Source organism: Microcoleus sp. Pol7_B2 (genome assembly GCF_036701035.1).
In the GTDB taxonomy this organism is placed as follows: Bacteria; Cyanobacteriota; Cyanobacteriia; order Cyanobacteriales; family Microcoleaceae; genus Microcoleus.
In genome coordinates, this window is the sequence record NZ_JAUBQB010000063.1 from 1 (window position 1) to 42,352 (window position 42,352).

The following is a 42,352-nucleotide window of genomic DNA, read 5'->3' on the forward strand; positions in this document are numbered from 1 at the left end:
TTTTTTTCTAATTAACTATTTTTATCGATTTTATCATGATCTTACCTCTGTCTCACATTTATTTGAAATGACTATAACTTTGCATTCGGAAATTTACGTTCGCCTTTAGCGTATCTTTCTAAAAGTTCTTTAGCATCCATAAATCACCTCGATCGCCCTTCCGCTAAACCCCACTTTCCCAGCCTACCACCAAAACCGAAAGCGCGATCGAACATCTGCGTCAATCCGCGTTAATCCATTTTCATCTGCGGTTCGAGAAATTCCCTTTTTTAACCGCAGATACAGGCAGATCAACACAGATTCACGCAGATAAATTAGAGATTATCTGCGTGAATCCGCCTCTATCAATTCTTATCTGCGGGCCGAGAAATTCTCTTTTTTAACCGCAGATAAACGCATATTTACACATTACACACCAACCGGAGCACCAACAACCTCACCTTTCAACATCCGAGAAGCAGCATCAAGCAATTGCTCCTCCAAATAAGGCTTAGTGAAATAACCTTTCGCGCCCAAACTGTAAGCCATTTGGCGGTGTCTGTCAGCACCGCGAGAAGTCAACATCGCGATCGGCAATTCACACAAAACGGCATCCTTCTGCATCCGAGAAAGTAGTTCCAAACCGTCCATTCTCGGCATTTCAATATCGCAGAAAACGATATCGCAAGGCAGACCAGATTTCATCTTTTCCCAAGCTTCCTTACCGTCGCGAGCTTCTTCCACACGATAGCCAGACTTCTCGAAAGTAATCGACAATAGCGATCGCACCGTAATCGAGTCATCGACAATCAGCACAGTCGGCTCAGTCTTCTCGATTTCCGCCTCCGCAGCAGCCCGATCGCCCTCATCCCAAAGCGTACCGCCAGTGTCCTTACGCAGCCTTCCCGTAGCCAAATCGATCAGCTCCAAAACGTCCGCAATCGCCACGATCCGACCGTCCCCGAGCACGGTGGCCCCAGCAATCCCGATCGGCTTCGGCACCGGCCCTTCCAACGGCTTGATCACAATTTCCTGTTCCGTCGAAACCTGATCCACCTGCACCGCCAAGAAATTGCCAGCAGAGCGCAGCACGATCACCGAAATCATGTCATCGTCAGTATTAAACCCGTAAACACTGCCCCGACCCAAATGGCGGCTGTAAGCCAGCAGATCCCGCAGCGGCCGGAACGGCAAGCTTTGACCCCGCCACTCAATGCAAGGCAAACCATCCGCCCCCGTCGTTACCTGATCGCGAGGCACATCGATCATATCCTCGACCCCATCCATCGGGAAAGCAATGCGAGCGCGATCGCTAATGCAAGTCAGAGCCTTAGAAATACTCAACACCAGAGGCAAACGGATCGTAAACACAGTCCCCTTGCCGATGGTTGAATCGATCGACACAGTGCCCCGAATTTCCTGCAAGGAAGTCTGCACCACATTCATACCGACCCCCCGGCCGGCATACTCCGTAGCCTGTTCCTGAGTGCTGAAACCCGGCATAAACAGCAAATCGTAAACTTCCGAGCGAGACATCCTCTGAGCCTGAGCCGCCGTCAGCATACCCTGCTTAATCGCTTTCGCCTTCACCCGTTGCGGGTCAATCCCCGCCCCGTCATCAGAAACCGAAACCACGGTTTGGTTCCCTTGGTGGAAAGCGCGAATCGTAATCCTGCCGACAGCAGGCTTCCCAGCCGCCAGACGCACCTCCGGCGGTTCGATCCCGTGAGTAATCGCATTGTTCACCAAATGAGTCATCGGGTCATATAGCTGATCCACAATCATCTTGTCGATCAAAATATCCTTACCCTCAACCTGCAACTGAGCCTGCTTGCCGCACTTAATCGCGATTTCCCGCACTGCCCGGAACAGCCTGTCCGTCGTCTCCGCAAACGGCTTCATCCGGGCGCGAGTCAAACCTTCTTGCAGTTGAGTAGTGACTTGTCGCAGTTGGCGAGTCACCTGATCCGCCTCATCCACCAAAAACTCAATGTCCGCGGCCGACTCCCGCACCCGCACGATCAGCTCAATAATCTCTTGAGCCAAACTGTGGAAAGGAGTAAACCTGTCCATTTCCTCCGGTCTCCAGGCACTTTCCCGGGTGTGGGCCGAATCCTCAGAGCGCCAGGCCGATCGGTGTCCCTGCCGGTTTGCCAGCAAAGCAATCTCCAAAAGACTCCGCTCGTAGAAATCCTGAGTCCGCTGGCTCACATCGCTCAGCAGCGCAACCTGGTGCAGCAAATTGTCCAAAAACTGCCGCATCCGTTCTTGGTCTTGCTCCAAACTGTTGCGGTTTACCACCAGTTCGCCCATCAAATTGCTGAGGTTGTCCAGTTGCTTGACCGGCACCCGCATCGTCTGGTCGCCGAACCCGCCCGCGCGGGCATTCCGCCTGGGTCTGTTGAGCGCCGACTGCCCCATATTGCCTTCTCCTTGGCGGCCGCTGTCCTTTGGATCTTCCAGCAGTTTTTCCAAATCGCCAAATTCGTCGTCGCTCTCATCGGCAGCAGTGCGCGGAGCTTTACTAGCAGTTGTCGCTGGTAGCCCGTGAATTTCCGGCATAGTTGCGCTCTCGCTAAGGAGTTCTTCGAGATCCGAGAAAACTTCTGTATTTACCGGACTCTGATTTGTGCTTCCAGAAGCTGCTATGACAGCTCCAGCACCCCCTGCAATTAACAGTGCTTCTAAATCGTCAAAATTGCCTTCGGCATCCTCATCGCCTGATTCGTCCTCGCCAAAAAAGTCTGCCAGCGACCCCTCATCTAACTCCGAGGAATCGCCCTGGGCCGACTCGTCCTCAGCGTCCCAAAAGCCCGTCGTCAGTTCCGAAGTCACCAGAACCTCAGCATCGAGCGAATCCAACAAATCATCAAAACCCTCCAACTCTTGGTTGTTGAGAGTAGCCCCGGTTTCCATCGCCGAGAGCAAGTCAGCATCGCCCTCAAACATACCATCGAGAGATTCTGCTGGCAGTGGCTCTAAATCCGCACTTAAAAAATCCGTTTCCAGGGCATTAAACAAATCATCTTCGCCCTCAGACTCCCCGGCGGCATCTGTTGCGGCTCGATCGAACAAATCCGCACTCGCCTCGTCGAACAAACCATCGGCAGGTTGGGCAGACAACTCCTTCACATCCGCAGCGCCGTCATCTGGCGCCGATCCAGCATCGCCTGGGTGCACCATGCCTTCCCCAAACATATCCTCCAAGAAATCGAAAGCTGCGCCCTCATCAGATTCGACATTGGAAATTTCCGACTCAGGACGATCGTCGGACAAAGCCCCACGTTCAACCTCTGCCGAATTTGTCAAGCCTTGGTCGGAAACAGCCGCACCATTGTTCTCGAACAAACTCCCCAAGTCGCCCTCCTCAACTCCCACATCCGCACTCAGCAATTCTGAATCCCCATCCTTCAGCCAAGCCCCACGGGCTTGCCCCGAAGCTTCTCCGTCATACTCAGTACCCGTAGGTACAGAACCGAAAAGCTCAGCCAAATCGGCAGCTTCTCGGGAGGTAGCCACTCCTTGCCGATCCCGCACAGTCTGTTCATCCTCAGAAATCGCGTCTGAGGTCATATCCCCAAACAGCGCATCTAAATCCGTATCGTCCAGCTCCAGGTTGAGCGATTGCACAGACTCGTCTTCCATGCCGAAAGCATCTTCTAGCCAGTTTTCATCCGCAGAGATATCTAAATCAGAATTTGATGTCATGTTAAGAACGTTGCCCATTTCCTCATTTTGTGCGGTGCCTGCAGCTTGATCTCGATCGCCCCCGTTCTCCCCACCTTCGTCTTCTGAAGAAAGGAAATTAGAAGTAATCCCCATCAGCTCGCTCAAATCCGAATCCTCGCCAAGCTCAGAGAACAAATCAAAATCATCCATTTCAGGCAGAGCAAGCGCTTCGGCATCCGCTGAATCATTATTGCCCCCCCCTGCTGCAGGCTCCTTCGATTCTCCGTCTAAAGCCTCAGACTTCAGGGAATACTCCGAAGAGACTGCCGGCCCACCTGTTGCCTCAGATAAGCCTAAATCACCGAACAAGTTCTCGAAATCAGCATTGTCCGTACCACCAGCAGAAGTTTGGGCAGCCACTTCGTCCAAAAGCGTACCGAGAGCATCTTCGTCCCCTTGTCCCCTGGCTGGGGCCACCGTGTCCTCTCGCCGCTCCAAACCGCCCCTACCGTTACCCGTTTTAACCTGTTTGCGAGTTAACCGCTGGCTCGAACCCCCATTTTTCTGACCGGCAGCCAATGCCGATCCCTCTGCCTCTTCTCCAAACAGCAAATCCTCCCCAAACAAACTCGTCAGGTCATCAATCGGAGGCTTCGTGTTCGTTTCGGAACTTTCGGCATCGTATTCGTCAAACAACAAATCAGTAAAATCGCCGGAATTGTCATCGTCTGACCCCAGCATTCCCGCCGCCGATATCCCAGAAGACTGTGCATAGTCGAGGTCTTCTTCTTCTTCCCAAGCGCCGTCGAGCTCCGGGGACTCGCCGTCAAACAAGTCAGCTAAAGTGTTGAGTTCTGCCGCGCCCACTTCCGGGCCGGTGCGGGTCGAGCCTCTAAAAGCACCCGTCTCCATATCCGATTCTGCGAAGGCGGAATCCTCATCGAACTGGGACGATCGAATGCCACTGTCATCGTTGCTGTCGCCGCTGTCGAGTTGGTCGAACAGCTCGTCTATACTCAGCCCAGAAATAGTCGGCAGCAACTTGTTCAATCCATCCGTGGCATCGCCCGATCCCACCAGATCCCAGGCCTCATCCTCAACAGAAACCACATTTGTCCCGGATTTACTCGGTTGAGCGAAGGCCAGCAAATCTTCAAAATCCGTTTCTGGAACCAAAACAGCCGGCTGCAGCGCCAGAAGTTTTGCGCTTGGTGCGATCGACGATTCTAGACCAGAAATTACCAGTTCTTGCGCTTGTTTGATGTCTTTGATCACCGTTGGCGCTAAGGTACGGTAGCTATTTTCTGGGTTGGCGATCGCCTTGGATACAGCTTGGATCAATTCTATCCAGCAGGGCAGTTCAAATTCTTCCCCTGCCCTGAGCAAGTTCCGACAAATGTTCTTGAGTTGCCGCCTGCTTTCTGGCCCCTCGGGCTGTTTGAACTCTTGCAGGAGTTCCCGCATCCTCGCCGGCACGTCCGAGTCAAATACTAGCTGCAGCGCGCTGTCTTCTGTTGCTCTGGCATCAGGTGCGTAAACTGACCGCGAATCTGGAAAACTCCTTGATGAGGCAAACGTCCCCACTCCCACCCCCGCCATAACTTGTTCGGGTACTGGCATCGCGTAGCTATCGTCTGCATGGTATTCTCCGTGTCCAACGAGTCCCCCCAAGTGCCCGTTGAGCTCTTCAAATACTGGTTCTAATTCTCGAACCATCTGTTCTCCCAATTCTTCTGTCAGTCCAAAAGGCCCCGACAGTTGCTCTAACAGCCCTTGCAATGTGTCAAAAATTCGCAGAAAAAGGGACTCTAGCTGTTGGTCTACTTTAACGCTGCACTCTTTTAAAACTTTAAAACTATCTTCTAGTCGGTGAGCTGTTTGCTGAATGCTCGTCAGCCCCAGCATTGCTGCTCCTCCTTTGACAGAGTGAGCGGCCCTAAATACTTCGTTGACCAGTTCTGGGTCTTCGATCGTGGTTTGCAGATTCAGCAACCCTTGTTCGATCGTATTGAGGTGGTCTTTTGCCTCCTCAATAAAGTAGCCCATTATCCTCTGTTGTTGCTCCGGCAGCATAGTTTTATTCCTGATTTTAAGCGTTATTGTATTGGGTCTATGTTAGTAGTTCTAGAGAAGCTCTCTGTATATCTCGCCCCTTGCCAAGAGAATAATCTGACTGCGAGATATGGCAAATGTCCTGGCTATTTTTGCTTTCGATATGCCCTCACTTAAAAGATAGCGAATCTCCCGCACTTGTTCGGTTTGGAGTTTGCGGTTAGGACATATCTAGCCGGGAACGCAAGGAAAGCGGTTTTTTTCGCTTGGCATCGCGGGAGTTATCGGCGGGGGTTCCTTCCCACAAATGGTCGGGATGGATACAATCGCGATCGTAGCAACTATGACCCGCAAAATAACCGGGTTTGACAGGCCTTCCCAGTTTGTGTTCCCGTACAAGTCTGTGACCGTAGAAACTTTTTGTTTTGCCATTAATTTTAGTACCTTTAATGGCGTCACCATCACTTCTTTTAGCCAAGGTACAAATCATGCTGCGGTTCGGCTGTATTTGGTTTCGAGTACCGGGAATTATTTCTTGGTCTGGCAGTTGTTTTTGATGTTTCGGTGCAGATGTACTTCGGACATCTTTAATATGTTCTTTTTTAAACCGATATTGAGAATTTTCCCGCCGATAAACTTCCCACAAATGGTTAGGATTAATGCAGGTGCGGATATCGCAAGTATGGCAAGCAAAGTCTTCGGGTCTGATTTGCAGATCTAATGAATGTTCTAATACTAAACCATGGACAGTAAACGTTTTCCATCCACCGTTAATGCGAAGCCTTTTATTGGCATAGCCCCAGCTATTTTTTGCTAGACTAGAGATAATACAGCTCATCGGCTGAATCTCGCCAAATATGCCGTAAATTACCTCTACTATGTTATCCTCCATCTGTGCAACTCCTACTTTGTTTAGGTGTTGAATTAGCAGCCTCGCAGTGGTTTCAAGACTGCGAGGTTGCTTTTGGTAGGCCATCATTGCCCGACCAACTTGCTTGTAAATCAGCCAGCAAAACAAGCATTAGACACTTAATTATTGTCTTTCTGCTGTTTCTACTCGGAATCTTTCCACCGATGTCAAAAGGTCGCGAGCAACGCCTACCAAGTTTTGCAAAGCACCCGAAACTCGCTGCGCTTCTTGGGATGTTTCCTGAGCAGTTAATTCCACCGCTTGCATCACACTGGCGACCGCGCGAGCTGTTTCGTTTTGCTCTACAGTGTCGGCAGTAATCGATCGCACTAACACGTCAATTCGATTAGTTACTTGAATGATATCTTCAAGCGATCGCTTCGCCTGTTCTGCCAATCTTGTCCCCTCAATAACCTGCTGCGTCCCTTCTTCCATCGCCGTCATAACCGCGCCGGTTTCGCTTTGAATTTGCATCACGATCTGTTCGATTTCTTTCAAAGACTTAGCCGATCGGTCCGCCAATTGTCGCACCTCGTCTGCCACGATCGCGAAACCCCTGCCCGCTTCCCCAGCTCTCGCCGCCTCAATACTGGCGTTGAGGGCCAACAAATTCGTCCGAGAGGCGATCGTCGCAATTAAAGCCACAATCTTAGAAATTTCTTGAGAAGCTTCGGCCAACCGCTTGACTTTTCTCGTGGTTTCTGCTACCGTTTCTCGAATTTCCAAAATCCCGGCCACGGTTCGCTCCACAGCCTCGCCTCCTTTCAGAGCCGTTGCCGCCGCGCCCCGGGCCACTTCTTCCGCCTCTCTAGCGCTCTCTGCGACCCGCTGAATCGCATCGGTGAGGACTTGCACCGAATTCAGCGTTGCCGCCAGTTCCTCAGCTTGCCGCAGCGCGTCGGAAGACAAATCGCCCGCAAACTTAGCACTATCTGTAGCGCCTTTGCTGACCTCCCGAGCCGCCTGCTTCACCTGATGGACAATTTCGCGCAGATTTTGAATTGTCAAGTTAAACGAGTCAGCAACAGCACCCAAAACGTCTGCGGTCACTTCCGCAGTCACCGTCAAGTCACCCCGGGCCGCTCCTTCCACGTCGTCTAGCAAGCGAATCACTTGGCGCTGCAAGTCTTCTTTTGCCTGTTCCTGCTCGTCAGACTTGCGCCTGGTATCGCTAATCGTGGTTTGGATGACCTTCGCCATGTGGTTGAATTTAGCAGCCATTTTGCCAAATTCATCTTCCGAGTAAACCGTAGCGCGAGCATCCAAAGTTCCTTGAGATACCGCATCGAACTGAGCTTGCAAATTGTCCGACGACTTGCGTACCTGCTTGGCGATCAACTGCCCGATGCCCCAAGAAGTTAAAAAGCTGGTAAAGCCTGCTGCTGCTGTCATTACCCAGCCTGTTTGGCGCAGGTAAACGATCGCCTCGGGTTTGTCTTGCCGCAGAGCTTGATAGGAGGCAATGTTGGTGACGAAAGCCACAGCTACCAGAGAAACCAGTCCCGCCCCGATAGCCGTGTACAACTGTTTTGTAAACAAAGGGGCATTTTCCAAGAAAGCCAGTCCCCCCTGTTCTACTGTTACCGAAGTATCGACCGCTTCTGTTTCGGTGGGAGAAAAATTCGACACAGACGCATCAGCCGGGCCGCTTATGCTAAATATTTCGTCATCCCGAATTGCTGAGCCATCGCTGTTGTCAAAGTCCAGGCTGCTGCCGGTCGTTCCCATCATGCCGCTGGTCGAGTTGCCGAAATTGGTGTTACCTCTAGTCAAGATCGAACTGGTGGCATCTTCTGAGATATCAAAGTCCGGCAAATTCCCCAAATCGTCAAATTCGTCAAATTCGTCTAAAAAGTCGCTGTGTTCTTGAGCGTTCCCAGTTTTTGACGACCAGGCGCTGTCGTTCTTGTCGGACGCCCCGAAAGCTGTCGCTTGTTCGTTTTCGTCGAAAGAGAAAGAATCGCTAAAAGCGTCGTCTTCAAAAGCATCTAACTCGAAGTTGTCTCTAGAGCTAAATGCTGGGGGTTCCGAGTCGCTGTAACCGTTGCTGTTGGCGGAAGATCGATCGACTGAATTAAATTGTCCCCGGCTCGACCTTTGACTTTGAGAGTTAGGGACAGCACCTCCCATCAACAGCGTTTCGTCTTCCGCCAGCGAATAGTTTGATGAGTAGTCCGACCCGTTATTCGGCTGCTTGTTTTGAGGCCGAGAAGACCCGAAACCCGACGAGGGCATCGCCTCGGCAAACGGGTCTTCCTCTTCGGCCAGAGGTGCGTTATTACCGTAATTTTGGCCGCTCTGGGGCGGGGCTTGGAAATCGTAGTCGGAGTTCTCGTCGAATTCGTCTGGCAAATCGAGCCCAGCAAAAGGTTCGCCAAAATTGTCCGAGGGCCCGATGGGGGAGTCTAGTTGGTTCGAGTCGAAGGAATTCCCGGTTTCTGAAGAGGCAAAACTTTGACCGTTGAGCATCTGAGTCGGAGCTTCTGAAAACGAATCTCCTGAGTAAGGTGCGCTTTTCTCAGACACTTTGCTGCTAGACACGTCAGCAGCATCAAACCCTCCATCATCTAAGGCAAAAGGGTCTCCAAAGTCCGAGTCGGCAAACTCGTCTATGTCGTCTAGCGAGTCGGAGGTCTCAGCATAAGCTGCCATTCCGCCGCTGTCGCCACCAAACGGGTTAGAATGTGAGGCTAAATCTGGGACTGAGCCGGCGCCATCGTCGTCTTCTGCTTCCCACCCCAAGCCACTCATGCCCAAGTCTGCCAAGTCCTCGTTTTCCAGGTCGTCTGAGGATTGACTTCTATAGGAAAGGGATGGGGAATTGCCTTGGAAAAGTCCCAAATCCGGGTCTTCTAACCCTTCATCAAGAGATAAGTCTGGGTAGAATTCTAATTCAGTTTCAGCAGACAAAGCCTCGAAATTTTCCGTTTGCAGCTCTCCAGATAAAAATTGGTCTGTGTAGGTAATTCCGTTGTGAGCGTGTTCCACCAAACTCGGGTCGTCACTCAGGCCTAGCACAACTGTGTACTGTTCCCGCGCCACCTCATACTGTTGCAGCCCGTAGCAGTAAATGTGTCCGCACAGCAGGCGAGCGCTGGGGTCTTCGGGAAAATCTTCTACTAATTGATAAACTAGGGCTGCGGCTTCTGAATAATTGCCATCCATGTAGGCCGCTTCTGCCCGTTGGTAGTCCTGCTGAAAGTTGGTACTTGTTGCCATTTGCCGCCCTCTTTGGATTTTAGATTTTAGATTTGAGATTTTTGATTTTTATCTTGAATTGAATGTTTAGATGCGCGCCTCAAGTCGTGTGACTGTTGATGGTTAGACCTCAATCGAAAATCGCAAATCGCAAATCTAAAATCGATTTCACGCTGCCCACCGCGCCGAGCGCAGAATTTTCACTTGATCTAGCAGTCGGAGCACTTTCTGAGCTGGTGCACCTAACATCCATTCTCCCCTCAGAAATGGAATCATGCCGTCTGGTGCATTGTTCTGAGAGTGCAGTTGCTCTACGTCGAGCCAGTCCATCCCCACAATTCGATCGACTGCTAGCCCCAAAATCGTGTCTTGGTCTTCCACAGCCACGATCGGGATTTCGGGTCTATCTGTGTTGAGAGGTGTTTGGTCTCCCAGAAATTGGCCGAGGTCTGCCACCCAAATCACTCGTCCTCTCATATTTAGCGTACCTAAAAGCAAAGAGGAAACGTTGGGGATCGGTGTCATTCGGTCTGGGGAAGGGGATAGTACCTCTCTAATCCCTGTCGCCGGCAGTGCGAACTCGTTCCCCGAAGGAACGTAGAACCGCAGGTGCAGCTCGCCTTCGGGAGTTTCTAGTTCTTGGAATTCCGGAGCCGGATCTACGCCTAGTCCTGGTAATATAAAGTCTGGGCTACCGCTAATCATAATTCTGACACCTGCATTTCTAGCAAATTGTTGAGGTTTCCTGCCAAGAAGAACTCGATGGAAACTTCGATGGTCGAAACTTGACACAGCCAAGCTTGACACAGCCCAGGGGTGAATGGCGCGACTTCCGGAGGTCCTTGGCAATAAATTTGCTCCGTCAATAATTGACTGCCATCAATAAATTCGCGCGACCAATGCTTACAAATTAGCTCAAATCGACTACGAACAATTAATTTGAAACCCCTAAAGCTTCACTTTGTACTCCCACCGCCGTCTCAATTGGTAAAACTCTGGGTAATTTCTGCGATGAATGCTAAACCGATACTCGGATTAGCGAGGAGTTGTTGACATGGCTGGTGTCGCGACAATCATGAACGGAGTCACTTAAGAGTGAGAATTGGACTCTCTGACTTTGTACAGAAATACCTAGCAATAAGTAGCTCTGTACATCAGTTTTTCGGAGCGGCTGCAAGTGGAGAACAAGTATATTATATTTGCACTTTGAGCGTGTTAGACCCACTTGGGCCTAGAAATTGAACAGAGTTTTACCGACGCCCTTATGCCAGCGCGCGGATTAATACATTCTAGTTTATGGTGCGATCGCCAATAGTACCCCCAGCTTTCTCTTTGTGGCGGCCGAGACTCGATTTAACCGCAGGTACAAAAAAGCTCCCATCAAGGCATGGGTGCAAAATTTATTTTTCTTCTAATTGGTCTTCTAGCGAGCGGTCTAATAATCTTTCCGAGAGATTGAGCCGAGGGTAGCCCGGGCCCACATATTTTTCTACCAGCATCAATAACTCGCTTTCACCAAAAGGTTTCGTGTAAAAGTCTGTAGCTCCAGCCATGCGGGCTTTAACGCGATCGATAAATCCGTCGATGCCCGTCAGCATCACGATCGGCGTCTGCCGGAAAGCGCTAGAACTACGCAGCATAGCGCAAATTTCGTAGCCGTCGAGTTCCGGCATGGCGATGTCACACAGAATTAAATCGGGTTTGAGTGGAAACACCAAACTCAGGGCTTGGAGGGGATTGCCGATCGTAGTAGCTTCGTAACCGTGTTCATTTAAAATTGACTCGACTGTTTTGCGAATAGTATTGTCGTCGTCAATACAGACAACTCTAGGAACCTTAGTTTCTGGCGACGACCATTCTTTTTTGTTGTTGGTGGGGGCAACAGAGGGTTCGTAAAATACTTGCACCAATCCCTGCTGCACAAAGGGGTAAATCGCTTTAGCGACAGTGAGCACGTCTCGGTTGAGGTAGCGCGCCATTTGGCGGATCGAAGTGTGCCCGTCGGCCCAGCGTCTGAGAGTATTAAAGGTATTGACAGGCAGCGCGACTCGCAGCTCGGAGGGGTCTGAAATCACCGGGCATTGGTTGGGCGACTGAATGTGAGGGTGAAACTGCTTCCACTGCTGCACCTGTTTGACAATCTTGGCCAGCAGCGAGCTAATTTCTAAGCTGGTCAGTTGAGGAGCCAAAGCTGGGCCCATTTCAAAAGTGAAGGAACCCTGGTGGAGACTGAGTAAGTCAAATAGGGTTTCGTGGATCATGCTCTGGATGATGTTGCGCCCTTGAGCTGGGGTGAGGATGTGGTTTTCTAGCAGGGCCCATAGGTAGCCGTATTCTGGGGCATTGGTAGATGCCATATAGGGAACTTGGATTTTGTCGAGGGCGGTATCTGCTTTGTAGCGGCGCAGGTAGTCGCGCAAGCGAAACAAACTGCCCGCACTCTGGGTAGCGTAAATAATCTGACCGTTGAAGCAGAAGACATACCAGGATTGTCCTGCAAGGGAGCGCAGGGTAGGTTGAGTACCCGTGCTGCTGCCGGTGGAGGTGTAGGCCTCTACGAACAGTTCTCCGGTTCGCTGACCTAACTCAATCAATTGCAGGATGCTGCGGATGTCTATTTCACTCAAATTTCCCTGCATGCAGCTAAAGTATCCTCCTTAAAACCGTTGGCGTCTGAGCTCGGAAAGACTGTGAGCTGGCGAAAAGATTGACTTTAGTTTCCGTCAATAATTTACGCGCTGATGCCGATCTCACAATTGGGAATTGACGAAAGGGCTATACTTGCTGTCGCTCCTCGGCCGGGCTACCAGTCCACAAGCTGAAACCGCGAAACTCGCGGCATTCTCTAAGTGTAGAGTTTCACCTTGTATTCCCACTGTTGCTTAAACTCGTAGAATCCACACCGCACGATTGCACGGGTTCTTCGAGTGTGCAACGCTGGCATTCCCGACTGGTTCAAGTCTTCGATGGCTAAAGTTTTGAAGTTTTTGGCTGAGTATGCCGTCAGTTTATCCAACACATCTTGGCGTAGGTCAACTTCAAAATAGCGAGGATTCTCTGGTTTTACCGCTGCTACCAGCAGCAAGTGCCGAGCGAGGCCCGATGGCAACTTGAGGCTAGTCTGTTGGGTTGGATGAGTTGCGATCAAGGTTTTTTTGGGTTTGCCACAGCCCTAAAATCAGGTGCAGTCAAAATGAACCTTTGTTGGCAATTGTCAGGAAAACCCTCAGTGCCGATCAACCTTTTTGCTCGCCTGCAGCGAGCGTCATAGGCTCGCGTCATTACCCTATTCTAAGGCAGCGCGGCTCAAATCCCTAGTCCGCCGGAGGAGGGCGCCGGCTTGGGGGCAGCGAGGGCTTTTGTGGCGATCGACCCCTAACTAAGTTGTGAAATCAATAGAAAGTTTTTTATCGAAACGCCAGAGACCAGCCCTGGGCTAAGGACATGGGGATTTAGGCCTGGGGCTTAGTTGGTAGGGACTTTTAAGTCTCGTGAAACGATTGTGTTGCTAAAACCAGAGTGGTATAATCGGCACAGAGCAATTCGCCAGAGTAAGAATAATTTTCAAGCCATTGAAATATCCTAGAGGGCGAGCAACCCCGGTAAGGCACTAATCCGATTAATTCGGAATAGTTAAAGGGCAAATAATTGCAGCATAGGTCACGTTCAACCTTAAAAATATGAAGGACTCAGCAAGTATGCGCTCCGGGATAAGTAAAGTTCTTTGAGTCAGTAGAGGGATATTTGAATGTCCCGTTGTCGTCTTAAAGGTGGGCAAGAATCCCCGGCTTTAGATGTGGGGAGGTTCAAGGACTGACCTTTTTCAGGTTTGGCCTATGGCAGTCTCCGCAGTGAGAGCTAGTCTTTAATCAAGCGGCATGGGTACTGCTGTCTCATTCCTCCAGACAACTGGCGGCGGCCGTACTTTATGGAAGTTCTCCCGTGAGAACGTGCTATGCGTGAGTGCTGCTAAAGTTAGAAAAAAATGCTATCCCCCGATTGGGCAAACGATACCAAAAAGTAAGACTTAAGTGGCAAAAAGTTATCCTTACTTGCCTATACTTGTTTACTTTAGGTAAGTTGACTAAAAATCACACGCAGTGTTATCTTTAGTCAAGAACCTTTGGCTTAAGGGGGATAGCCTACTTATGTTGGAATTAGCCGTCTACCCAACAGCGTAGGAAGTAAACACCACTTATCTTTTAGGCCTTTAAGTAACTTAAAGTAAGTTGGGATAGGTTTTACGAAGCAGAGGACTATTAGTGTGCTGTATCTAGCGGAAGTACAAAAACAGAGAAGCGGCTTTGGTCTCGGTGGCGGTAAGGCTGAGCTGAAACTGCTAGCTTGTCAGCGAGGCGAACATAACTGGAGCGCCGTACCAGGCGATGACGCGATCCCAGTTGAGGAAGCTAATAAGTTTAACGACGGCACGCTGGTGCTGGTTGAGTTGAGCGCTAGCAAGCAAGTGCAGCGGATTCAGGAGGCGGCCCGCCAGTTGGTGAGCATTCTGCAAAATTTCTCGCGATTGCAGGATAAGTTTAAGGATAAGGAAGAGGAAATTGAACAGTGGAAGGCTTCTCTGACGTTTTCGAGTCAAGAACTCAATCGCCGGGAAATGGAAATGCAAGCCCGGGAAGAGCAGTTGGCTCAAATGGAAGAGGAGTTGGAGCGACTGGAGGCTCAGCGCTCAGAAATTGAAAATACTCGAGATGAAGCTAACCGACTGCGAGAAGAAGTCGATCGCAGTCGTGTGGAAATTGAGACGGCTTGGGAACAGTTGCGAGGCGAGCAGCAACGGGTGGCCCAGCAGCAGTCTGAGGTTCCGCAGGGGGCAGTAGTTGATGAGCAGCAGACCCAGAGGATTCAGGAGTTGATGCAGAAGCTGGGAGGGGCAATTGCTTCTGCCCAAGGGGTGCGGGAACAACTCAATCAGTCTTTTAGTGCCGTGGGCGCCCAACAGGCAATTCTGGATCAGCACTGGCAGCAGTTGGAGCAAAAACAAAGCATAGCTCAACAGCAACAAGAAGAGGTCGATCAACAAAATCAGAGCCTCCAAAACCGCTGGCAAGAGTGGTACCAATCTCAAGATGCTTTGGCCGGGGCTCGGGCGGAGCTTAAAGGGCAGCAAAGTACCCTCAGCGCTAAGCAGGACCAGGCTCAGTCCGTGTCTTTGCAGGTGCGGGCTGTTGAGGATCTTTACCAGCAAGTTTCCAGGCTCGCATCTGCTTCGGGTGCTGCTGCAGGTACGGAGCAGAAAGTAGATGTGTCAGCTTTGGAGAAGATGCCTGTTGATGAGTTACAGGGGCTGGTGCAACACCTGCAACAGGATTTGGAAAAGGTGTTCCGGTTTGTTAACGATCAAGAGGAAGAGTTAACTCTGCAGCGGGAGACAATCGAGGAACTGCAAGGGAAAATTCAAGCTGCTAGCGAGTACGATCGCATGGCTTTGGAAAATGAAATGGCAGATGAACTCGAAAGTTATCAGATGTTAAACGAAACTCTGGTGGGACAGCGCCTCCGGTTGCAGGAACGGGAAGATGTTTTAAAGCAGCATCAGGCGGTGCTGTGGCGGCGGCTGGGTACTGCTAATGCTCCAAAACAAGAGCGAGGAGATATTGATTTGGGACCGATTGTCGCACAGCTCAATACTCAGCGCCAGCAGCAAAGCCAAGAATTGCAAAGATTGGAAAACGAAATTCAGCAGGTGCGGGAAGGCATATCCCAAATTGAGGCAAATGTCAACCGCCAAAATGGGGAAAGTGAGGCGAAACGCTACGAACTCAAGCAGTTAGAGCAGAATTTGTTCAACCAGAAAGGTGCAGTGGCGCAACTCTGGGGCAGGCTGAATGTTTATCAAGAAATGTTGCAGCCGGTGCAGGACAATTTGAATGCGCTACGGCAAAAGCTGGAAGCGGTGGCGGGGGAACTCGATCGCGTGCAGGAGACGGGAGACGAGCAAGATCGGGTAGTTTCCGAGTTGCGGCAAGTCCTTTCGGGTTTGATAACAGCTTAAAATTTAATATCTAAAATTATCGAAGGGTGTTCGACTCGACCGATCGCTCCTCCAGGAAATGGATCGGTTTGCGATCGGTTGGGCGCTACGATTAAACTGGTTAGTTTTTCTACGCTTTCAAAACTCGGCGCCGAGGGCAATATTTGTTGCAGTAGTTGCCGCATTGCGCGTCGCTGCAAGGCCAGGGGTGCTTCACGCAAAATCGAGCGATTTAACTTCACGGGAAGTTGAAAATTCATCTGCGGGCTGTCTGCAATTGGAGACATTGCTCGCTGTAGCAACTCGCTGGCTGCAAGTTCGAGATATTCTACGTCGGCGCGGAGGAGTTCGGCTGTTTGAGCTAGCGCTTGTTGGGCTTTTGGGTTGAAATGAGTTTCCAAATAAGGCAATAATTCCGATCGAATCCGGTTGCGACTATATTGCAAGTCTTGATTTGTGGAATCTTCCCAAATGGGTAGTTTTTGCTCTTGACAAAATTGACCTGTTTGCGATCGAGTTATTTCGAGCAAGGGACGAACTAAATAGATTTTAGATTTTAGATTTTGGATTTTCGATTGGGAATTTTCATGCAGATTTTCCCATCTAAAATCGGCAGATATTTGGGAGTTGAGATTTTCGCCGGGATTCCCCAATCTAAAATCGGCAATCGGCAATCTAAAATCGAGCAGGGGCCGTGTCCAGGTGAGGGCGGAAAGTCCGTCGGCACCGCTGCCGCGAATCAGGTTGTAGAGGAGTGTTTCGGCGCGATCGCTGGCTGTGTGGCCTGTAACAATGTAGGGGTAGTTGTGGGCGATCGCAATTTCGGTTAAAGCTTGATATCGCCACTCTCTGGCCGCTGCTTCTGTTTTGGGGATGTCCGAGGCTGTTTCCAAATAATAGGATATTCCCCAGTTTCTAGCTAATTGTTCTACATGATTGGCCGAGGCTTCCGAGTCAGAACGCCAACGATGATCGCAGTGAACAATTGCTAGGTTCCACCCCCATTTTGGCTGCAAATCTAGCAGTAATTTAATTAAACACAGAGAATCTTGTCCGCCGGAGACTGCTACTAGCAAGCGCTGATTCGATGGCAATATTTGTCGGTATAGCAGCGTCCTGTGAACTTGAGCGTGCAGGTGCGTCCAATTGGAAGATTCAGCCATGAGAGCAGTTTTTCATTAAGCAAAAATAAGGAAGTTAGACAACGATCAGTGTACGGAATTTAACCGATGGATTTTGAGCAAAGAAGGGGAAGCATCCCCCTCTCCCAATCTCTCAGTCTTTGCCTTCCTAGCTCCACATTCCTATACTTTGGGGGTCGCGGTCTGGATACCTAGAAATAGGAAAATGATTACTTATTTCTGTTGAGTCACATTGATTTAATCGCTCATCTATATCGGTTTGATTTGAGCTATCTACGGCGTAGTTTTGCACGGTGTCTGATCTTTCAGCAGCGGCAGGAAGGGCTTTTTGTTCTTTGATTTCAGGTTCGAGCGGAATGAACTCCAGACGCATTCTAAGTTTTCCTTTTGTCCAGTCTTTGCCAGCACTTAATAGCTCGCAATCCAGACCGTCTGAAAATAATTTTTCGTCTACTAATTTCGCCTGCATAATTGCCATAAATTCGCTGACTTTGAATGTACATTGATACATCAAAGCGCTGGTAGGGGCAGACACAACATCGTCTTCTTGGGGAAATATTGGCGATTCGTCCATATTAATTGTCCTTATTTTAATGAAGGAAGTTCGGCAACGGATTTTGTAACGGATGTAACGGATGTCAGGAAGACAGAAGTTAGAAGCAGGAAGAAGGGCCTTCGGCGAAGCTGAGCGGGTAAAAAAAGGGAAGAAGGAAGATGGAGTTAATTATTAGAATCTCGTTGGTTGAGTAAGGTGGGAATTGCCCACCCTACAACTGGAGATGATATTAATCCCGATTCTTTGACTTATCCTGTTCTTCTTTGGCCCATTGGTGGATCAGGAATTAGAAAAACCAACCGTAGGAATGTAAACCTTTGCCTAACAGATTGACGCCTAGATAGCAAATCCAAACTACCACAAAACCTGTGGCGGCTAAAATTGCTGGGCGTCTTCCCTGCCAGCCACGAGTAATGCGGGCGTGCAGGTAGGCAGCAAATACCAACCAAGTAATTAGCGCCCAAGTTTCTTTCGGGTCCCAACTCCAGTAAGATCCCCAAGCTTCGTTAGCCCAAACCGCACCGGCAATAATGCCAACTGTCAGTAAGGGGAATCCTAAACCGATGATGCGATAGCTAATGTTATCAAGAGTTTCTGCTAGATTCAATCGCTGGGGCGAGAGAAGTTCTGCGGTTTGAGTTGGGGCGGTTGATGAGGTTTGAACGGTGGCTAATTCGAGCACTGCGGTGGTGCCCAAACCGTTATTGTTGGAGTTGAAAGAGGGTTCGCTGAAAGCTAATGCGCTGTCGGCGCTGGTTTCTGCAATTTGAGGTTCGGGGTTTTGAGGGCGTTGGAGGCGGTAGTTGCTGTTGCGGTTGCTGTTGGTGCCGAAGGAACTACCCGTGAGTTCGATTTTTTGGCCGCGGGTGACGATTAAAAAGGCGATCGCCAGTAGCGCTCCTACCATTAAAGTTGAGTAACTGAGCATCATGACGCTAACGTGCATCATCAGCCAGTTGGATTTGAGGGCGGGTACTAGGGGCTCTGCAGATTGCATGGTTTCAGGCAGAGTCAGGGCTGCAAAGGCGGATATTGCCATTGCTACGGGGGATGTGGCTACTCCTACTAAGCGGGAACGACTCATGTTTTCCGCGACTAGGTGGATGGCGGTGATTCCCCAAACTAGGAAAAATAGGGATTCGTAGAGATTGCTTAAGGGGAAGTAGCCGGCTTCTATCCATCGAGAACCGAGTAAAGCGGCGATGGATAGGTTGGCGACGGCCATTCCTGCGGTGCCTAGGGCCCCCAGGTAGGGAATGCCGGGGAATGCTGCGCCAACCCAGTAAATGAGCATTGTGGAGAACAAAACGGCAAAGGAGATGTTGTCCAGCCAGTTCTGGAGTACGACCAGATCCATAAAAATTACTCCGGTAGTGTTTTTACTTATTTTTGCTAACTAGATCGATCGTACTGGGGTTGGGCAGTTTTGGGTTTGGGATTTTGAATTTTTGTGGCAATTATGAGTGGTTGGGGGTTGTTGAGGTGCGAGTGGGCGATCACGCGGACGCATCAAACAAGCTACTATTGACCCACCAGACGAGTGTCACCCCCGTCAAGTCACGCTTGTTGATTCTGGCTGACGGCTTGAGGTTGGACGAGTTGAAAGTAAGGAAACACGGAATGCTGATGGGCGAAATTCGATCGCCCATTAACAAAATTAGGACTTACGCACGGGGGGCCAGAAACCGGGTTTTTTTAGAAAAATCCTTCGTTCGTACTCGAAGATTAAGTAAAAAACCCGGTTTCTTTGTCGGGAGTGCGTCTAGGACTGAAAATATAGGATATTTTTTGATCTGGGGCTATCGGGAATCCTTTAGAATTGATTGAGCTGATTACCCATTTGCTGTTTTTGCAACCAGCAAAAAAACGGAAGCCCCGGACAATGGTTGTGGATATTCCCCAAATTTTAGACTAAAGCTTAACCTCCCAGATTTATCAAGGCGAGTCAATTCTAAAATCTAAAATCTAAAATCTAAAATCTAAAATCGACTGACGGTTCGAGCAGTTGCATAGGTTAGAGGAGATGTTGGGTTAATGCGTCGAGATTCAATATTTTACAAGTTATTTCAAGAAGCTCCGACGCTGCTGTTTGAGCTATTGGAAGAGTCACCATCGAATGCGGAACAGTATCGATTTGACTCCGTTGCTGTGAAGGAACCGAAGTTTGAAATTGATGGGGTGTTTTTGCCGCCGGATGCTGAGCCTGGAGTTGTATATTTCTGTGAGGTGCAGTTTCAGCGGGATGAATTGCTTTATGAGCGATTGTTTGGTGAGTCGTTTTTGTATTTTTATCGCAACCGTCAGCGATTTACAGATTGGGAAGCGGTGGTAATTTATCCGAGTCGATCGACTGAACAATCAGAAACGCATCCGTATCGATCGCTCTTGAACTGCAATCAGGTGCATCGGGTATATTTGGATGAGTTGGGGGAGATTGAACAGTTGCCGCTGGGGGTGGCGCTGATGGCTTTGACGACGATCGACGAAGCGAGTACGCCCGAAGCGGCGCGATTGTTGCTGGCGCGATCGCAGCGGGAGGAATCTGAGGCAGCGAGTCGCGCCATAATAGAGATGCTGACGACAATACTGGTTTACAAGTTTACAAATCTGAACCGAAGGGAGGCAGAGGCGATGTTAGGGATTACGCTTGAGGAAACTCGGTTTTATCGGGAAGCTAAGGAAGAAGGCATCGAAGAAGGCATCGAACAAGGCATTGAACAAGGCATTGTGCAAGGTCGCGAACAAGAAGGAAGAGCCTTGATTTTACGTCAGTTAAATCGCCGTCTGTTAAATCGGCGAGTTGGAACATTACCGGAATCTATCACCACTAGAATTGCTGATTTGTCGATCGAGCAAATTGAAACTCTAGCAGAGGAATTGTTAGATTTTCAGTCGATCGAGGATTTAGAGGTTTGGCTGGAGAATTTGCCGCAGGGAGAGTGAAACGAGGTTAGGAATTGCACTTGAGGGGGCGATCGCGCCATTTACGCGCACAAACACATCAAACCTACTCCCCCTCTACTTCCTGGGTTTTGGGTTTTTTTTGGTGCATCCGCCGTTGCTGAGAGGATATTAAGGGTGCGATCGGGGATGATTCCGGCGGATTAGAAGCGGATTGATGATGGTGGAAGATGTTTTGGGCGATCGTACTTTTCTGATATTCGTAAACTACTTTTGGAAACTTTGAAAAACAGCCATTAGTTTTTGCCCTTTAGCTTCTACAGTTGAAGTGTCCTCTCTAATAAAAGCTTTTTCACCCACGAATGAAACCTCTTTTTGGGATGGGATATTTATTCTAATCACAGAACATCCCTTGTAGCATATAGTATCAATTTTCGTCAGAACCTGAGTTTTTAAGGGGTCTGTCAAAGCAGATTTTTTAATGGCATTAATTAATATCCCAACATGATCCTCTAGTGTTTTACCTAAAAACTTAGCTTCTCTATCAATTCCTACAACATATCTATCATTGATTTCAATAGGATTAATCTCATCTAATTTTTTAATTTTTTCTGCATCTTCCTTTTTGTCAGCTACTCCAATGAAAATATATCCATCTGTATCGGGATCGGAGTTGGCAATTCCGCAAATTGTCTCAACAAGTCTCTGGGGTAAACCATCATTTAGTTTTCTACTTGTTGGTGACAGATCGAGGAAACCTTGCTTGCACTCGTACTTAGCAGTTTCTATACGAGAACGAAGTAAGGAATTTTTGAATGTTTGTATCAACTCAGCACCTTGTCCTAGAGTGGATTTATCTTTTTTGGCGAAGTAGTCTTGTATTAGTCCCTTAGTTTGATTAATATTTTTAATACGATCCGTTATCGCTGCATATCGCTTGCTTAGCTGTAACTTCTGCTGAAGCTTTTTGAGTGCTTGCATAATCTTTTGAGGGTTGGCAGGTCGAAGTTCTGAATCAATTATTAATTCAAAAAATGCCATGAATATTGTATAGAAAGCCTGCGGTATTGGATTATTAATGCCTGGGTTTACGATATTTTGTAAACACTTACTATCTGAGCTATATGTTTCAATAGTTCCTCCCAGAAGGGAGAAGGTTTTTACAATGTCTTCTTCTAGTTTTTTGAAGCCATACGTTGCAAGACTATTCTCTATTAACTGGAATTCGTTGCTCTCTTCATCATACAGACTATCTAGCCTCTCTCTGCTTCTTTTTAGAGGTTGATTAAGTAATATCGATGCTGCAATATCTGCTATCATATCTTCATCTTTACTATCACGCAGGTCAGCTATACTAAGAATTCCTTGCTTGCACCACAAAGTGTCTTCTGCTTGAATCCCATAACCTTGATTATTCTGTTTGGAATCAATACTAACCTGGGGCATATCAAATAAGCGAAGCGTTTTCCGAGTATCATCCCCCCGCAACTGCATAGCAATTGTACGAACCACTTCTGCGAATGATGTCGTTACACCTGCTTGTCGTCTCTCTTGGTTGCTTAAATGCTTACCACCGGAATTTATTCGGCCAAAAACCTCTGTTATGTCGCTTTCATCCATTGCAGTGTAAATGGTTACTGCAAGCTGATAATCTAAAATATCTGCACATTCTTTTCTATCTAATTTATCTAAACTTTCTTCAAATTCAAATACCTTGTCATCAGCTAATTGTTTGGCATAGGAGAACTCGTTAAGATCGAAATACCTGCCCTTAAATGCAAATAAATTTTCAATGAAACCACAAATAGCATTAAGTCGCTGCATACCATCTATGATCTCATACTTTCCACTTCCATGAACTTGAGGACGTTCAGCTAGTAGAATCAAAGGGATTGGATATCCCTTTAAAAGGCTTCCAATCAGTTTTTCTTTTTCGTCAACTGACCAAATTAATTTTCTTTGATACTTTCTGTTTACCAATAAGTTACCTGACCGATAAAGCCGATAAGCCTCAGTGACTGTCATGCCGCGTGGAACAATGCTCATACTCCCGCTCCCGATAAGTCAAGATTTTTATAATACTATATAACTGTCGCTCGAAGATTATGCGACAGTTATAGCGCAAATTTGCTAACAGCCGATCGCCCGCAAAGTCAAACAGTCGATCGACTAAAACAAACCTCATTACCAAGGATTGCCAATCATTCTAAAAGCAGACCAATAATAAGGATGAGAGAAATTCTGACTCCCCACGTTTGCCAATTCCGGAGGTAGCGGCAGATTGCCACCAGAAGTGTGCAGCATCCCCCCTTCAATTCGCACCTCTTGGCGCAACATCGCTAATTGCGCTTGCCGCAGTGCTTCTGCTTTAATCGGAGCAGTTTTTAACTGCGCGTAAAACTCCGACATCAATCCCAAACTGCCCTCGTCGCTGACATACCAGAGAGTCGCCATGGCCGATTTAACCCCGGCTTGCACGGCTAACCCGCCAAAGCCCAACTCGGCTTCTCGATCGCCCACAGCAGTCCTGCAAGCACTCAAAACTAACATTTCAACTTGCGGGCTGTGCCAATTCATTTGCCGCAACTGATCCAAACGCAATTTAGTATCCCACAACTGAATAAAGGATTCACTGGGATCTCCCGATCGAAATTCGGCGTGAGTAGCCAAGTGAATCATCCCAAAAGGCTGCTGCTGGCGCTGCGATTTCAAATTGGTTAGGGTGAAAGCTTCATTCAAGAAAGACTTACCCGGCCACTGCTGCGGCGTGATTGTCGATACTTCTATTTCCACCGCAGGTAAAGGACTCATATCTGGAAATTGCGACGCCCCCATTGCCAGAACTTGGGTATTTTTGAAATTGGCGGCGCTGGTATCTGTCAAAGTCAGACTCGGCATCGCTCCAAGACTGTAACGCTCTACCAGAAAGCCTTTGCCGTCGTGCAGGGCGCCCATCGGTATCGATCGCAACCCTATATCTGAGATAAAAGATAAATTCTCAATGCCTTTGGCTTGCAGTTCTGCTTCGAGCGGCGCTACCATCCACTGGTAGAGTTGCTGAGCCAAGGGCAAATAACTTTTAGTGTTGCGCTTTACCGGATTAGTCAGTTCATCGCGAAATTTCCGAACAGCTTCCATTACCTGGGCGCGAGAGGTTCCAGGGATGCGCTGGCGAACGGGCACGCCTTCCGGGGTAATCACCATCATTTCCAGTTCGTCAGAGGCTTGAATTTGCTGTTCTACACGCAAGATGGACGAACTGCTGTAGGGCCGATCGACTGTAGAGCCCCTGGGTACAAAGCTGATATAAATGAGAGCTGGTTTGATGCCTGTGGCTTGTTGGACACTGCGAAGGGTATTTTGGGCATCTTCTAGGGTGGCGATCGCATTTGTTGATGGCAAATTTAGGTAATCGGCAAACTCCCTGGTAAATCTCTCCTCCACGGGAAAAATAACGGCATCGACGTTAGTTGGCAAATTGGAAGCGTCAAGATTCGCAGACGCGGGAGGTGAAATGCGCTGTTGCAAGGAATTAGATATCTGGTTTTGCTCTTGCAAGCTGGGAGAAAATAAACGATTTGTGCTGGGTGGCTGGTTGGCTGCGAGCTCCGGTGTCGGTATCGGTGCGAGATTTATGGGCGCAGCAGCAGGCGCAACCACTGGATTTTGAGTAATGGTCGGTGCTGGTGGCAAATTTGAGGCTGGCGCTGGGTTTTGAGTAATGGTCGGTGCTGGTGGCAAATTTGAGACTGGCGCTGGGTTTTGAGTAATGGTCGGTGCTGGTGGCAAATTTGAGACTGGCGCTGGGTTTTGAGTAATTGTTGGTGCTGGTGGCAAATTTGAGACTGGCGCTGGATTTTGAGTAATTGTTGGTGCTGGTGGCAAATTTGGGACTGGCGCTGGATTTTGAGTAATTGTTGGTGCTGGTGGCAAATTTGAGACCGGCGCTGGATTTTGAGTAATTGTTGGTGCTGGTGGCAAATTTGAGACCGGCGCTGGCGTCGGCGTTAATGTTTGTGCTGGTGCTGGCGCGGGTGCTGGCGCTGGTTCCGGTGCTGGTGCTGGTGCTGGTTCCGGTGCTGGTGCTGGTGCTGGTGCTGGTTCCGGTGCTGGTGCTGGTGCTGGCGCGGGCGCTGGTTCCGGTGCTGGTGCTGGTTCCGGTGCTGGTGCTGGCGCTGGTGCTGGTTCCGGCGTTAGTGTTTGTAAAGGTGCAGGTGCGGGCGCTGGTTCCGGTGCGGGTGTTGGCGCTGGTGTTGGCGCTGGTTCCGGTGCGGGTGTTGGCGCTGGTGTTGGCGCTGGTGCTGGTGCTGGTGTTGGCGCGGGTGTTGGCGCTGGTGCTGGTGCTGGTGTTGGTGCTGGTGTTGGTGCTGGTGTTGGTGCTGGTGTTGGTGCTGGTGTTGGTGCGGGCGCGGGTGTTGGTGCTGGTGTTGGTGCTGGTGTTGGTGCTGGTGTTGGTGCTGGTGTTGGTGCGGGTGTTGGTGCTGGTGTTGGTGCTGGTGTTGGTGCTGGTTCCGGTGCGGGTGTTGGCGCTGGTGTTGGCGCTGGTGCTGGTGTTGGCGCGGGTGTTGGTGCGGGCGCTGGTGTCGGTGCTGGTGTTGGTGCGGGTGTTGGTGCGGGTGTTGGTGCTGGCGATACTGAAGAAGCCGTAATGTTAATTTGGGTCGGCTGTACTATCTGAGGCTCGGGGCTGAAATAACTTCCCTGTGTAATGACATTTTCCTTCTTTGGACCCCCAGTGGCAATGCTGCCAGCAGTACCGTTGAGTTTGTTATAGTCGGGCCCGATACTGAAAAGAGTGTTCGAGGCTTCCCCGCCGTGGCGAATGGTGATATCTCCACCATTGGCGCTACCAGTCGTGGATGCGGAAATGCTGCAAGCTTGCGACAAGCAGTTGTTATCGTTTGTGAAAGTGCCTGTAGCTCGGAAATTACCGCCGGCTGTAATGTCAATCTCTCCTCCGCCTGTTCGGCCTTCGGTGTTGATATGGGTTACTTCGATGTCGTCGCGGGCGTTGAGAGTGACTGCGCCTCCTTGTTTTTCTTCGGAGTTGGCGTCTATGAACCCTGTTTGAATGCTGCTTGAGGGTGCTGCAATAATAACGTTTCCGGCGTTGCTGGTTTTGTCGATCGAGCTTGCGTTGATATTGCCTGTTTCTACTTTTCCTGTACGGCTGGTGACGGTGATGTTACCGCCTGCGGTGGTGTCAGAGTGGGAGTCGAGATCCGCAGTGCTAATGTCGCCACTAGCTTCTAGGGCGATTGGGCCACCTTGGGAACTTGTCAGGTTTCCGCTGGCTGCAATGGTGTTGGCTGCTTGAATGTCGATCGCCTGAGCGTTTGCATCTTTTAGTGCCACGTCCCCCGCAGCTATTGCTCGGTTAGAGGCCGTGAGTACCACTTCACCGCTGGCATTGACGCTGATGCCTGTAGCGTTTGTTTCACCGATGCCTGTGAGCAGTTCGGGCAAGGATGCGATCGAGAATGTCGAAGCTGTGCTGGATTTTTCTGTGGTGCTCGTCGCTGAGGGCGGCTCGATTTCCAAACTCAGCAAATTGCCTCGCTGGCTGACGCGCACTAAATTTGTCCCGGAGACTGATGCTACGGTAATTTGACCGTCTGGGGCAGAAAGGCTGCCTGTGCTGACAACGCTACCGCCGAGCAAGGTTAAGTTCTGTCCTGACTTGACTGCTAAGTCTGCGGTGCTGATAATTGCCCCTGCCTGATCGGCCCCAAAAGAAAAGGAATTGGGCGCGCCTGTCAGAGATGTGTAAGTGCTACTACCGACAGCGTTAAACGAGTTAGAACCAAATCCAATAGCGGTGGCGGTGGTTGCTGTGAAAGAAGCCGGCACGTTTAAGCTGGCACTGTTGCCAAATATGATGCCGGATGGATTCATCAGAAACAAGTTAGAATTGCCGCCGGTTACTTGAATTAAGCCGTTAATAATCGACGGGTTTCCGCCACCTATGCCCGCTAAAATGTTGCGAATGTTGGGGTTTGATATAAAGTTGGCAATCTGATTTTCCGACAAGCCGAATTCTGTAAAGCTGTGGAAAAGATTTTGTTTATCGCTCGATAATTGTCCGCCTTCAATGTCGAAGCGAGTTGGCTGCCCAGGAGTTCCATTTTGGGGTACCGGAGTGACTGTTGTGTTCGTTCCTTCCGCCGCTGGAACAATGGTTTGACCTTCGGCTTTTGCTTGCAAAAAGTAAAGATTTATTAAGATAATTGGCAGAGAAACTGCCAGTTTGCTTATTCTTTTTTTCGACAGGAATTTAGCCTTTATTTGAATATTTTTGGCGGTTTCCATAGGTTTTTAATGGGTAAAATATATACACAGAAATTAGGTAAATAAACCTAGTTTCTCTGAAAAATTGGAGTTAAAGGCTGTATATTTATGAAGCTAGCGGGTTTCGGACTGCAAGTGCGTTCCAGACTCACTTTCCCGACTCACTGAGGAAAATTTCCCTGTAAAATTTGCCTCTGCATTTGCAATTCCCCGAGCGTATCTTCTCCACAATCTAAATATAACTCGCAATGCCTAGAAGCTGTATCTTCCGGATGACATATAAAAAAGCTGGCTTTCCTAGACGCACTCCGACCCCTAAAAACCGTTTTTTTTACATTAGTGAGAGTTTGAAGGAAGTATGGCTGTTTAAAAAATCGGCTTCTGCGCCCAGAACTGACCGGGAAAAATCCACGTAAAAAAATTTTCCTTTCCTTTTATAAAAAAGAACAAAAAAAGCCGGCTCTACAATTGCCGACCCTTAAAATTCTGACAAAAATAAGAAGTCCTGGACGCAACGCGTACATAAAGTGTAGGGTGCGTCAGAAACGGTCGATTGCTTCTTCATTCCTGGACGCAGAAACCCTGTTTTTTTACGAAAACACTTCGTTGCAGCCCAAGGCTTAAAAAACTCGGTTTCTTTGGTAGTCGTGGACGCCAAGCTGCATAGAAACCGGGTTTGTTAACGAAAATAATTCGTTGCAGCCTGCAGAAACGATAAAAAAACCCGGTTTCTTTAGTCTGTATCCGTAAGTCCTGTCCTTGCTTCTTCCTTGTTCCTTCTGGCGGCTGCCTTTCGGTTTTAATCTGTCGCCCTGTTGCTGTTTAATGGGGTGTCCAGGCGGATTTGTTGAATGATTTAAGAGTTAGTTGGGAGAAGTTTGGACGGTGGGCGAGGGACTGGGTGAAGCAGGGCGCGGTGAAGCAGGGCGCGGTGAAGCAAGGCCCGGTGAAGGAGTGGATTGGTTGGATTTTTTGAGACCGACAAAAGCGTCGTAACGGGTGGTACGATCGCCAATGACGGCCGCTGTAACGCCGATCGACCGCGTGGCGTCTATCCACATTTTTTGGTTGGGAGGAAACTCCGGCAAAGCTAGGTTTTTCGGGTTAAACGCACTCTCGATGTCGATGAAGAAATTGCCGTTGTGGGGTTTAAGTTGCGATCGTACAGTTTTCTGGAACAGTTCGCTGCTTAAAAGCGGACTTTTCGGTTCCGGAACGATCGCATCAACTATGGGAGCTCCTACTGTCATAAACGCTACATCGTTCATCCAACCGCGAGTTACCGTAATCCCTCCAAACGGCGATGTCCATTTAATCGCCGGTTTGCCGCCGACTTGAATTTCCTCAACTCTAAACCCTTTCATTTTCATCGTTTCATCAAGCTGTTTCAGGGATTTGTTGGCAGCGCCCCGGTTGTTTGTTTCCACCATAAATACAAATCCGGCAGCAAATTTGTCTCTGGGATTCTGGGCGGGCGCTGGTATTAATGATAGAGAAAATTCTCCCGCCATCCAGTTCATCAAGTCTTTATCTAAATCCATGCCGGTAGTGGATTTTAAACCTGTGCGTAAAACTTGGGGATTAATCGGGGAAATCGGGTTTGCCTCGGCTCCCACTACGTAGTCTTGCCACAAACGCTGCAAGTTGCCACCGGATACCATCATTATTGTATTGCTTGGCAGGCGGTTAACCATTTTTAGAGCATTGTTTTCTACTGCTATCCTTCTGGTAGAATCTGGTTTCAGCCAAGAGACTGATTTGAATCCAATTCCTTCTGCTTCCAGCGTCGCTGTGGTGGCAAATCCCTGATTTTGTTGCAGTTTTTCGAGGTTTTCTGGCGAAATTTCACGGGCTGAGTTGGTGGCGGCATAGGCGGCGGCAACGGGCATATTGACGTAAATTTGACCGAAGGCGCCCGGACTTTTTATTTTGTCTATGGCGTCTGCATAGCCAGGGGTTTTTGCTAGGGAAGGTTCGCCTCTGTAGGTGTCGATTATTCTGTCTGTAGCGCTAGGATCTGTGGTGACTGCTAGATAGTTGGTGCCCAATACCGCGACGGAAAAATTGCGATCGGGTACGCCTTGAGTTTCTGTGACTTGCACGCCTTTATAATTACGCTCAACTATTTTTCCTTGGCTGAGAGGCCTGGGTTTTGTTAATAATTCTTTGGCTTTGAGCGGGTTGGCAATTGGCAGGATAATTGCCACTGACTGTTGAATTGGCGGAGATGGGGGCGTATTGGGTGGGGGCGGGGGGGCTGGTATAGCTATTTTGTTGCGGAGAAAAGCCACCATTGCTGTGTTACCCACCCAGGGTTGAATGTCTTGCTGGTAGGCGTAGCCGTTGCTTGTGAGGAGGCGATCGCGCATTTCGCTTAAAAACCTCTCAAACGAAGCTTTTGACTCGGGCGTGCCAAACTCTCGCAGTCTATTCCACTGCGATTGATCGGTGCTGATGGATAGGGCCATCATCGTATCTTGCGGGACAACGGTTGCCCCCGCCGGCAAATCTTTGGCGGGCCCACGGGAGAGGATGAGGTAGTAGGTGACAAAGCCTAAACCGATCAGAAGTGTGGCGGCTCCGATCGTAAACAGCAGGGAAGATTTATCTTTCTTAAACATTATTCGTAAGGTTCGGGTGCTCGCAACATCATAAATTATATTGGCGATTGGGCATGGGGGATTGGGCATGGGGCATGGGGCATTGGTAATTTGTTGTTTTTTATTTGTTATTAGAAAAACTACTAACCAGTAACCACTAACCACTATAGTCCTAGACGCAGAAACCCTTTTTTTACTAAATACTGGATTTGAGCGTTGAATCCTGGTAAAAAACCTGGTTTCTTTGGAATTTACGCATAAGCCCTACACTAACTACTCCCGATGCCCAATTCCCGATGCGCGATGCTTTTAAGCCCGATGCCCAATTCCCCATTCCCTGATGTTAGTTTCTGGCCTTAAAGTCTTTAAAGATAGTTTGAAACGAGTACATCAGCCGGTGGACATCGTTTGTTGCTCTAGGAAAAATGTTTAGTTCCCATTTTTTGCGAGCGGTAGTTAGGAGTTTTGCTACGGATTGGGAGTAACTGTTAGAAATAAAATAGCTGCCGCCTTCGTAGCGAATATCTGACGCTAAGCCGATAAAAGCACCAGCCATTTCTAGTTTAAGTTCTGAGGTGCTGTGTTCGGATTTTACTGCTAAAATCACCTGCGAGTGGCGGGGTTCGCGGTTGAGCAAGCGGCAGATATTCGCTTCTTTTTGGTACAAAATTAAAACGTTGCAATTGTGGAGAACTCCGGCTCTACCTTGGATTTTTACTCCTAGGTGAACTTCCAGGGGTGGTTTGTCGGGAAATTCCACAACAGCATGAGTGTATGGATGTGCAGTTCCGTGGATTTTTCCCGCCGTTTTTCTAAATGTTAAATATTTCGGTGTTTCGTCGTCTAAAACATTGTTGTAATAAATAATACCGCCTTCATTAGCAACTGCTTTTAGCAGAATAGTGAATAGGTAAGTGTCAAAAATTCTGGATTGTTCTGCTGCTGTATTAAACTCGGGATCGATCGAGCTTTTTAATTTGCTTTTAATTTCGGAATTGATGGCGTAGTTGCTGGGCCCGGAGGGCAGTTTTTCCAGCAAGTGCTTGAGGGCGATCGCCTGTTTGTGGCGGGGGCCTGTGACGCTGGAGGTAAACTCAATTGTTTTGGCAGTTTCGCCACCTGAATTGGCAAAGGTAATTTTTGTGCCGAGGGGAGAGGTTTCTGATTCTACTTTCAAGAAATAAGCAATTTCGTCTTCCATTTCGGAAGTGTTGACCGTCGCTTGTTCGACAGCATTAATTAACAGCAAAAGTTGTTCTTTTGCGGTATAATCTTCTATCTTGAGCAGGGGTGTTTTTCTTTTGAGCGATCGCTCTTCAATTACTTTGCCTATCTCTACAGTATCCGCTACTTGTTGAACTACCCAACCTAAATTAAACTCATTCAGAATTGCCGCCAGTTCCTGATAGAGTTTGGCGTACTCGATCTCGTCCATAATTGTTTCTGCGCTGCACACTATTCTGATTATACAAGGTGATTTGATTTTTTGGTCAATGGCTGGTCAGCAACTAGGCAGATTGGCTGTGATGGCGGAGTATCGAAGTGTTTGAGTGTCCGAGTGGGGAAAATCTTTCTCTTCCCCGAATATCCATCCGTCACATCCCTTAAATCCCGGACATTGCTGGTTGCCGAACTTGCTGCTGCTTGAGAGAGACAATTGGGAGTAAGCTATTCTACGACATTTGTAGCGATCGAACTATGGCAACTATCAACGACAACTACCTCAAACTCAAAGCCGGCTACCTGTTTCCCGAAATTGGGCGCAGGGTGAAAGCTTATGCGGAGGCGAATCCCGAAGCGCCCATCATCCGGCTGGGGATTGGCGACGTGACTGAACCGCTACCGGAAGCTTGCCGGCAAGCGATGGTGAAGGCGGTGGAAGATATGGGTTCGCGGGATACCTTTAAAGGATACGGCCCAGAACAAGGTTATGAGTGGCTGCGGGAGAAAATTGCCGAGAACGATTTTAAGTCGCGGGGATGCGATGTTGATGCTTCGGAAATCTTTATTTCTGATGGTTCTAAGTGCGATTGCGGCAATATTCTCGATATCTTTGGCAACAATAATACGATCGCAGTTACAGATCCAGTTTATCCGGTGTATGTAGACACTAACGTGATGGCCGGACACACGGGAGATGCGAACGAAAATGGCGAATACGGCGGCTTAGTTTACCTGCCAATTACAGCGGAAAACAATTTTACTGCCCAAATTCCCACCGACAAAAAAGTCGATTTAATTTACTTGTGTTTCCCGAATAACCCGACGGGGGCAACTGCAACCAAGGAACACTTGCAAGCTTGGGTAAATTATGCTAAAGCTAATGGTTCGATTATTTTCTTCGATGCGGCTTACGAAGCGTATATTACCGATCCGAGTTTACCGCATTCTATCTACGAAATTGAGGGTGCGCGGGATTGTGCGATCGAATTTCGTTCTTTTTCCAAAAATGCTGGTTTTACGGGTACTCGCTGCGCGCTAACAGTTGTACCGAAGACTTTGACTGGAAAAGCAGCAGACGGTTCCGATGTCGAAATTTGGAAGTTGTGGAACCGCCGCCAATCTACTAAGTTTAACGGAGTTTCTTACATCGTGCAGCGCGGTGCTGAGGCGGTTTATTCAGAAGCTGGCAAGGCACAAATTCAGGCATTAGTCAATTTTTACATGGAAAATGCTGCGATTATTCGCGAGAAATTGACAGCGGCGGGAATCGAGGTTTTTGGTGGCGAAAATGCACCTTATGTGTGGGTAAAAACGCCTCACGGTTTGTCGAGTTGGGATTTCTTTCAAAAGTTGCTGGAAACTTGCAATGTGGTGGGAACTCCGGGTTCTGGTTTTGGTGCGGCGGGTGAGGGTTATTTCCGCATTTCGGCGTTTAACAGCCGGGAGAATGTGGAGGAGGCGATGAGACGAATTGTGGAGAAGTTTAAGGTTTAATCTCCTCTCCTGTGTAAACCGAAAGGCGGCCAGCCCGCCAGGGAATGAATTCCCTGGCTAATAGCGAAAGTCCTCTGAAGAGGACTAATGAGTTCTTCAGTCCTCTTCAGAGGACTTTAGCTTTGAGACAGGGGTTGAAACCCCTGGCGGACTGCCGGAATCAGCGAAAAAACATTAATTTAATATGTTGTGGAACAGGCGGGAAAGCCTGTTCTTGAAAATAGTTAAAGATGTGAGTTATAATCTAACTCAGACAACTTTATTCAGAGCGTGAAAAAGCAATGCCCTATAGCGAATTTACCCTCCAAAGAGTCAAACAAGACTTTCAGCTCACCCTAATAGAAGTACCTAATTTTATTGTTTCTGCGCCCCCGATTCAGCCGAGTCCAGCCCTAGCTGAGTTCATCTAAAAACGCTTACCTCTAGCCCTAGCATTGAATACGAAAAAAGCTCGTTCAGAAATGATTATCGGTCCAATTTTTCTATAATTAAAATATATTTTTCAACAGCAAATCAGTCTGTTTTCTGGTAATGAATTTACTGTAGATCGATCGGTGGGACTTAACGGTGTCTGTGACTTTCTGATCGGCAAATCGCCTGAACAACTTTTTATCGAAGCTCCTGCTATGATTGTGGTGGAAGCTAAAAAAGAAGACATTAACGGCGGACTTGGACAATGTGTTGCTGAAATGATTGCGGCTCAGCGTTTCAATGAGAAAAACGGCTATTTTGTAAACAAGCTCTATGGTTGCGTTACGACCGGGAACTTGTGGAAATTTATCAAATTAGAAGAGCAAAGAGTTACCATTGGTTTGAGAGAATACTCATTGCCGCCGGTTGCCGAAATTTTGGGAATTTTAGTGAGCTTTATTATCTAGTAATTTTGAGTAGATTAACTTTCACAATTTTTGGTTGAAAATTTAAAGCACCTCAATTATAATATTCCATTTTCTTTCCATCAGCATCGCTAGGAAAACCAAATTGGTCTGGTAATTCAGCAGAGGTAATTTGCAGAATCTCTAGCAACTTCTTGTATTGAACAGGCGTTAGCTTCGGTACCGATCGCCCGGATTCCCAGTTGCTTACCGTCATTTCCGTAACTCCAAGTGCTTTTCCTAGCTGTTTTTGAGTCATAAACCGCTTAACTCGGAGTCTCTTTAGTGGCGATCGCTCGGATTTTTTAAACATTTCCATAAGCTAATTGACCCTGACCGTAAATTGATTTACGCTTACCCTAAATTGATTTACTCTTACCCTAAATTGATTTGCTCTAGGCAAATACAGAAACATCAGATAGTATTGTTTTAACAAATTGTGCTTTACGGGAATAGCAGTCTTTTCTTTTATTAGAAATTGTACGCGGTTTTACCTTACCAAGCATTAAACCTATCCAAAATTATTAGTCAAAGCTATGTTGCAAGATTCATCATCGAACCAAACATCGCCCAATGTTTTAACCAACCAAACCTTTGAGGGCGATCGCGAAGCAGTTCGTCACGTCATCATCGGTTCGCCGCTAGGGGTACGCCGAACTATCCACCAACTGCACGCATTGCGCTACGAGGAAGCTGTCCGTTGGACTCATCCGATCGCCATTCCCGACAATCGCATCATTATTACACCCGATCAGGGAGAAATCATGAGTCTGTTAGTCAAATTAATCCGGCTGCAATGAAGTCATAAATGTGCGATCGATGTTTCTAGAATTGAGTCAAAAGTGCGATCGCGAATCTCTTCTCGTTGCCCGTGCTAAACTCAACAGATATATCCAAAAACTCTTGTGGGGTAGGCATCCTGCCTGCCCTTGGCACAACCTTAACAACTAGCTCGCAATTCAGCTTATGATTGTTATCACCCCCGTGCTCAAACCTGTTAGCCAGATCGAGCTTACTCCCGGTAGTGTCGTAACTATTCCAAATGTAACTTGGCTGGAATTCGAGTCGATTTTGCAGGAATTAGGGGAAAAGCGAAGAACTAGAATTGCCTACAGCAAGAGTACCTTAGAAATCATGGTTCCCTTACTAGATCGGGAAATTCCGAAAGATTTAATTTCCGATATTGTAAAAATTTTACTCAAGTCAGCGGGCAGAAGATATGAACCCTTTGGTTCTACTACTTTCAAACGGGAAGGTGCAGCAGGAGTTGAACCTGATGCTTGCTTTTATATTCTAAATTATCAGCGGATGATTGGCCGCCGCCGACTTTTACCGGACGATCCGCCGCCCGATTTAGCAATTGAGACGGATGTTACTTCTAAAACTAAGATCGATGCCTATAAAATTATTGGAGTTCCAGAAGTATGGGTTTATGACAGCGGCAGACTTCGCATTTATTTGCTGCAAAATGGAGAGTATGTAGAATCCGATATGAGTCCGAATTTTCCAGAAATCGCGATCGCCCAACTGATTCCTGCTACAGTGGAACGTGCTTGGCAGGTTGGAAATTTGCAAGCGCTAGAAGAATTTGAAAGTGCGATCGGCTAAACTCGTAGCAGACGTTACGCACTTCGGACTTCGCATCCAAAAGATCACACACTTACTGCCAAATTGTCAACCCCTAAAGGTCGATAAATTGTATCTCTTTGCTGATAACTGCGCCCCAAAGAACTAATCGCATTTTGCAAATCTTCGACAGATTGACAACTGCCGCCAACCGCACCGGCCATGGTAGTAATGTGCTCTTCCATCAACGTACCGCCGATGTCATTGCAGCCCCATTTCAGCGCTTCTGTAGCTCCATCTAAACCTAATTTTACCCAACTAGGTTGGTGATTGGAAATCAAATTTCCCAAGAAGATTCTCGATACAGCGGTGAGTAACAATGTATCTGCTAAAACTGGTTGATCGCGGCCGACTCGACTCCGCAAAGGTGCCGGTGCTTCCTGTCCGACAAATGGTAGTAAAATAAACTCTGTAATGCGTGCTGGATAGTTTTGGTCGATCGCAGTTTGTTGGAGCGATCGTACTTTTTCTAAATGCAAAACCTGCTGTTGGGCCGTCTCAATATGCCCGCAAAGCATCGTACTCGTTGTCGGCAAACCCAGACTGTGAGCCGTTCCCACAATTTCCAGCCAAGTTGCCGAATTTAGTTTTTCCGGGCAAATCACCCGTCGCACAGAATCGTCGAGAACTTCCGCAGCGGTTCCCGGCATCGAACCGACTCCCGCATCCCGCAAAGCCGAAATTACATAGCTGAAACTAAGATTATCTTCTCGGGCAATAAATTCTATCTCTTGAGGCGAAAAAGCGTGCAAGTGCAACTGCGGAAATTTATCCTTAATAGTTTTCACCAATTCCAGATAATAAGGTAAAAATGCGCCGTTCAGCTTAGCTTGAAGATTTAAGCCGCCCTGCATACAAATTTCCGTCGCACCCCGCTGCACTGCATCAGTTGCCTTTTCCTGAATTTGAGCTGCGTCTAACCAAAAAGCGCCCTCATCTCCCTCGTCGCGGCGAAATGCACAAAAACTGCAATGCTGCTCACAAATGTTAGTAAAGTTAATATTTCGATTGATAACGTAGGTGACAGTATCCCCTGATTGTCGGCGGCGGAGCAAGTCAGCGGTTGTTTGAATAGAAGCTCGCGCATCTGGCTCTGTTTGCTGCAAAAGTACCAAGGCTTCTGCAGCAGAGATGTTATAACCTTGTAAAGCTCGATCGAGAATTGCATCCACAGTTTTATTTTTAACTCAATTACAGAATTACTGACTAGAATTAAGGCGTTTTTATATTTTAACGAATCAATTATGGAGGAACGATATTTTACAATCTCAAGTCTTACAAAACCATCCTTTATTTTTTGCTAAATGAAATTATGGGCCTCAACCAAGCAAATCACCTCTTGCCAGTGCCGTCTGGGCTTTTGCGAATTCCTGCTATAGAGACTTTCAATTCAAATTTTACAGAGGCCGACACACCGCCAATTTATTTTTCCCTCGTCATTCCCACCTACAACGAGTGCAAGAATGTCAAGAGTATTGTGGAAAAATTGAGCCACTTGCTTGATGGCAGTATTCCTGGCAACTACGAATTAATTGTAGTCGATGACAACAGCCCCGATCGCACCTGGGAAGTCGCCCTGTCCCTGACACCGCAATATCCGCAATTGCGGGTGATGCGTCGGGAAGAGGAGCGGGGACTTTCTACAGCGGTGATTCGCGGGTGGCAGGCAGCTCGGGGGGAGGTTTTGGGCGTCATCGATGCCGACTTGCAGCATCCCCCGGAGACGCTATTGCAGCTTTTAGCAGAAATTCAGCGGGGAGCAGATTTAGCTGCTGCCAGTCGTCACGTGGGCGAGGGCGGGGTGAGCGACTGGAGCGTTGTCAGGCGATTTTTATCGCGCGGCGCTCAAACCGTGGGGTTGGTGATCCTGCCGGGAGTGGTGGGCCGAGTTTCCGATCCGATGAGTGGCTATTTTATGGTGCGCCGCACTTGCATAGCCGGCAAAACCATGAATCCTGCTGGTTACAAAATATTGATTGAAGTGCTCGGCAGGGGCGACATCCGCTGGATTGGAGAAGTTGGTTACGTGTTTCAGGAGCGGCAAGAAGGGGAGAGCAAAGTTACCTGGAAACAGTATATTGAGTATTTGCGACATTTGCTTCGGTTGCGGTTTGCCCGCTGGCCGATGGGTCGATTCCTGCGGTTTGGCGTGGTTGGTTTCAGCGGCGTTTTTGTGGATATGGGAGTTTTTTACCTGCTGCGGACTGTCCTCGGTTTGGGGCTGACTCGCAGTGCAATCTTTTCTGCTGAAGTGGCAATTATCAATAATTTTTTGTGGAACGATTTGTGGACTTTTGGTGATATTTCTAAGCGGCAGCCTGGAAAGCGCCAGCGCTTGAAACGGCTGTTGAAATTTAATGTGATTTGTTTGATTGGCTTGATTATGAATGTGCTGCTGGTGAATGTGCTGTTTAATGTTTTTAAGGTAAACGAATATTTGGCTAAGTTGATTGCGATCGCAACTGTGACCCTGTGGAACTTCTGGATCAATATGAAGCTGAGTTGGCGGGTGACGGACGTTCAAAAATAGTTGTTAGTTTGGCTATTCGTTAGTTGTTAGTGGTTATTGGCACTGACAACTAAAAACTCCCAACTGACAACAGCCAACTGCCAACTGCCTTGAGATGAATGAATTAATGATTAAGAACAAACAACTGTTGTTGCTATTTCTGTGGACGGCGATCGCCTTTATTTTGCGCTTTGCCAATTTGGACTCGAAACCGCTGTGGACAGATGAGTTTTCCACTCTAGTGTTTAGTTTGGGCAACAGTTTTCGCGGTGTGCCGATCGATCGCGCGATCGACCTTTCTACATTATTACAACCCCTGCAATTCCGTCCCGGTGCTGGCATTGCAGATGTCCAAAACCATTTGCTGCTAGAAAGCAATCATCCACCAGTATATTTTATGCTCGCTCACTCGTGGATGCGACTGTTTGCGCCTTCAGAGGATAGTTTAGTTTGGATTGGGCGAGCTCTTCCTGCATTATTGGGCGTGATTTCAGTTCCAGGTATCTACTTTTTGGGAACGTTTGCTTTTAGTTCCCGTTTAGTCGGTCAATGTGCGGCCGCGATGATGGCAGTTTCTCCATACGGCATTTATCTCGCTCAAGAAGCTCGCCATTACACTTTAGGAATATTATTAGTTATTGCCTCTATTTTTTGCCTCGTATTAGCTGCAAAAAAACTGCAACAGCGCGCTCCCCTGCCTATTTGGGCAGTGCTGCTTTGGGTGGTTTTTAACTGTTTGGGAATTGCGGTTCACTACTTTTTTGCACTGACTTTGTGTGCCGAAGCAATAGCATTAATTGCTGTAATCGGGCAGGATTTTAATGGAAAATTACCAGTTTCAAACAGCCAGCAGCCTAATATTTGGCAATTTCAAATCCTGTGGCGACTTTTCGCAGTAGCGATCGGCACTTTGGCTGGCGGTTTAGTTTGGCTGCCGGTATTTTTGTCAAATAAATACGGCAGCGAACTAACTAATTGGATTGTCAGCAGCGATCGCACATTTTTAAATTGGATCGCGCCGATTTTTCAAGCTTTAGCTGGATGGATCACTGTGATGTCTCTGCTGCCCGTTGAATCGCCCAATTTGGCAGTAGTAGTTGCATCGGCGATCGTAATGACAATATTTTTTATATTGGTGCTTCCCATCCTGTTTAGCGCTCTTAAAAAGTCCTTAACAACGCCCGATAGTCGTTTAGGTACTGTTATTTTCGGCGGATTGGTGATAGGATCAATTTTCCTATTTTTCAGCTTTGCATATATTTTAGGGATTGACCTAACTCGCGGGGCTCGATACAATTTCGTCTACTTTCCGGGGGTGATATTGCTTTTAGGAGCAATCTTGGCGGTTATTTTTAACACACCTACAGCAAAAAGTCAATGGTTTAATTTACGGGCGATCGAAGTTCCGGGCAAAAAAGCAGTGGTGCTAATTTTAGCAATGGGTTTTTTTAGCGGTGTCACAGTAAATTCCAATCTCGGCTATCGCAAATATTACAAACCAGACATTTTAATTCCGATTATCCGCCAAGTATCGAAAGTGCCCGTGTTAATTGCCACTACTCAAAAGACTCATGTAGAAATAGGAGAGTTGATGGGGATAGGGTGGGAATGGGAAAGAAGTTCGGCAACGGATTTTGTAGCGGATGTAGCGGATGTAACGGATGTTAGGAAGAAAGAAGAAGTTAAAGCCTTTGATTCTCCGCTGTTTCTTTTGGCTAATCAGAGAAGGGATGGGCCGGAAATAGCGGCAGGGACACTTGACAAAACACTCAGTCAATTAGAACGCCCGCTTGATTTGTGGCTGGTTAATTTTCGCGCACCTGTCAATCTAGAAGCACAAAACTGTCAGGTTGAATCGCGCGAGCTGCCTGCGGTGGATGGGTATGAATATCAAGTTTATCATTGTTCTAGGTCATAGGTAAGTCTTAGGGGATGGCTCGGTCGATCGCACTTTGGATTAAAATAATTAAAATAAGTGCATTAGCGCAGCTTTCCGCAGGAATCGCACTTTTTTCCTCAGTCGCAACAGTATAAAGTGCGATCGCTCTTGCGTTTAGCAAAAATGCTAAAATTATATCAATCAAAAATTTCAACATAAAAAACATGACTTTCAAGGCAGTTTTTAGTCTTGTTAATGAGTTTTATCTCTCCGAAAAGTTACGGTTGATTAAGTGGATGGTTCCTGAGAGAGAACGAGAATTAGTTGTTGCGCGCCCTACTCCCCGCAAATCAGTGTGGGGTTTATGTGCTGACTTGGGAATTGCGCCATCTGCTGCTGAAATAGATGAAGTTCGCGGGTAAAAATGGGCGAATTTTCCAAGGCAAAATTTCTAATGTTGCGTGCCTTAGCTGATAATCATGCAGTTATATGGAGTGTTAATACGATTTACTAAAGGGGATATTTTTATAGAGTAGGGTGAATCTAACTGAAGCAGCGGGCGATCGCACTTTCGATTGAAATCAGTGCATTAACGAAGCTTCCTGATAATCACCGCTCAGATGCGTAAAACTGGGAAACAACAGGCTTTTAAGTGCGATCGCTTATGTCCAGATTTATACAAAATTGGCTGCTACCATTGCTATTGATACTCAGTAATGGTTTCTTGGGTTGGCTGATCAACCAACTGCCCGGTAAACAGGACTTAAAAATTGAAGACCCTATAATCATCATACTGACAGGAGCGTGTCTATTGGCACTTTTGATCCTCGGTGCTATATCCAGTCAGTCGCCGCCGAGTGCAACGCCTGCAAATCAAAATTGGCTTGTTGGTTTTTTACCCCTGGTGGGAGGTGGCATCCTTTACGGACTCTTGAAGGGGAACCACCTAGCCGCCGAATTCAACTCAGCAGTTTTTTATACATCTCTCATTCTGTTTGGTTTGGGGACTGTGCTCCCGCCTGTACTGCTTTTACCGACACAATGGCAGAACAGGTTGGTATGGTTGCCGCCAGGCTTCGGACTGGCGGTAATGTTGTATTTCATACTGAGGCGCGAATGGACAGCAGTGCTTTTGGCTTTGATTGTGACTGTAATTTTGATGTTGTTTATCCAGGCCATCAAGTTTCTCATCCCAGTTACTAACCAACTTGCACCGAAGTGTAGGGCAAAGAGACAGCAACTTGCAGATAGTTTTGCAGACGGGATTTGGAATAAAATTGAAGATTCAACCTCACCTTTTCAGCGGGAATATTACCAGAGTTTGATTTATATCTGTCGAGACTATCAAACACAGGGATTGGATAGAGACCGAACCCTGAAGTTGCAAAAGGTATTTGTGCCGCTCAAAATTGCTGCAACAGAGGCAGCGAATGCAAGTCACAAAATGATTCCGCCGCTAAAGGATGAAAGAAATAACTCAAATGAAAAACAAATTTGGGATTTTTTAGCAGCGATAGATAAGAAGAATCGGGCAGTTTGGCGCATGGCAGTATTGGGCGCACCCGGTTCCGGGAAAACTACCCTTTTGAGATATTTAACGCAGACTTATGCCGAAAAGCAACAGCGGAAAGTGCATCGGAAAGCGCCGAAACTGATTCCGATATTGTTGTATCTCCGAGATGTGCGTCAGGAAATTGTGAACAATCATCAACTCACTCTGGCAGAGTTAATTACTCAGCAGGTACAGCAGCAGCAGCAAAAATATCAACTGGAGAATCCACCGCCTAACTGGTTTGCCGAAAAAATACGTCAAAACCAATGTTTGGTAATGTTAGATGGATTGGATGAAGTGGCAGATGAAACCCAGCGCAAGCAAGTAAGTCGTTGGGTAGACGAACAGATGCAGAGATACCCGGATACGGCTTTTATCTTAACCTCTCGACCTTTTGGTTATAAAACTGCGCGGTTGAAACAAGATGTGACTGTCTTAGAAGTGCAACCATTTAACCTGAAACAGATGCAACTGTTTATTCCTAGCTGGTATTTGGAAACAGAGGTGATAAGTCACGCTGGACAATATGATGCGGGAGTGCGGGCAGACGCTAAACAACAAGCAGATGATTTAATTAAGCGGATTAAGAATAGCAAACCTCTGGCGGACATGGCGGTGAATCCTTTGCTGCTAACAATGATTGCCACAGTTCACCGTCGCGGTAGTGCCTTGCCAGGAAAACGGGTAGAACTTTACAAAGAAATTTGCCAGGTTTTACTAGAAAGGCGACAAAGAGCTAAAAATATTGCCGATGCGCTAACAGCGACGCAAAAGCAATCTGTTCTGCAAGTGCTGGCATTTAAATTAATGCAGCAGAAAACTCGTGAGTTCAACCTATCCGATGGAATTGATTGGATTACAGACAAATTGGCAGATGTAGCAAACAGTGGGGCGAATCCAGAGGAATTTATTCAGCAAGTTCGCGATCTGAGTGGGTTGTTAGTGGAAAAAGAAGTAGGCGTTTATGAATTTGCTCACTTGAGTTTCCAGGAATATTTAGCAGCGGTTCAGATTAAGGAATCGAACCAAGAGAATTTGTTAATCCGAAATATTAATCTATCTTGGTGGGCGGAAACTATCCGTCTTTATGCAGCGCAGAGTAATGCTAGCAATCTGATTCGTACAGTCTTGGAGATGCCATCTCCATCCGTTGAGGAAATGGCACTCGCCCATGATTGCTTGGACGAGGGGTTGAGTGTAAATCCAGACGTTCGGCAACAACTGGAACAAAGGTTAAACGCAGATTTGGAAAGTCGATGACAGAAAGATTCACCTTAGCAGCTAATGTTTTGTTATCCAGGCGTCTGCAAAATCTACTGCGGATTGATGAGAATGTCGAAATTGACATGAGTTACATCACCTGCGCCGAATATCAGCTTTTTATTGATCAGAGGCTGAAAGCAGATGTACATCGCCAACCTGACCATTGGAAAAGTTACAGATTTCCGCCAGGAGATGCTCAAAAACCCATTACTGGAGTACGATCTAGTGATGCTGAGGAGTTTTGTGAATGGTTAACTCAGCAGCAATTTGCATGGGGATTTAAGTATTGGAGTTTAGACTAAGCACAAATTGACTCAGCATGAACTGAGTGGAAAGAATGGTTAATCAGCCAGAGGTTTTCAAAGTTAACTTACGAATTTTGTTGAGTTTTGGAACCGACCTTTACCCTTTTTTACCACAGGAT

The 42,352-nt window shown here is 47.7% G+C and carries 30 protein-coding genes; 13 read left to right on the forward strand and 17 right to left on the reverse strand.

The genetic code is table 11. From position 1 onward, the window contains the following. Positions 1–408 precede the first annotated feature (408 nt). From QUA57_RS20905 to QUA57_RS20930, 7 genes are all read right to left on the reverse strand, one after another. On the reverse strand, positions 409–5,721 hold the full coding sequence (locus QUA57_RS20905) for a response regulator (RefSeq protein ID WP_333063385.1): 5,313 nt from the start codon (positions 5,719–5,721) through the stop codon (positions 409–411). A gap of 51 nt (positions 5,722–5,772) precedes the next feature. After that, on the reverse strand, positions 5,773–5,898 hold the full coding sequence (locus tag QUA57_RS28760; protein WP_445304498.1) for a helix-turn-helix domain-containing protein: 126 nt from the start codon (positions 5,896–5,898) through the stop codon (positions 5,773–5,775). A 22-nt stretch (positions 5,899–5,920) separates the two neighbouring features. Next, positions 5,921–6,592 (reverse strand): HNH endonuclease, encoded by a 672-nt coding sequence (locus QUA57_RS20910; RefSeq protein WP_333063386.1) that lies wholly within the window; start codon positions 6,590–6,592, stop codon positions 5,921–5,923. A gap of 141 nt (positions 6,593–6,733) precedes the next feature. Continuing rightward, positions 6,734–9,829, reverse strand: coding sequence for a methyl-accepting chemotaxis protein (locus QUA57_RS20915; RefSeq protein WP_333063387.1), 3,096 nt, complete (start codon positions 9,827–9,829; stop codon positions 6,734–6,736). 147 nt (positions 9,830–9,976) lie between these two features. Continuing rightward, the gene (locus QUA57_RS20920; RefSeq protein ID WP_039887356.1) at positions 9,977–10,510 is read right to left on the reverse strand and encodes a chemotaxis protein CheW; all 534 of its coding nucleotides are present in this window, start codon (positions 10,508–10,510) and stop codon (positions 9,977–9,979) included. Between the two features lie 698 nt (positions 10,511–11,208). Beyond that, a complete protein-coding gene (locus QUA57_RS20925) occupies positions 11,209–12,447 on the reverse strand; it encodes a response regulator (protein WP_333037496.1) in 1,239 nt (412 codons plus the stop codon). A 206-nt stretch (positions 12,448–12,653) separates the two neighbouring features. Beyond that, positions 12,654–12,956 carry a hypothetical protein gene (locus QUA57_RS20930; RefSeq protein WP_333063388.1) on the reverse strand — a complete coding sequence of 101 codons (303 nt, stop codon included), beginning with the start codon at positions 12,954–12,956 and terminating at the stop codon, positions 12,654–12,656. Positions 12,957–14,072: 1,116 nt separating this feature from the next. Between QUA57_RS20930 and hmpF the strand changes: the two genes are divergently transcribed. Then, positions 14,073–15,821, forward strand: a complete 1,749-nt coding sequence (gene hmpF, locus QUA57_RS20935) for a pilus motility taxis protein HmpF (protein ID WP_333063389.1) — start codon at positions 14,073–14,075, stop codon at positions 15,819–15,821. Here hmpF and tilS read toward each other — a convergent pair. The 3 genes from tilS to ccsB form a co-directional block, all read right to left on the reverse strand. After that, entirely contained in the window at positions 15,818–16,963 is a 1,146-nt protein-coding gene (tilS, locus tag QUA57_RS20940; RefSeq protein ID WP_333063390.1) for a tRNA lysidine(34) synthetase TilS, read from the reverse strand. The genes hmpF and tilS overlap by 4 nt on opposite strands. Positions 16,964–17,090: 127 nt before the next feature. Beyond that, positions 17,091–17,516, reverse strand: coding sequence for a KGK domain-containing protein (locus QUA57_RS20945; RefSeq protein WP_333063392.1), 426 nt, complete (start codon positions 17,514–17,516; stop codon positions 17,091–17,093). Between the two features lie 268 nt (positions 17,517–17,784). Continuing rightward, the gene (gene ccsB / locus QUA57_RS20950) at positions 17,785–18,855 is read right to left on the reverse strand and encodes a c-type cytochrome biogenesis protein CcsB (RefSeq protein ID WP_333063393.1); all 1,071 of its coding nucleotides are present in this window, start codon (positions 18,853–18,855) and stop codon (positions 17,785–17,787) included. A 32-nt stretch (positions 18,856–18,887) separates the two neighbouring features. Between ccsB and QUA57_RS20955 the strand changes: the two genes are divergently transcribed. Further along, a complete protein-coding gene (locus QUA57_RS20955) occupies positions 18,888–19,325 on the forward strand; it encodes a hypothetical protein (RefSeq protein WP_333063394.1) in 438 nt (145 codons plus the stop codon). Between the two features lie 207 nt (positions 19,326–19,532). Next, entirely contained in the window at positions 19,533–20,441 is a 909-nt protein-coding gene (locus QUA57_RS20960; protein ID WP_333063396.1) for an Rpn family recombination-promoting nuclease/putative transposase, read from the forward strand. A 225-nt stretch (positions 20,442–20,666) separates the two neighbouring features. On the opposite strand, the gene QUA57_RS20965 is transcribed toward QUA57_RS20960, so the two are convergent. The 4 genes from QUA57_RS20965 to QUA57_RS20980 form a co-directional block, all read right to left on the reverse strand. Beyond that, positions 20,667–22,445, reverse strand: coding sequence for a GmrSD restriction endonuclease domain-containing protein (locus QUA57_RS20965; protein ID WP_333063398.1), 1,779 nt, complete (start codon positions 22,443–22,445; stop codon positions 20,667–20,669). Positions 22,446–22,583: 138 nt separating this feature from the next. After that, positions 22,584–26,708: a CHAT domain-containing protein gene (locus QUA57_RS20970; RefSeq protein WP_333063399.1), complete on the reverse strand. Its 4,125-nt coding sequence runs from the start codon at positions 26,706–26,708 to the stop codon at positions 22,584–22,586. Positions 26,709–27,550: 842 nt separating this feature from the next. Then, entirely contained in the window at positions 27,551–29,308 is a 1,758-nt protein-coding gene (locus QUA57_RS20975; RefSeq protein ID WP_333063400.1) for a DUF3352 domain-containing protein, read from the reverse strand. Positions 29,309–29,630: 322 nt separating this feature from the next. Continuing rightward, positions 29,631–30,722: a hypothetical protein gene (locus QUA57_RS20980; RefSeq protein WP_333063401.1), complete on the reverse strand. Its 1,092-nt coding sequence runs from the start codon at positions 30,720–30,722 to the stop codon at positions 29,631–29,633. Positions 30,723–30,985: 263 nt separating this feature from the next. On the opposite strand from QUA57_RS20980, the gene QUA57_RS20985 reads away from it, so the two are divergent. From QUA57_RS20985 to QUA57_RS20995, 3 genes are all read left to right on the forward strand, one after another. Beyond that, the gene (locus QUA57_RS20985; RefSeq protein WP_333063402.1) at positions 30,986–32,224 is read left to right on the forward strand and encodes an LL-diaminopimelate aminotransferase; all 1,239 of its coding nucleotides are present in this window, start codon (positions 30,986–30,988) and stop codon (positions 32,222–32,224) included. A gap of 281 nt (positions 32,225–32,505) precedes the next feature. Then, on the forward strand, positions 32,506–32,634 hold the full coding sequence (locus QUA57_RS20990; RefSeq protein WP_333063404.1) for a hypothetical protein: 129 nt from the start codon (positions 32,506–32,508) through the stop codon (positions 32,632–32,634). 144 nt (positions 32,635–32,778) lie between these two features. Then, positions 32,779–33,102 (forward strand): hypothetical protein, encoded by a 324-nt coding sequence (locus tag QUA57_RS20995; protein WP_333063405.1) that lies wholly within the window; start codon positions 32,779–32,781, stop codon positions 33,100–33,102. A 52-nt stretch (positions 33,103–33,154) separates the two neighbouring features. On the opposite strand, the gene QUA57_RS21000 is transcribed toward QUA57_RS20995, so the two are convergent. Then, complete coding sequence (locus QUA57_RS21000) at positions 33,155–33,418, reverse strand: helix-turn-helix transcriptional regulator (RefSeq protein ID WP_333063406.1); 264 nt, start codon at positions 33,416–33,418, stop codon at positions 33,155–33,157. Positions 33,419–33,635: 217 nt separating this feature from the next. Between QUA57_RS21000 and QUA57_RS21005 the strand changes: the two genes are divergently transcribed. After that, complete coding sequence (locus QUA57_RS21005) at positions 33,636–33,899, forward strand: hypothetical protein (protein ID WP_172186722.1); 264 nt, start codon at positions 33,636–33,638, stop codon at positions 33,897–33,899. 166 nt (positions 33,900–34,065) lie between these two features. Then, positions 34,066–34,707, forward strand: a complete 642-nt coding sequence (locus QUA57_RS21010) for a Uma2 family endonuclease (protein WP_333063407.1) — start codon at positions 34,066–34,068, stop codon at positions 34,705–34,707. 44 nt (positions 34,708–34,751) lie between these two features. Here QUA57_RS21010 and cofH read toward each other — a convergent pair whose 3' ends face one another. Next, the gene (cofH, locus tag QUA57_RS21015) at positions 34,752–35,897 is read right to left on the reverse strand and encodes a 7,8-didemethyl-8-hydroxy-5-deazariboflavin synthase subunit CofH (protein ID WP_333063408.1); all 1,146 of its coding nucleotides are present in this window, start codon (positions 35,895–35,897) and stop codon (positions 34,752–34,754) included. A gap of 140 nt (positions 35,898–36,037) precedes the next feature. Between cofH and QUA57_RS21020 the strand changes: the two genes are divergently transcribed. Beyond that, entirely contained in the window at positions 36,038–37,255 is a 1,218-nt protein-coding gene (locus QUA57_RS21020; RefSeq protein WP_333063414.1) for a glycosyltransferase, read from the forward strand. Positions 37,256–37,361: 106 nt separating this feature from the next. Next, the gene (locus QUA57_RS21025; RefSeq protein WP_333063409.1) at positions 37,362–39,152 is read left to right on the forward strand and encodes a glycosyltransferase family 39 protein; all 1,791 of its coding nucleotides are present in this window, start codon (positions 37,362–37,364) and stop codon (positions 39,150–39,152) included. Between the two features lie 7 nt (positions 39,153–39,159). On the opposite strand, the gene QUA57_RS21030 is transcribed toward QUA57_RS21025, so the two are convergent. After that, entirely contained in the window at positions 39,160–39,318 is a 159-nt protein-coding gene (locus tag QUA57_RS21030; protein ID WP_333251305.1) for a hypothetical protein, read from the reverse strand. Between the two features lie 19 nt (positions 39,319–39,337). On the opposite strand from QUA57_RS21030, the gene QUA57_RS21035 reads away from it, so the two are divergent. From QUA57_RS21035 to QUA57_RS21045, 3 genes are all read left to right on the forward strand, one after another. Further along, positions 39,338–39,535 (forward strand): hypothetical protein, encoded by a 198-nt coding sequence (locus tag QUA57_RS21035; RefSeq protein WP_333063411.1) that lies wholly within the window; start codon positions 39,338–39,340, stop codon positions 39,533–39,535. Positions 39,536–39,924: 389 nt separating this feature from the next. Further along, positions 39,925–41,925: an NACHT domain-containing protein gene (locus QUA57_RS21040; protein ID WP_333063412.1), complete on the forward strand. Its 2,001-nt coding sequence runs from the start codon at positions 39,925–39,927 to the stop codon at positions 41,923–41,925. Beyond that, a complete protein-coding gene (locus QUA57_RS21045; RefSeq protein ID WP_333063413.1) occupies positions 41,922–42,230 on the forward strand; it encodes a hypothetical protein in 309 nt (102 codons plus the stop codon). The genes QUA57_RS21040 and QUA57_RS21045 overlap by 4 nt, the downstream gene beginning before the upstream one ends. Positions 42,231–42,352: the final 122 nt, after the last annotated feature.

Bases quoted from the DNA above. Each gene is read 5' to 3' on its own strand.
- QUA57_RS20990 (WP_333063404.1), top strand. From the start codon at position 32,506: ATGCCCTATAGCGAATTTACCCTCCAAAGAGTCAAACAAGACTTTCAG.
- QUA57_RS20960 (WP_333063396.1), top strand. From the start codon at position 19,533: ATGCGTCGAGATTCAATATTTTACAAGTTATTTCAAGAAGCTCCGACG.
- QUA57_RS21000 (WP_333063406.1), bottom strand. From the start codon at position 33,418: ATGGAAATGTTTAAAAAATCCGAGCGATCGCCACTAAAGAGACTCCGA.
- QUA57_RS21005 (WP_172186722.1), top strand. From the start codon at position 33,636: ATGTTGCAAGATTCATCATCGAACCAAACATCGCCCAATGTTTTAACC.
- QUA57_RS20945 (WP_333063392.1), bottom strand. From the start codon at position 17,516: ATGGACGAATCGCCAATATTTCCCCAAGAAGACGATGTTGTGTCTGCC.
- QUA57_RS20970 (WP_333063399.1), bottom strand. From the start codon at position 26,708: ATGGAAACCGCCAAAAATATTCAAATAAAGGCTAAATTCCTGTCGAAA.
- ccsB (WP_333063393.1), bottom strand. From the start codon at position 18,855: ATGGATCTGGTCGTACTCCAGAACTGGCTGGACAACATCTCCTTTGCC.
- QUA57_RS20985 (WP_333063402.1), top strand. From the start codon at position 30,986: ATGGCAACTATCAACGACAACTACCTCAAACTCAAAGCCGGCTACCTG.
- QUA57_RS20975 (WP_333063400.1), bottom strand. From the start codon at position 29,308: ATGTTTAAGAAAGATAAATCTTCCCTGCTGTTTACGATCGGAGCCGCC.
- QUA57_RS20915 (WP_333063387.1), bottom strand. From the start codon at position 9,829: ATGGCAACAAGTACCAACTTTCAGCAGGACTACCAACGGGCAGAAGCG.
- QUA57_RS21010 (WP_333063407.1), top strand. From the start codon at position 34,066: ATGATTGTTATCACCCCCGTGCTCAAACCTGTTAGCCAGATCGAGCTT.
- QUA57_RS20965 (WP_333063398.1), bottom strand. From the start codon at position 22,445: ATGAGCATTGTTCCACGCGGCATGACAGTCACTGAGGCTTATCGGCTT.
- QUA57_RS20905 (WP_333063385.1), bottom strand. From the start codon at position 5,721: ATGCTGCCGGAGCAACAACAGAGGATAATGGGCTACTTTATTGAGGAG.
- QUA57_RS21045 (WP_333063413.1), top strand. From the start codon at position 41,922: ATGACAGAAAGATTCACCTTAGCAGCTAATGTTTTGTTATCCAGGCGT.
- QUA57_RS20910 (WP_333063386.1), bottom strand. From the start codon at position 6,592: ATGGAGGATAACATAGTAGAGGTAATTTACGGCATATTTGGCGAGATT.
- QUA57_RS20980 (WP_333063401.1), bottom strand. From the start codon at position 30,722: ATGGACGAGATCGAGTACGCCAAACTCTATCAGGAACTGGCGGCAATT.
- QUA57_RS21025 (WP_333063409.1), top strand. From the start codon at position 37,362: ATGATTAAGAACAAACAACTGTTGTTGCTATTTCTGTGGACGGCGATC.
- QUA57_RS20925 (WP_333037496.1), bottom strand. From the start codon at position 12,447: ATGCAGGGAAATTTGAGTGAAATAGACATCCGCAGCATCCTGCAATTG.
- QUA57_RS21020 (WP_333063414.1), top strand. From the start codon at position 36,038: ATGGGCCTCAACCAAGCAAATCACCTCTTGCCAGTGCCGTCTGGGCTT.
- QUA57_RS21035 (WP_333063411.1), top strand. From the start codon at position 39,338: ATGACTTTCAAGGCAGTTTTTAGTCTTGTTAATGAGTTTTATCTCTCC.
- tilS (WP_333063390.1), bottom strand. From the start codon at position 16,963: ATGGCTGAATCTTCCAATTGGACGCACCTGCACGCTCAAGTTCACAGG.